Raw genomic sequence first — 56113 nt, 5'->3', positions numbered from 1 at the left:
ATCGCGACCAGTTCGGGCGCGGTGTGGCGGTGCCCGACGCGGACGACGTCCTGCTCGATGATCGGGCCCTCGTCCAGGTCGGCGGTGACGAGGTGGGCGGTGGCGCCGATGAGTTTGACGCCCCGCTCGTGGGCCTGGTGGTAGGGCTTGGCGCCCTTGAAGCCTGGCAGGAACGAGTGATGGATGTTGATGATCCGGCCGGACAGCTTGCCGCACAGGTCGTCGGAGAGGACCTGCATGTAACGGGCGAGCACCACGAAGTCGACCCGGTGCTCGGCCACCAGCCGCAGCAGCTCGGCCTCCGCTTCGGGCTTGGTGTCGCGGGTGACGGGGACGTGGACGAAGGGGATGCCGTACCGCTTCGCGACCGGCGCCAGGTCGGGGTGGTTGGAGACGATCAGCGGGATGTCGACGGGCAGTTCACCCAAACCCCAGCGGTAGAGCAGGTCGACCAGGCAGTGGTCGAACTTCGACACCATCAGCAGCACCCGGCGGCGCTGCTCCTCGGGCCGGACGGTCAGAACCGGGTCGAAACGGGCCAGCCGCAGGGTGAGTTCGTCCCGCAGGCTCTCGGTGTCGGCGTCGGGTGTCTCCAGGCTCACACGGATGGTGAAGATGCCGGTGCCGGGATCGGAGAACTGGGCGCTCTCCAGGATGTTGCCCTTGGCCTCCGCGACGCCCGCGGCGAGTGCGTGGACGATGCCCGGCTGGTCGGGGCAGTGGAGCGTGAGAATGTAGCGTTGCACGTCGGGATCTCCGTCGGGTCAGGCCCGCACGCGGGCGCGCTCGGGGTCGTACACGGGTGTGGGCCTGACCGTGGCGTCGGCCGTCGAGCCGTCGGCGGCGACGGCGGTCAGCGCGGTGCCGGACTTCACGGCGTCGCGGTGCACCCGGGCCAGACCGAGGGTGGCGCCGTCGAGGACGGGGGAGGGCAGCGCCATCGTCACGTAGCCGATGTCACGGCCTTCCAGTTCCAGCCGGGCGCCCTCGGCGGTATCCGGCGCGGTATCCACGACGACGCTGACGACGCGGCCGGTCACGCTGTCCTTCTTGGCCAGCAGCGCGTCCCGGCCCTGGAAGGGGCCCTTGTCGAAGTCCAGCGCCCAGCCCATCCGGCACTCGAACGGGGTGACCGTGTGGTCGTACTCCAGCTCCCCCATGATCATCCCGGCCTCGGTGCGGCAGGTCAGCAGGGCGATCGCGCCGAAGGCCTTGATCCCCAGATCCGTGCCCGCCTCGAAGACCGCGTCCCACAGCGCGAGCGCCTGCACCCGCGGGACCTGGATCTCGTAGCCGAGCTCGGCGGTGAAACCGAGCCGGCTCACCTGTGCGGGGATGCCCGCGACGAGGGCGTCGCGCAGGAAGGTGTAGTAGGGGAAGGCGGCACCTGACACGTCGACGTGGGTGAGGCGCTGGAGGACGTCGCGGCTGCGCGGGCCCTGCAGGGTCAGGACGGCGGACTCGTCGCGGCGTTCGGTGACCGTGGTCCCGGCGGGTGCGTGAGCGGCCAGCGACTGCAGGGTGGCGGGGTTGCCGCCGGTGACGACGACGTGGTCGGGCGCGAGGACGGCCACGGTCACGTCGTCCAGCATCATCCCGTCGGCGTCGACCACGACCCCGTAGGCGATGCGTCCGGCGCCCAGCCCCTTGACGCCGCGCGAGAAGACGGCGTCGACGGTGGCGACGGCATTCTCACCTTCGACATGCCACTTGTAGAGCATCGAGTACTCGGAGGCCCCGACGGCGGTGCGGATGGCCTCGTACTCCTCGGCCGGATCACCGATGGCCAGCGGTACGGCGTTGCCGTAGACGTCGATCCACTCCTCGACCCGGTCCGCGTAGCGGGGAGCGAACGGCGTGGTGCTCAATCCTTCGGGGATGGCCATGGGGACTCCAGTGGATAGAGGGCGTGCGCTGCAGCGAGAATCTATCCACCTGGATAACTTGTCAATAGGATAGATTGAGTTTCGGGGACGGCAGACAGAAGGAGGGGCGAGTGAACGCCGCGGCAGAGACAGACGGCGAGACCGGCCAGGACACCCGGCCCGGTTACGGCGAAGGGCGGGAGGCGCTCCTGGAAGCGGCCGTCAGGGTGGTGGCCCGGGGCGGCCTGCGGAAGCTGACCTACCGTGCCGTCGCCGCCGAAGCCGGCGTCACGCACGGGCTGGTCGCCCACCACTTCGGTTCGCGCGACGCCCTCCTCGAAGAGGCGCTGCGGTGGTGCGTCACACGCAGCATCGAGACGTCCTCGCTGGTGCCCGCCAGCGGAAGACTGGAGGACTTCGCCGCGACCCTGGCCGACTTCATCGCGGCCGACCCCGACGTCCAGGCGTTCCAGTACGAACTGAAGCTCGAAGCGAGCAGGCGGCCGGAGCTGCGGCACCACGTAGACGTGCTCTACGACGCATACCGCGACGCCGTCCGCGAGGCACTGGCCTGCTTCGACGTGTCGCAGGACATGGCGGAGATCGTCTTCGCGGCCCTGGACGGCCTGGTATTCCACCAGGTCACGTCCGGCGCACCAGGCCGCACCGAGGAGAGTGTCGACGCCCTGCGCCGACTTCTCACGGCCTATCGCGCGCAGGCGTCACCGGGGGCGTCCGACGGTACATTGAATGAGCCGAAGTTCTCCTGCACCAACCTCAGGAGCGGCGATGACGAGCATTTTCACAGGGCATGACCAGAGAGTCCGGCCGCACGGCACGCCTTCCTCGGGCATGCCGACGCCCGGCGGCGCGACCGCAGTGCTGGACCGGCACCTGCGGTTCACCGGGTGGAGCAGGGAAGCCGAGGAGCTGTTCGGTCTGGCGTCCGAGGAGGTCCTCGGCCGGTCCGCCGACGCGGTCCTGGCCGATACCGAAACGGGAGCCGGCATCTCCTCAGCCGCTGGTGACGGTGGTACGGCATGGTCGCTCGGCCCCCGGCCGGTCCGCCGGGGTGACGGCCGCCCGGTGCCCGTGTCCTTGTCTCTCACCCCGCTCGCCCTCGGGGTGGGCGCGACCGGGTGGCTGCTGGTGGCAGTGGATTCCGAGCTGGCGCACTGGGAGGCCCTCGGCCGGGCCATGCTTGACGGACTCGACCGGGAATCGCCCGTCCAGCTGGTGATCTACGACACGGACGCCCGGGTGCGCTGGGTCAACGCCGCGATCGAGAAGCAGTTCGGAATCTCGCTCAAGGAGGTAGCCGGAAGGTTCCTGAAGGACATTCTGCCGCAGGGCGAGGTGCTGGAGGAGGCTGACCGGCCGGTCATAAGTGTCGAGGAAATTGTCCAGCGCGTGGCCCGCACCGGCTCACCCGTGGTCGACGTGCGGTACCGGAGCGCCACTTTCCTGGCCCCCCATCATGAACGCGTCTGGTCGTGCTCCTACTTCCGGCTTCAGGACGAGGAAGGCCGGCCGATCGGAGTCTGTGAGGCCGGCCTCGACATCACCGACCGCTATGTGGCACGGCAGCGTCTCGCTCTGCTCAGCCGGGCGAGCGGCAGTATCGGAAGAACCCTGGACATCCGGCATACGGCCGGCGAACTGGCGGAACTCGTGGTCCCCGAATTCGCCGAGGCCGTCATCGTGGACATCTTCGAACCCGTCCTGGGCGGGGAGGAACCACAACACTTCGGCACCCACCCCACCCTCTGCCGGGTAGCTCACCGCACCGATCACACCGCGGCCAAGGACACCGCGTACGACGAACTGGACACCGTCAGCCTGCGGTGCCTGGCCGAGAACGCGCCGGCTACCGACGCGGCCACCCACGTGCTCGCCCTTCCCCTCAAGGCCCGCGGCACCACCCTGGGCGTGGCGGCCTTCGCGCGCCCCCAACACGCCGACCCCTTCGAGCATGAGGAGATCCAGCTCGCCGAAGAACTTGTCTCCCGCACCGCGGTCTGCCTGGACAACGCCCGCCGCTACACCCGAGAACATGCGACCGCACTCATGCTCCAGCGTGATCTTCTCCCTCGCGCCCTGCCCGAACAACCGGGCGTGGAAGTCGCCCACCGCTATCTGCCCGCGGCCGGACACGCCGGCGTCGGCGGGGACTGGTACGACGTCATCCCCCTCTCCGGGGCACGCGTCGGGCTGGTGGTGGGGGATGTCGCCGGACACGGCATGGGCGCGGCCGCCACCATGGGCCGGGTGCGCACCACCGTCGCGGCGCTGGCGGCGCTCGACCTCGCGCCGGACGAACTGCTCGCCCGTCTCGACGACCTCGTGGCGCGGACCGGTATTCCGACTTCCGGTGCCGCCGAGGCCGAGACCGAGGACCAGGCACTGGGCGTCACCTGCCTGTACGCGATCTACGATCCGGTCTCCCGGCACTGCGTCATGGCCCGGGCGGGCCATCTGCCGCCCGTACTTGTCACCCCCGACGGGCACACCGAGCTTGTGGACCTTCCCGCCGGACCGCCCCTCGGCCTGGGCGGCCTGCCGTTCGAATGCGCCGACATCGAGCTGCAGGAAGGCGCCATGCTCGCTCTGTACACCGACGGACTCGTGGAAAACCGTCAGACAGACATCGACGCAGGGATCCGATCTCTCTGCACCGCACTCTCCGGGCCCGGGAACGGCCAACTGGACAGGATCTGCGACAGGGTCATCACCAGGCTCCTGCCCCAAGCCCCCGAGGACGACGCCGCACTGCTGCTGCTCCGCGTCCACGCCCTGGCTGAGAGTCTGGTGGCGACGTGGGACATGGCCTGCGACGCCGCAGAAGTGGCAAGAGCCCGGTCGCTGGCCCTCGACCAGCTGGCCGCGTGGGGAGTCGACGAAGCCGCGTCGTTCGTCGTCGAGCTCGTCGTCAGCGAGCTGGTCACCAACGCGATCCGCTATGGCAACGCTCCGGTGTGTCTGCGGCTGATCCAGGAGCGCGGCCTCATCGTCGAGGTCTCCGACGGCGGCCACACCTCGCCCCACCTTCGGCGGGCGGCGATGGAAGACGAGGGCGGCCGAGGTCTGTTCCTGGTCGCGCAACTGACACAACGCTGGGGAACCCGGTACACGTCAACAGGCAAGACCATCTGGACCGAGGTGCCGCTGTCGCCTGCCAAACTGCCGGGAACCTTCCCGGGCGAGCGATTCGAGCTGTGACGGGGGCTACTGGCCGGTCGGTTCTCCGTCCGCGCACCCCCTATGGGAGCGGTGGTCCGGGACTGTGTGGGCTCACGCCTTGCGGCGGCGGCCGCTACGACGTGGCGCGGGGGCCGCACCGCCCAGAAGAGCCTGGCGGCGTGTCTCACCGTTCTCCTCCACCTGCAGCACCACCTGACGCAGCCCGGCAGCGACGATGCCGCACTGCTCATCGCTGAGCTGCCCCGTGACGAAGGCTTCCTCCTCATTGAACGCCGGAAAGACGCGCCGCATCAGCTCCTCACCTTGATCAGTCAGGCTGAGCAGCACCAGCCTGCCGTCGGTGGGGTGATCGGCTCTCTGTACAAGCCCACGCCTTTCCAGCGTCCGGGCAACCCCCGTGAGCGTGCCCTTGGAGATCCCGGCCTCTTCTGCAACGTGCCGCGTTTCCGGCTCACCCCAGACCCAGATGACCCAGAGAACCACGAAGGCAGTCCACGTCAGGTCGACGCCGCGCAACACGGAATTCTCAAGGTGCTGCCGCACCGCCGAGGCGGCGCGATAGATGTTGGCGACGACGGCCATCTGGTCATGCCGTAGGGGGATACCGCCAAGCTTGGCCTCTGCCAGTTTCTCGGCTTCGGTGATGGAACGATGGCCGGGCACGGGCACACTCCTTCGGGCCGCCTGTGAAGGCATGGGGCAACGCAATCGTTCGCGTCCAAATTGTATGGTGCCTGCCTCGTTGCCCTCGGCCGTATTCGCTCGGTTCGCGTGGCGCCATCAATCGCGCATCAGCAGGTCCAGAGCGGGCGGTGCGGTCTGTCCGCGATCGTGGTGCACTCCTTACGTCGAAGGAGGCGCCGGGAGTGCTTACCCATGCGCTCGATGGTCTCAGGCCGCGATGGTGGTCGGACGGGCGGTGACGAGATCCCGAGCCCTGGTACGTACGTCCTGCACCGCGGCGGTCTCGTACGGCCGGGCCGCCTCCAGCAGCATGTTGAGGCGGGAGGCCACGAGGGTGGAGTCGACGCGGGCCGCGTCGTCGAGCGTCTGGTGCGCCGCGGCGGCTCCCCGCTCCGCCTCGCCCTCGTCGAGCAGCGCGGCTGCGAGCCCGACGCGGTCCATGACCTTCACGCGGTCGAGCCGGGCTTGCGCAGCTTCAGGGCGTCCTCGAAATGGCCGCTCGCCACTCGGCGGCCGCGGTGGAGTCCGGCGAGGTCGCGGGCGGAGACCGCGCGGGCGCCGACATGCTCGGCCGCGTCGAAGTAGCTCACCCACTCGGGGACGTCGTCGCCGAGTCCGTCCGCCAGGAGGCCGTCGGCGTCGCCGAGGTACCGGTCGGCCTCCCGCTCGTCGCCGAGGGCCGCGTGCACCCGGCCGGTCTGCGAGGCGACCAGCGCTCTCGTCGCGGGCAGGGTGGCCTTCTTCGCGGCGACGCCGAGGAGACCGAGGGCGTCCTGCGGGTGGCCGAGGTAGATCATCTGGTGCGACATGCGGGTGACGATCTCCACCCCGCGGTCGCGCCGCCCCGCTTCCCTGGCCGCGTACGTGCCGTAACTCCAGAAGCGTTGGGCGATGGGGTACCGGCCGCAGTCGTGGCTGACCCACCCCGCGAGCGCCGCCAGGTCGGCGGTCGCCGCGAACACCCGGCCGCGCAGGGACGGCGGGACACCGTCCTGGATGCGGCGGGCGACCTCGGCGAGCGAGATACGGTCTATGACTGCGCCGTACCGTCACCGACGCCCTGCTCGACGAATCCGCCGTCCCGGTCGGCGCCGACGGTCTGGGCTGAACCGGCGGGCGGCGGGTCGTACGGCCCGTAGGGCGGGGCCGACGCGTTGCGCTGCGCAGCAGGCACGGTCTTCCGTTTGTGGTGATCAGCGAACTCGACACTCCATGATCACCGGAAGTCGTGCCGGCAGGCGTATCCTCCGACCGTCACGAACCGCCCACCATCGCCGACTTGGGATATCGAGCCCATACCGGCAGCTTCGGGCCGACCGCGAGAACGACGTCCGCCGCCCGTGGGCAGCGGACGGAGTGCCGGCGTGAGTCAGCCGGTGAAGACGGCCTCGGGTTGGTCGCGGCGCTCGTGCAGGTCCCAGTACAAGGGTGCGATCTGGTCGGGGGTGGCTGCGGGGATGCCTTCGGGGCCGTCGTCACCGATCCAGGTGCTGATCGCCACGTGCGCGGCGTACACGCCGCTACCCGCCAGTTCGTTGTGCAGGTTGAGCACCCAGTTGCGCAGTGCTCCGGCCGCGGCGTTGACGTTGCCGAGCATGGGGACGGGGTTGATGGAGCCGCCGCCGGTGGTGAACAGCAGGGCCCCGGCTCCGGCCTCCCGCATGGCGGGCAATACGGCGCGGGCGGCGGTGACGGCGCCGTAGAAGTTGTACTCGATCTGCGGCTGCAGGTTTTCCACCGTGGACTCGCTCGGGGTGGCCATGGTGAGGCCGGGCACCAGCGCCCTCTGCTGTCGGCCGTCGGGACCGAAGAAGGCCCGCCCCGGCTCCGGATGCGGAGGAGCCGGAGCGGACCATGGGCCCGCTCGGGAGGGGGCATTGTCAGTGTGCGATCACCGGTACCTGGGCTTCGGGTCCCTCGCCGGTGCTCGAATCGGCCTTCGGGCGGCCGACGTTGATGAGAGCCAGCGCTATCACGGCGGCGCCGGCCACGATGCCGACGGCGACCCAGGCGGCGTTGGCGTAGCCGTGCACCATGCCCTGGAGCTGGACCAGTTGCTGCTGGGGCTTCGTCGCGGCCGTGGCGATGTGGTCTGTGATGTACGAGGCCATGGCGGAGGCGGCGATGGTGTTCAGCAAGGCCGTGCCGATTGCGCCGCCCAGCTGCTGCGAGGTGTTGACCATGGCGGAGGCGGCACCGGCGTCGCGCGACTCCACCCCGTGCGTGGCCACGGACATGGCGGGCATGAACGCGGTACCCAGGCCGATGCCGACGATCAGTAGGGTCGGCAGGAGGAGACCGGCGTACGAGGAGCCGACCTCCAGTTGGGTCAGCAGGAACATGCCGGCCGCGGCGACCAGGAAGCCGGGACCCATCAGCAGCCGCGCCGGCACGCGGGGCGTCAGGCGGGTGCCGATCTGGGTCGCGCCGATCATCGTGCCGACAACCAACGGCAGGAAGGCGAAGCCGGTCTTGATCGGCGAGTAGCCCTTGACGATCTGCAGGTAGTAGGTGAGGAAGAGGAACAGGCCGTAGATCGCGATGTTCGCGAGGCCGAACGAGAGGAAGGCGCCGCCGCGGTTGCGTTCGGTGACCACGCGCAGGGGCAGCAGCGGGGCCTTGACCTTGGCCTCGGTGATGACGAAGGCGAGCAGCAGGACCGCGGAGGCGACGAACAGGCCGAGGGTCGTGGAGTCACTCCAGCCGTCGGACTCGGCGCGGGTGAAGCCGTAGACCAGCGCGACCAGACCAAGGGCGGACAGGATCACTCCGGGGATGTCGAGCGGCGAGCGGTTGCGCCCGCCTTCCGGCTCGCTGATGACGAAGTACGCACCGGCTGCGGCGATCGCGGCGAATGGGATGTTCACGAAGAACGTCCAGCGCCAGTCCAGGTATTCGGTCAGGACGCCGCCGAGGATCAGGCCGACGGCGCCGCCGGCACCGGAGATCGCGCTGTAGACGCCGAACGCCCTGGCGCGCTCCTTGGCGTCGGTGAACGTCACGGAGAGCAGGGAGAGAGCGGCGGGGGCGAGGAGGGCGCCGAAGACGCCCTGCAGGGCACGGGAGCTGTACATCATCGCCTCGTTGGTGGCGGCGCCGCCCAGTGCGGAGGCCGCGCCGAAGCCCACCAGACCGATGACGAAGGCGCGCTTGCGGCCCCAGAGGTCGGCGATCCGGCCGCCGAACAGGAGGAGACCGCCGAAGGCGAGGGCGTAGGCGGTGATGACCCACTGGCGGTTGCCGTCCGAGATGCCCAGGTCCTGTTGAGCGGAGGGCAAGGCGATGTTCACGATGGTCGCGTCGAGGATGACCATCAGCTGGGCGATCGAGATGAATGCGAGGGCTCGCCAGCGGTTGGGGTCGGGAACGCTGGGTGCCTTGCGGGCTGTTTCGGACATAGGGGTGCCCCTTCGGAACTGGCAACGGAATTTCGGGACGCGGAAAAGCGGACAGGACTACGAAAGGTGAGGCTCGGCGGCTGGCGGTCCGATGGGCTGCAGTCTGTCGGGTAGGCCGCATGTCGGACAGGACCCTCAGAGAGCGCGGTGGCGTCCTCGGATCCGGCGGCGGACTGGGGGAAGGTCCACCGCCGGACCTGGGACCTCGCGCCGATCCCGTCCCCACGGATTCGGCGCGTCGGGACCGCCTCCGCTCAAGGCGGTCCCGGGCCAATCGGTTACTGCCGAGTCCCCCCGCTCAGCGGGGTGCGAGGGCAGCGGCAGGGCGAAACGCTCCACGAGGTCCACCGGCCCCTGTGACCGGGCATCTCGTCCAGCAGCTGTCCCGTGATGCCGGTGATGGTGGGACGCAGTGCGTCGATCTTCTTGACCATGAACTCGCGGGTGAGCGTGCGCCGCATCGTGGTGTGGACGGGTGCGTCGACGTTGGCGAAGAAGCCGGGCGGCTGGGGCGGCTGATCCGGCTGCACGTCCGGGTAGCCGGGCTGTGAGGGGTCGCTGCTGAAGGCGGGGTGGCCGAGCACCGCACGGGCGTCCTCCCAAGCGGGTCACCAGCCAGGCGCCGCGCCGGCCGTCCCAGATGGTGACGCGGCTGATCGGTGCCTCCTCACACAGGCGGGAGTAAGCGGGAGGCGGATCGAGGGGTGCGGTCCTCGGCCGGGCGAGGACGAATTCGGGCGTGGGGCCAGGGGGCACGAGGGCTCCTCTCATCGACCTAACGGCGTTAGGGTGACTAACGCCGTTAGGTGGTTGTCGAGGTGAGCCTAACGCCGTTAGGTGGTTTTGGCGAGGCCCGTTCCAGACGGGTGGCAAGCCGTGGATGGCCGATGATGAAAGCCCGATCGCAACCGGCGGGGTACGGAGGAGGAAGCGTGGACTCGGCAGCCCAGAAGCGGCGTGTGCCCTACCGGCAGGGTGAAGGGGAGCGCCTCCGGCAGGACATTCTGGACACGGCGACCCGCATCCTGGAGGAGTCCGGTCGCGAGGACGCCCTGTCTCTGCGTGGCATCGCCCGCGAGCTGGGCATCGCCGCGCCCAGTATCTACCTGCACTTCAACGACAAGACCGACCTGGTGCGGACGGTGCTCGATGCCCGGTACGCCGCGCTGGCGTCGACCATGCGCGAGGCCGGAAGCGCGGCCGCCGAGGCCGGTGCCGGCGCATGGGGTGTCCTGCGCGCCATCGTGGGCACCTACCGCGGGTTCGCCGTCGACAATCCCCGCCGCTATCGGCTCATGTTCAGCCTGGAGCAGCAGACTTCGGCGGAGGACCGGCGCGCCACCGGGCATCCGCTCGACCGGGTGCTGATCGCGTGGACCGATGCCGTTGACCAGTACCTCGCCGCAGCCTGTCCCGAGCAACGCGAGGAGGCCGACACGCTGGGGGTCCTGCTGTGGACCGGCCTGCACGGTCAGTTCGCCCTCTGGCACACCCTGCCGCATTCCTTTGTCGATGACGACACCATCCTGCGCGAGCTTGAGGAGGCGTTGATGAGGAGACTGCTGCCGCCGTCCGACTGACCGCCGGACGTTGGATGCGGCCATCCAGCGGCGCACGGTGCGCTGACCTGTTGACGCCGACTTTTCGACGGCCAAGGCCCTGGAGGCCAAGGGCGCCTAAGTGTGTGGCCTCGGGTCAGTGTGTCCTGATCGCTCCGGAGGTCTTCGACCAGCGGGACGAGGACGGCATGGCCGTCCTCCTCGGCGAGCACCCCGCGCCCGAACTCCACGACGGGGTACGCGAGTCCGCCGCCGTCTGCCCCGCCGCGGCCATCCGGCTGGAGGAGAAGTGACCGCACGTGTCGTGGTCGTCGGTGCCTCCGCGGGCGGACCGGCGACCGCCGAGGCCCTGCGCCGCCAGGCTTCGACGGGGCCGTCACCGTTATCGGTGACGGCCCCACCTCCGCCGAGCGGGTCCGCGAAGCCGTAACGGCCCCGGCCGATGTGACGGCTCCCGTCTCCCCCTTCCGGGGCTCTGGCCAGCGCGGACGCCTTGGTCAAGGTGGTGGCGACCACGACGGTCCGGTGACCGCCCTACTCGTCGTCGGTGGTGTCCTTGTCCCGCAGCGGGCGCATCCCGCCGGGCAGGCCGCTCCCGACCTTCGTGCTCGTGGGCATGGCGCCCACCACCCCGGGTTCAGAGACGCACGGCCTTGGTGCCGCCCCTCCCTCCGTGGGGCGGCACCGGGGCCGCTTGCGTCTATTCCTCGGTGGCGTTCGGATCCCGCAGCGCCCTAAGGGCCCCGTCGCCGTGGCTGCGGACGTTCGGGTAGCGCCCGTGGAAGTTCAGCTTCCACTGGACCACCTCCGACGGCGCCCTCAACCTCGTCGACCTCCTCGACGAGGCCTTCGCCGCCCTCAAACCAATTCCTCCAGCACCGCGATAGCTGGACCCCGGTGATCGCGTCGCGCGAGAGGGGCTCGCTCGGCGTGGTCACACCCCACCACCAAACCGCAGCTGCCCGACCGCCGCGCCGAACCTGACAAGGCATCCGCGTCAATGATCGGCGCGGCAGGATCTGCCAGGGCGCAGCCGACAGGTTCCTCCTCAGCGCTTACGGCATGACCACGAAAGCGGCGGTTCACCGCGCCAAAGGCTGGGCAGTGCTGTCAGCGCTCGCTTTCCTCTCCATCGGCCGAGCGGGGGAACGAGGCCTTCCAGGCGGACAACCAACCTGGGGCTGTGTCGGCCGCCGTGTTCTTGAGCGGGTATTTGCCCTTACGTAGCGCGCGGACGCAGTGCGAAGACGTTGCCGCGGTCTGCGAGTCGGTGTGCCCCATGAGGGCTGCGGTACCAACCCAAGAGAGGGAGGAAGCGGCCATGTCAACCCGCCCAACTGAACACAAGCACTTGACTGGGAATGCGAACGCCGCCGCCAGGTGGTCGATGCTCATGAGGTTGTCGGCGAGTGTGTAGCGGACGCGGGCCGCGAGTTCGGCGTCCGTGTCCTGGCCGACCCCGGCGAGAGCGGCCCGGGTGAGCGACACCGCGCGGTGCGAGTCTCCGGCGTGCGCCGCCGCGGCCGACGCCCGCAACATCAGTGTCACCGTGTCCAGGCCCTCGCCCGAGGGACGGGCGCCCGCCTCCACCGCCGGCCACATGTCGAGGGCGGCCTCCAGATGCCGCAGCTCCTCCGCGGGCGCGCCGACGCGATGGGCGTGATCGGCTGCCTCCAGGGACGCCGTCAGCGCCTCGGCGAGATCATGGCTCTCCCGGTAGTGGTGGGCCCGCTCCGCCGCGCTCTCGGCCGGGCGACCCCGCCCGGCCAGCAGCCGCGCGAACGCCCCGTGCAGCCGCGACCGCTCGCCCGGCAGCAGATCGGCGTAGACGGCCTCACGGGCGAGCGCGTGCCGGAAGGAGTACGTGTCGCCCTCACCGGGGACGAGCAGTTGGCGTCCGACCGCCTCGCGCAGGGCCGACTCCAGCTCGTCCTCCGGCAGCCGGACGGCGTCGCTCAGCAGCTCGTGCTCGACGCGCCTGCCCGCGACGGCCGCCGTACGCAGCACCTGTTGGGCCGTGTCGCTCAGTTGCTCGAAGCGGATGAGGAGAACGTCGGCGAGCCCGCTGGGTACGCCCCCTGACTCCGCGTCGGTGGCCGCGAGCAGCTCCTCCGCGTAGAACGCGTTGCCCTCGGCCCGCTCGACGATCCGGCGGACGGTCATGTCGGGCAGCGGCCCCTCGCCCAGCGCACGCACCAGCCGGGCCACCTCGGCGTCGGCCATCGGCCGCAGCTCCAGCCGCTCCACGGCGGGCAGCCGCACCAGCTCCGCGAGAAGGGGGCGCAGTGGATGGCGGCGATGGAGGTCGTCCGCGCGGTACGACGCGAACACCGCGAGCCGGTGGCCGGGCGCGCCGCCCGCGGGCCCCTGCAGCACGCCCCGGCTGAGCAGGAAGCGCAGCAGATCCCGGGACGACTGGTCGGCCCAGTGCAGGTCCTCCAGGACGAGCAGCAGGGGAGCGACCTCGGTGGCGGCGGCCAGCAGCCCGGCCATCCCCTCGAACAGCCGCAGCCGTCCGCCGGCGTCCTGTACCCCGTCCTCCGCCCCGCCGCCGAGCAGTCGTCCGACCACGGGATGGGCGGTGAGCGCCTCCGCGAACCGCTCGTCGGCGGCCAGCACGCCCAGGATCTCGGTGAACGGCAGATAGGGCAGCCCGACGTCACCGAGATCGACACAGTGGCCCGTGAGCACGGTCATTCCGCCGGCGGAGGCCCGTCCGGCGGCCTCCGCCAGCACCCGTGTCTTGCCCACCCCGGCGTCCCCGGCGATGAGCACGGCACGGGCTTCACGGGCACGGGCACGGTCCAGCACACCGCGGAGACGGCTCAGCTCGTCGTCCCGGCCGATGAGTGGGGTGTCGTACAGGTTCTGCGGCACGGATCAATCCTGGCACGCGCGCGCCGATGACCCGCTCGCCCACGGGCCCCGGCGGCCCATGGGGCTCAGCGAAGCGTCTCCGCCCAGTTCGCCGGGACGCGTCCCGCGGGCCCCGGCACGGGCTGGTCGGCCGGGTGACTGACCGGAGGAGCGAGGGCCGGGCCGTTCTCCTCCAGCTCGGACGTCTCGAAGTTCCAGAACCAGGCCTCGCCGGGCTCGTAACTGCGGATCACCGGATGGCCGGTCTCCCGGAAGTGGGCGGTGGCGTGCTTGGCGGGGGAGTCGTCGCAGCAGCCGATGTGCCCGCACTGGGCGCAGCGCCGCAGATGGAACCACCAGCCGCCGGCGGCGTCGCACTCGACGCATCCCGCCCCGCTGGGCGGGACGCTGGGGTCGATTCCGGTGTCCTTGGTCATGACGGCTCCTGGGCCGGGGCGGAGCCCACGGCCGGGTCGATGTCGGTGTCGGTGGCGGTCTCGGGGTCCGCGGCGGTGAGGGGAAGCAGGACCTGGAAGCGGGTGTCGCCGGGGACGGACTCGACCCGGAGATCGCCGTGGTGCTTGTTGACGACGATCCGCCAGGAGATGTCGAGCCCCAGCCCCGTCCCCTCGCCCACCGGCTTGGTGGTGAAGAACGGGTCGAAGATCCGGCCGCGGATCTCCGCCGGCACCCCCGGGCCCGTGTCGCGGAACTCCACCAGCAGCCGGTCGTGCACCAGGGCCGTCCGAACGGTCAACGTGCCGTCCCCGCCCGCGCTGTCGATGGCGGACACCGCGTTGTCGATCAGGTTGGTCCACACCTGGTTCAGCTCGGCGGGGTAGGCCGGAACCCTCGGCAGCGAACGGTCGTACTCCTTCACGACCTTGACGCGTGAACCCATCTTCCCCGACAGCATCAGCAGGGTGCTGTCGAGGAGTTCGTGTACGTCGGCGTTCTGGTAGGGGGCGCGGTCCAGCTGCGAGTACTGCTTGGCGGCGTCGACGAGGTGCGAGATGCGCGCGGTGGAGTCCTCGATCTCCGACATCAACAGCTCGGTCTCGACCGTGTAGTTGAGCCACCCGATGGCGGCCTGGAGGATCTCCTCGTCCACGGCCGCCGCGACCTGCTCCAGCCAGTCGACGTCCAGGCCGCCCTGTACGAAGGTCGGCGCGATCTGCCAGCCGCCCTGGATGCCGTGGTCGTCGAGCCAGTCGGTGACCTCGTCCTCCCGGTCGGACGCTTCGAGCGGGCTCAGCGCCTGGGCCTTCGAGACCCGCTCGGCCGTCCGCTCCTGGATGGCGACCAGGGACTTCAGGGCATCACGGTGATAGGGGCCCGAGGCGATGATCCCGAGCTTCTGCCGCATGTGCGCCACCCGGTCGCGCAACGACGAGGTGGCCCGTACGGCCGCCGCTGCCGGGTTGTTGAGCTCATGGGTCAGCCCGGCGGACAACGAGCCCAGTGCCAGCAGCCGTTCCCGCTGCCCGATCGCCCGCTGTGTGGTCTGCGAACCGAAGAACAGTCCCTCCAGGAGATGGACCGCCATCGGGAACCACTCCTGCATGATGGCCGCGAAGCCGTGGCTCGACAGCACGAAGAACCGCGTCGGTTCCGTGACGCGCATCGAGTTCTTGTAGCGCTGCGGTTCCCCGGCCTCCAGGTACGCCTGCATCGCCCCCGCGTACACCCCCGACTGGGACGTGCGGCTCACCTCGACGTCGTCGACGCCGACCCGGCGCGACAGGACGACCGTGCCTTCGATCATCACGTAGAAGCAGGTGGCCGGATCGCCCTCGGTGTACACCGGCCCGGGGTCGAACAGCTCCACCCGCCCCTCGCTGCACAGCCTGCCGAGCTGCTCCGGGGCGAGCTTCTCGAACAGGAACAGCGAGCGGATCTCCGCCGGGCTGCACGGCACCGGCCGGCCGCTCACGACTGCTCCAGATACCGGTGTACGAGCATCACGGCCATGGCTCCCTCTCCGACGGCGGACGCGACCCGCTTGGCGGACTCCGCGCGAGCGTCCCCGGCGACGAACACGCCGGGGATGTTGGTCTCCAGGTGGTACGGCGGCCGGTCCAGCTCCCAGTCCTCCGGTGGCCGTCCGTCCGCGGTCATGTCGGGCCCGGCGAGGATGAACCCGCGCTCGTCGCGCAGCACCGTGCCGTCCAGCCAGTCGGTCAGCGGAGCCGCGCCGATGAACACGAACAGCCACTGCGCGTCGACCAGTTCGGTCTGCCCGCTCGCCGTGTCGCGCAACGTCAGCTGCTCCAGGTGGCCGTCGCCGTGCGCGGCCTCGACGACCGTGGTGGCCCGCACCGAGATGTTCGGCGACCGGTCGATCTGCTGGATCAGATAGTGCGACATCGACGCCGTGAGGTCCGCTCCGCGCACCAGCAGCGTGACCGACTTGGCGCCCCTGGACAGGTACATCGCCGCCTGTCCGGCCGAGTTGGCGCCGCCGACGATATAGATGTCCTGGCCCTGGCAGGCGGTGGCCTCGGTCAGCGCGGACCCGTAGAACACCCCGCAGCCCGACAGCTCGACGGCGCCCGGCGCCTCCAGCTGCCGGTACGACACACCGGTCGCGAGGATCACACTGTGCGCGGCGATCGCCGACCCGTCCGAGAACCGCACGAGCCGAGCCGAGCCGCTCACCTCCAGTCCGGTCACCTCGCGCGCGGAGAGGATCTCGGCACCGAACTTGGTGGCCTGACGCCGCGCCCGGTCGGTGAGCTGGCCGCCGGACACGCCGTCCGGGAAGCCGAGATAGTTCTCGATGCGTGAACTCTGCCCGGCCTGCCCGCCGGTGGCCGACCGCTCCACCAGCACCGTACGCAGCCCCTCCGAGGCCCCGTACACGGCCGCGCCCAGTCCGGCCGGACCGCCGCCGATGACGACCAGGTCGTAGAAGTCGGCCGTGGGCGTCGTCGCCAGCCCCACCCGCGCGGCCAGCTCCGGCACCTCCGGCTCGACGAGCGCCGTACCGTCCGCCGTGATCACCACCGGCAGCCGCTGCCCGTCGTGGCCGCTGGCCGCGAGCAACCGCTGCCCCTCGGGCTCCTCGGTGGAGTACCAGCGGTACGGCACCTGGTTGCGGGCCAGGAACTCCCGTACGTCCGACGAGCGGGCCGACCACCGGTGACCGACCACCTTGGTGCTCGGCACGGGGCGGAAGTCACTGCACCGCCAGGCCGCCAGGAGATCGTCGAGCACCGGGTAGAGCTTCTCCTCCGGCGGATCCCACGGCTTGAGGAGGTAGTGGTCGAGGTCGACGACGTTGATCGCGTCGATCGCCGCGTTGGTGTCGGCGTACGCGGTGAGCAGCACCCGGCGCGCACCCGGATAGACGTCCAGAGCCTGTTCGAGGAACTCGATGCCGTTCATCTGGGGCATGCGGTAGTCGGCCAGGATCACCGCCACCAGATCACCGCGCAGCTTCAGCTCCCGCAGGGCGTCCAGCGCGGACTCGCCGGACTCCGCGCGCACGATCCGGTAGGACTCGCCGTAGCGCCGCCGAAGGTCACGGGCGACGGCCCGGGAGACCCCGGGGTCGTCGTCCACGGTCATGATTACACCTACGGTAGACCTCTCCGGTGCCATAGAACGACCGTACGTGACGGGGAGGGGCCACGGCGACGGCAACGGGGATCCGGGCAGCACGTGAGTACCCGCGGGTAGGCGATCACCAGAGCTCGTACGCGCCCTCGCCGAGCACGGCATCGACTGCGGGGTCCTGATGGCCCCGGTGATCCCGTTCCTCAGCGACGACCCGGCCCAGTTGCGCGCCACCGCGCGCGCGATCGCCGCCCGGGGCCGCCTCCGTCACACCGCTGGTGGTGTATCTGCGACCGGGAGCCCGTGAGACGTACAGCCGCTCGTAGCGGCGCACCAGATACGGGTGGTACTGCGACAGCCAGGCCATGAACCATTCAGGCGACGCTCGGGGGCGGGCGTGCCCGGCTCCACCGTGCGCCACAGCTCAAGATCGGTGAAGCCGACCGAGACGGAGATGCCGACGTCGGTGACCTGTGAGGCCTGCACCAGGAGGTCGAGGTCGCGCAGGATCAGCGTGCCCTTCGTCAGGATCGAGAAGGGGTTCGCGTGGTCGCGCAGGGCGGCGAGGATGCCCGGCATCAGGCCGGTAGTGGCCTTCGGCGCGCTGGTAGCAGTCGACGTCGGTGTCCATCGCCTTCGAGGCCGCCTGTTACGACCAACGCGGGCACCTGGTGCTCTGGCGTCACAGCGCGGGCGGCTGGCACCAGATGGCCCAGTCCACCTGTCCGCCCGACTCGGCTGACGGGCCGCCCAGTTATGACGAGCACGGGGTGGGCGTCGAGGGTGCGGTTCTCCCCGGGATGTCCGATGCCGTGTTCATCGTCACGGGGCCGTTTTCGGGCGACGGGACGGGCAATGCGGTGGCGTTCGGCAACGGTCCCGACGGCTGGGGGCTGCTCGTCCAGAGCGGAGTGAGCCAGTGCGTTCGTCGGGCACCGGGAGCGGTTCCTCCGACACCGGCCAGTACCTGTCGGCCCGGTTCACCGGTGACCTTATGGAAACGGCGGTCAACTCGGGGGCATTCTCGAACGCCTTCGGATCCGGCTTCCCCGTCCGCGGCATGCGCCAGCAAGGGCATGTGTGCTGCGGACGCAACGTCGGCCACGGCTCACGTCACGGCCGGTGCTCAGGTGAGGACCGCGTATCCGGTAGTTGCTGAAGGCCGCCAAAAGTTGATCACCGGGCCCCTGTGGCCGCTCGCGGGTATCGCGCAGTCGCTGTGGGGCGAAGACAGCAAAACGTCGTTCCAGCCTCTCGAGACCAGTCCCGGTGGCTGTCGCACCCGGGGAGCCACACCGTGGTACATCCCGGCGACCTTGCACGCGCCCGAGTTCCGCGTGGGTCAAGGCGCGCCGGTCGAGATCACCTTTCGCAATCGCTCCTTGACCGGCGTGGTCCTGATGGCTCCTGCCGAGTAAAGCCGCCGCGACTGCCGTTGAATCACAAGACCCCGGTTCGGCACAGCCGTGGGGACTCATAGTGCGGCAGGCCCAGAAGAGGTGCGAAGGCGCGAAGAGGCATACGAGGCATACGAGGCATACGCGGACATGAGTCGACAGGCGGGTCCGTCGGCACGGAAAGCACGGGCAGAGAGCCGGAGGTGGCCGCGGACCGGTTCGCCCAGTCCTTCGTCGCGGTCACGTCGAAGAGCCGCGTCAGCGTCCCCGCGGTCGCCCGCAGAGCGTCCTCGGCCTTGATCTGCACTCGCGTCGACTCGGGCGGCAGCTGCTCGCCCTCCTCGTCCTTGGGCTGGTAGGTCCGGGAGATACCGGCCAGCAGGGCGGGCTTCTGCACGTCCTGGTGAGCCTGGGTGAGCTCCTGGAGAGCCTTGGACTTGACGCCCCTTTCGACTGCGATGATCTGATTCAGCTTCGGCACACGGCGAACCTAACAATCCCGCGCCGCACGCACATCCGATTGAACGCCTGCCCCGTCTTTTCCGCCCGAGAGGGCGGGGCGGCGAGTGTGAGCCCGGACCGGGGCACGAAGGCCACCAACCGTAAGGAGGCCGCCCGGCCGGCGGCCCGTGCGGTGCATCGCAAGGCGGAGGGCCACGGCTCCTGCCGCACGTACCTCGGCGGTCCGGCCAACGCAGCTGGCGCGACACGGTGAACCTTCCTGGTCACAGTCCCTAGCCGGGGCCCGCGCCTCACTCGGCGCCGAATTCACAGCCGACCAGCTGTGGGAGCGACTGTTCGCGCCGAGCGTGCAGAGCGAGCCGACCGCCGATTACCTCTTCGCGCGCGCCCTGCCGCGACCGAGGGACGCGAACCAGTTCCTCAACGCCTGCCGGAGCATGGCCGACGAGTGGGGCGGGCTCGCCAGCACGGAGGAGGACGTGCTCGCGGCGACCGAGCGCTTCTCCCGCTGGAAGCTGCAGGATCTCGCCAAGGAGTACCTCGTCAACCATCCCTTCTTGCGGTCGCTGTTCCCGCTGTTCGCGAACAGCGGGTACGCCGTCACGCGGGAGCTGATCGATACCCGGTTCGAGGCCCGCAGGGAGGCGCTGCACGAGGAGTTTCCCGCCAACACGGACAGCCTGACCCCGCAGGGAATTACCGATGTGCTGCAGGGGGTGGGCTTCCCCGGCGTGTGGCGGGCGACGACGTCGTCCACACCGGCGGGATCCACGCGCCGCCCGGCCCCGGAAAGGACGAGTTCCACGTGCATCCGTGTTGTCGGCCCGCCCTCGACAGCGGCGACAACCGCGACGTAGGCATGAGCCATGCCGACGGATATCCCGAAACCGGCCGCGATGCGCGCGAGGGTGACATGACGACGCAGGTACGCCCAGCGCGACCAGCACACGCTGGTGTGGCGGGAGCTTGCACCGCCGGTCACTCACGGCTCAGCTCGGCGACGGGATCGGTCTCGGCGGTCACTGGCTACGCAACGCGGAGGGACCGGGCCTGAACCCCGCTTTGCCCCGTCAAGTGGAACGTTTCGTCGAGCCAATCCAGCCCGTCCGACCATCCTGTGCGGTCTGTGCGGTCTGTGCGCAGCGCGAGGATTCCCGCACGCAGCGCTATCGCGATGAGATGCGTGCGATTCTTCGCGCACAGCTTTTCCCGGATGCTGCGCATATGGGAAGCCACCGTGCGGGGTGAGATCGACAACTGGTCGGACATGTCCGCGTCCGACAGGCCGTGGGCTGCCAGAAGGAGGATCTCCAGTTCACGGGTGCTGAGCCGGCCAGAGCTATCGACTGTCACTGCCATGGTGCCTGCCTTGTTCGGAGGGGGGCAAGACCGGCGGCGTCGTCCGCCCGGTGCGTTGAGACTCTTCCGTGACTCCCGGGCGCCGGCCATCGACCATTGGACCGATACCCGGCAGTAGGCATCGGCCGATCGACGGTCCGAAGGCGTCAACTCACCGGGTCCTTGCGGCCGTTCGGTCCGTCGGCTTTCCGCGGACGGCCGGATCCGCCACCTGATCCGTGGCATGCTCGGCCGCGTGAGCAGCCCCGCGACACGCGTATTGATCGCCGACGACCAGGATCTGGTCCGGGCCGGTTTCCGGCTCATCCTCGACGCCCAGGAAGACATCGAGGTGATCGGAGAAGCCGCCGACGGGCTCGCGTGCGTGGAGTTGGCGCGCGCGTTGCGGCCGGACGTGTGCATGGTGGACGTCCGTATGCCGAAGCTGGACGGGCTGGAGGTGACCCGGCTGCTGGCCGGCCCCGGGGTGACGCACCCGACTCAGGTCGTGGTGGTCACCAGCTTCGACCAGGACGACTACCTCAACGTGGCGCTGCGCAACGGAGCTTGCGGCTTCCTGCTGAAGGACGCCGCGCCCGCGCTGCTGGTCGAGGCGGTACGGGCGGCGGCGCGCGGTGACGCGCTGGTCTCGCCCGCGGTGACGCTCCGGCTGTTGAAGCAGTTGGAGGAGCGGGCGTCGGCGTCGGTGAACGGCACTGGTATGCCCGAATCATCGCTCAGCGCACGGGAGTTGGAGGTCGCCCGGCTGGTGGCGGTGGGTCGTACCAACCAGGAGATCAGCGATGAGCTGTGCCTGTCCCTGTCCACCGTGAAGACGCATCTGGGCCATATCCACCACAAGCTCGGTGTGCGCAACCGTGTGGAGGTCGCCGCCTGGGCCTGGGCCAACGGGACTGTCCGGCCCGGACGTTGATGTTGATCCTGCGACGCTTCTGTATTCGATCTGTGTCCCTGCCCACAGATCGTTCCACTAGCTGTCAGGCAGGCACCCGGATGCCTAACCTCCGGTTGTATGACAACTTCGTCACTCGCGGCACTCTCGGCACGAGCGACCCAACCGCACCACGGCACCCCTCGGTTACCCATGCAGGGGTGGCTGAGCCGCCGCACCCTGTACCCGGTCCTGGGCATGCTGTGGATGCTCGACATGGGGATCATCGGGGCACGGCAGCGCGGCCCCCTCGACTGGTTGCCGCTCGTGACCGGCTCCCTCGCCCTGGGCCTGCTGCTCGTGCCGGAAGCGCGCCTGAGCATCGAGTTGCGGGCCGGAGTCTCCGCGGCCTGCTCGACGATGGTGACGCTGGGCACCTGCCTCATGGGGTGGGCCATGCCCGAATGGGGGCTGCTGGAGACAGCCTGCATGCTGGTCCTGCTCGCCCGCGTCTGCCGTGACGTCAACCGCCCCGGCATCGCACTCGTACTGGCCGCTGCGATGGGGGCCAGCGTCATCGACGAACCCCTGCGCACCGGGGGCACCGGAATCACCTTGACCTATCCCTTCCTGCTGACGTTCGCCGTCGGCGGGACGGTCGGGGTCGGCTGCTACCTGCGCACCCTGGACGCCCGGCGCAGGCGTACGATCGCCGCCGTACGGCTCGCCGAACGGGTGCAACTCGCCCGGGAACTGCATGACTTCGTCGCGCACCATGTGACGGGCATCATCGCGCAGGCGCACGCCGCAGGGGTGATCCACGAGAGTTCGCCCCATCAGGTCGGCCCCATCCTGAGCAATATCGCCGAGGCCGGACAGCGGACCATGGACTCCATGCGCCGTCTGATCCGCGTACTGCGTGAGGAAGGCGAGCAGACCACCGTCGAGCGTCCGGAGGAGCCCTACGCCGAACTCGCCAAGCTGGTCTCGGCGTTCAGCGGCCAGGGTGACGGATCGACCGCCCAGCTCGAGATCACCGGCGCCGCCCGGAGAAGCGGTCTGCTGCCCGAGGTGGGCTCCGCGGTCCATCGCGTGGTGCAGGAGGCGCTGACCAACGTACGGCGGCACGCGCCGGGAGCCCAGGCAACCGTGCGTGTCCACCGCACCGGACACGACCTGCTCCGGGTCGACGTCTACAACACCGGCTCCGAGCGCCGGGGTTCCCGTCCCACGGGAGGCGACGGCGGCTACGGCCTGATAGGTCTGCGTGAGCGGGCGGAGGCGGTCGGCGGCTCCCTGACGGCCGGCTCCGCCGACGACGGCGGCTGGTGGCTCATCGCCCATTTCCCACTGCTCACGGAAGCCACCCTCCAGGGCACCGAACCACCCGCCGCCCCTGTTGCGTTGTCCCGCCCGCAAGCAGGCCGCCACGCAAAGCGCACTGTCCGCAAGGAGCCCGAGCCGGAGATGAACTGGGAAGCGGTGTAGGCGATCCGGCGCGTGAGTTAGGCAATTCTACGAATGCGCCCGACAGGGCCGCCCTCTAGTGTCGGAGACCCAAAGGTGCCGGGACGGCCTTCTTACGTTCCGCAGAGTGGTGAAACGGCCCGGGCCGGGCCCTGCCGAGGGCCCGGCCCACCCTTTCCCGTTCACCGCTTCGCGAACTGGCGGACCGGTGCCCCTCTCCGAAGAAAAGCAGGAGGCCCATGAGTACGGCCCTCGTGGTGGGCAGCGGCCCGAACGGTCTCGCGGCTGCCGCGTACCTCGCCCGGGAGGGTGTCGAGGTCACCGTCCTCGAAGCCGACGACACCATCGGCGGCGGCACCCGCACCAGCGAACTGACCCCGGGACTCCTGCACGACCACTGCTCCGCCACTCACCCCATGGCCGTCGGCTCCCCGTTCCTGCGCGGCCTCGACCTCGGCCGCCACGGCCTGAAGTGGTGCCTGCCGGATGTCGACTGTGTGCACCCGCTGGACTCCGGGGAGGCAGGGGTTCTGCACCGGTCGGTGGAGGAGACGGCCCACGGGCTCGGCGCTGTCGACGGACGCAGGTGGCGGCGGGTGTTCGGGCCGCTCGCGGACGGCTACGACGCACTCGCCGAGGACCTCATGCAGCCGCTCACCCACCTGCCCCGCCATCCCCTGCGCCTGGCCAGGTTCGGGCCGCAGGCACTGCTTCCCACCGCCGTCGTCGCCCGGCTGTGGCGGTCGGAGACCACCCGCGCGCTCTTCGCGGGGGTGGCCGCGCACGCGTTCCGTCCGTTCGACCGGCCCGCGAGCGCCGCGGTCGGTTTGACGATCATCGCCGCCGGTCACCGGTACGGCTGGCCCGTCGCCTCGGGCGGTTCCCGGGCGATCAGCGACGCGCTGGCGGCGCTGATCGCGGAGCTCGGCGGCCGTATCGAGACCGGTGTCCGGGTGCGGTCCCAGGTCGACCTGCCTCCGGCCGACGTGGTCCTCTTCGACCTCGCACCGCGCGCGGTCGCCGACATCCTGGGCGACCGGCTGCCGGGGCGGGTGGCCCGGGCGTACCGCCGGTACCGCCACGGACCCGGTGCCTTCAAGGTCGACTTCGCCGTCCAGGAAGGTGTGCCCTGGACCAGCGAGGTTGCCCGCCGGGCCGGCACCGTCCACCTCGGGGGGAACTACGAGGAGGTCGCCGCCGCCGAGCGGGCGATCCATGTGGGGCGTATGCCCGAGCGTCCCTTCGTGCTCGTCGGCCAGCAGTACCTCGCCGATCCACGGCGTTCGAAGGGCGACGTCCACCCCGTCTGGACGTACGCGCATGTTCCGCACGGCTACAACGGCGACGCCACGGAGGCGGTAGTCGCGCAGATCGAACGCTTCGCCCCCGGATTCCGCGAGCGGGTCCTGGACACGGCCGTCCGCTCACCGGCCGGCTTCGAGGAGTACAACCCGAACTACGTCGGCGGTGACGTCGTGGCCGGGGCGAACACCGCCCTCCAGCTCGTGCTGCGCCCCCGCGTCGCACTCGACCCGTACAGCACCGGTGTGCCCGGCATGTACATCTGCTCCGCGGCCACGCCACCGGGCGCGGGCGCCCACGGCATGTGCGGCGCGAACGCGGCCGCATCGGCACTGCGCCGAATTCGCCGATAAGCGGCAAACCCTTTTCCGAGAAGGTCCGGACCACATGGTCCGGGCTTTTTTCGTGCCGCCCGCACACTGTGAATCCCGTCACTTCGAAATTCGTCAATTTTATGGATGTGGGGCACTGCGGGCGCCCGTAGTGTTCTTTCTCGAAGGGCACGGAAAAAGGTTCTCCGAAGCCCTCGGAACGAAAGGGAAAAGCGAATGAGCAGCATTGCGAAGGCGATGGACCGTATGGACCTCCCCGTGGAGGGTGTCATCCTCGCGTCCGCTCGTCCCACCCTCGGTACCCCGCGCATCGGCCGAGTCAACGGCGCCAACGCGCTCAACGCGCTCGCCGCCCTGGGGGACCTGGCTCAGGTCGCCGGTGGTGTCGGACAGGTGGTCGGCGCGGCCAGCGCGGTGGAGGCCAACAACGCCGCGGTGGATGCCAACAACGCGGTCGCGAACGCCGCGAACGCCCAGGCCGCGGCTGTCGGCGGCGCCGTCTGATCCGCTCCGCACAGCCTCACTCCCCGTGGCTGTCGGGAACTGATCGACGAAGTGCATGAAAAAACTGCCGGGCCAGAGGTGTGTTCTGGCCCGGCAGTGTGCCTTGAGGCAAATAGATCGCAACAAGAGGCTACCACGAAAGAGGGGCCCGTGAAATTCAGCGGAAAAATTCCTCCCGTCATTCCGGGAAGGATCACCTCTGCGGTGTTCGGACCGGCTCCGGTCGGCAGGGATCGCGCCATCGGCATGTCGGAACGGCTGGCCGCGGTGTCCAGCCTGCAGTCCTCCCTGGAGTACCTGACCCAGCGGAAGGACATCGAGAAGGGCGGCATGAACGACTGGGAGGTCGCCCGGCAGTACCTGGCCGGGGCCGGCCCCCTGACGCGCCGTCTGGTCGACGGCGTCAGCGGGGTGCGGACCACGACCGCCCTGCACGCCGCCCGCACCGCCGTGGCCCTCGGCATGCTGCTGCCCGGCGACTCCCGCTGGCGGGGCGCCGGCAACGTCTTCCTCGGCACGTCGTCCGCCCTGCTCTCCCCGCGCCACCACTACGGCGGCGACGGCTCCGACCAGGTGGCCACGCTGGTGCAACTGGCCACCGGCGCGGCCCGCCTGGTGCCGTCACCGGCCGCCAAGGACGCGCTGCTCTGGTACGCCTCGCTCCAGGCCAACATGGCCTACGCGATCTCCGGCTGGGTCAAGCTCTTCGGCAAGCCCTGGCGCGACGCCACCGCGCTCGGCGGCGTGATGCGCACCCGTACCTACGGGCACGAGGGCATGCACCGGTGGACCCAGGAACACCCGAAGACCGCCAAGGTGCTCACGCACAGCGTGCTGGCACTGGAGTGCTCCTTCCCGCTCGTCTACGCCGGGGGCGGCAAGCTGACCCGCTCCATGATCACGAGTGCCGCCGCGTTCCATGTGGCCAACGGGTACTTCATGGGGCTCAGCAGGTTCGTGACCGCCTTCCCCGCGTTCCACCCCCTGGTCGCCTACACCGCCGCCCCGCGTTCCCACCCCACCGTCGCCGGCCGCGACGACCGTGCGCTGACCGCCGCGGCCGCCGCACTCGCGGGCGGCACCCTCGCCGCTGCCGCCACCGCCGTGCGGCGGCGCCTGCGTACCACCGAGGGCTGGCACACCTCCCGCACGCTGACCGCACGGAGCAAGAACCGGCTCCAGTACGAGGAGTACTCGCCGGGCGATCCCGAGCAGCCGGTCGTCGTGCTGGCGAGCGGGCTGCTGTCGACCAGCGAGCACTATGCGTGGATGGCCGAGCGCCTGTGCTTCGAGACCCGGTACGGGGTCATCACCTACGCCCGCGCGGGATACGCCGGCAGCCACCGGCACGCCACGACGGCCTTCCGGCTGTCGGAGTCCGTCCAGGATCTCGTCGATCTCGTGAACGGCGCGGTCGCCCCGCACCGCAAGGTGATCCTCGTCGGCCATTCCATCGGGGGCGAGCTCGCTCGCCGCGCCGCCCGCCACCTGGGCGACCGGCTCCAGGGCATCGTCTATCTGGACTCCTCCCACCCCGGCCAGTTCACCAGCGGACTGGGCGCGAGCGAGAAGGGCCTGGCCGGCAACTTCACGGCCGTCAGCCGGGCGCTGCGGCTGGGTACCGGCATCCTCCTCACCCACCCGGTGTGGATCGGCGAACTGCCGTACGCCTACCGGAAGAAGGTCTTCGCGCAGTACGCGGACGCCCGTATGTGGGAGGCCGCGCGCCGCGAATGGAAGGCGATCCGGGCCGACTTCAAGTCCTTCACCGGCGCGCTCGCCCGGATCGAGGGCGTGCCCGCGCTGGTGGTCTCCGCCCAGCGGACCGTGGACCGCAACCCCGAACAACTGCTGCTCCACAGGGAACTGGCCGAGGCCCATACCGGCGCGCGCACCGAGACCGTGGTCATCGAGGGCGCCACCCACGAGACCATGCTGATCACCAGCCGCTACGCGAACCAGGTCACGGACCGCGTCATCGCGTTCTTCGACGGCCTCGACCATCGCTCGCCCACCACCCAGGCCGCCCCGTCATCATCCTCCGCCCGCCCCGTCGGCCGGAAGGAGACCGCCCGATGAAAACTCTGCCACGTCCGCGACTTCAGGACGCCCTCACCGGAGAGGGCGCCCCCTGGCGGATCGCCGGAGCCGCGGTCCTCCTGCTGACCTTCGCCGGCCAGCACCCCCACCACGACTTCAGCCGGGTCCGGGCCCGGGACCACTTCTCGCTCCTGCCGAACTGGCGGTTCTTCGCACCGCACCCGGCCATGCACGACTACCACTTCCTGTACCGCACGGTGAGCGGCGACGGCTCGGCCTCCACCTGGCGCGACGCCAGCGGCATCGTCGACCGCAAGCCCATGCACCTGGTCTGGTTCCCGACCCGCCGCGCCGACAAGTCCGTCTTCGACGCGTGCCAGGAGATCCTGCCGCGCCTCGAACAGGGCTTCGCAGCCGCCGCCCACACCCCCGGCTACCGCCTGATCAGCGAGCACGTCCGCACTCGTATCGCCGCCGAGGACACACCGGCCGACGACGTCAGGGGCTTCCAGTTCGCCCTGGCCTCCGGCACCGGCTACGACCTGCGCCAGGGCCCCCGGCTGATGTTCGTCTCCCCGTTCGTCCCGCTCGACCCGCACGCGCCGAGCACGCCGCTCACCGGGTCCACACCACTCACCCCCGCCAAGGCAGAAGCGAGGGCCTGACCATGACCCTCGACAACCCCTTCTTCCTCAGCGGACTCGCACTGGTCGGGGTCGGCCTCGTCAGGGCGGTCCTCCTGTACGTCCAGGTCCTGCGCGGGCGCGAGCAGGACGGGAGTGACTCCGAGTGAGCCCCTCCGGCCCGCGGCCCCCGACCAGGCCGCGGGCCTTGCACCGGGCGGTCCCGCAGCTCCATCTCCATCTCCTGTGGGGCAAGGGTGCCAAACCGTGGCAGGCGCTCGGCCGGCACCGCAAACTGATCGCGCTCGGCATCCTGCTGGGCCTGCTGGGCGCCACGGCGTCCCTGGCCCAGCCCGCGGTCATCGGCGCACTGGTCGCCACCGTGGAGGACCGACGACCGGTGACCGAACCCATCCTGTTCGCCGCCGTCCTGTTCATCGCCGACGCCGTCCTCGGCGCCCTCCACTCCTACGTGATCGGGCTCGCCGGCGAGAACATCGTCTACGACATCCGCAGCAACCTCGCCTCCCGGCTGCTGCGCTCCCGGTTCCGGGCGTACAGCGGCTGGAAGCAGGGAGACGTGTTCGCCCGGATGGTCAGCGACACGCTCCTCGCCCGCACCACGATGACGCACGCCATCGACAGCATCATCCAGAACGGCTTCCTGGTCGTCGGCGGTCTCGCGCTGATGGCCTGGGTCGACGAGGTGCTGCTCCTCGCCACCGTGGGCTGTCTCGGCGTCACCAGCGTCATCTCGCTGTGGCTGGCGCGCGGGGTGCGGAAGGTGTCGATCACCAACCAGACCGACACCGGCAACTTCGGCTCCGCGCTGCTGCGGGTGCTCGGCGCGATGCCGACCGTGAAGGCGTCCCGGGCCGAGACCCGGGAAGCGGAGGGCATCGCGGACATCGCGAAACAGGCCCGCAAGTCGGGGATCAAGGTGACGGTGCTGTCGTCGCTCCTCGACCCCACCATGAGCATCGGCACGCAGCTCGCCCTGACCGTCGTCATCGCTCTGGGAGCGGCGCGCACCGCGACCGGCGACATGACCGCCGCCAACCTGACGGCCTTCATCCTCTACCTTTTCTACCTGGTGGCCCCACTGCTGACGCTGTTCACATCCATAGCGCAGTTCCAGGTCGGCCGGGCGTCGATCGACCGCCTGGCGGAGCTCGGCAAGATCGAGGTGGAGGGCGACCGGCCGACGGACCCCCCGACCGGGCGCAAGCGCGGCGCCCGTGCCCCCAGAAGCACATACGGCAGCGGTCTCGCCTTCGACACGGTGACCTTCGCCTACCCCGGCAGCGACAAGATCGTCCTCGACGGCGTCTCCTTCAGCGTGCCCGCCACCGGACTCACCGCCGTCGTCGGCCCGTCCGGCGCCGGCAAATCCACTGTCTTCCAGCTCATCGAGCGGCTCTTCGACCCGGTGTCGGGGGCGATCCGCATCGACGGCACGGACATCACCGACCTACCCCTGAACCAACTCCGGTCCATCGTCGGGTACGTCGACCAGGACCACACCCTGCTGCGCGGCACCGTCCGCGACAACCTCACCTACAGCGCGCCGGACGCCGGCGACAAGGACATCGCCGAGTCGTTGCGCATGGCCAACCTGACCGATGTGATCGGCGCGCTGCCCCAAGGCCTCGACACCGAACTCGGCGACCGGGGCGCCGGCCTGTCGGGCGGTCAGCGACAACGCCTCGCCATCGCCCGTACGTTGCTGCAGGCGCCCCGGTTCCTGCTGCTGGACGAGGCCACCGCCAACCTCGACACCGAGTCGGAGAACGCGCTGCGCGACAGCATCACGATGATCTCCGGCTTCTGCGCGGTCATCGCCATCGCCCACCGGCTGTCCACCGTCACCGAGGCCCACCAGATCGTCGTACTCGACCGGGGACAGGTCAACGCCGTCGGCACCCACGACGAACTCCACCGGCACAGCGACCTCTACCGCCGGCTCGCCCGGCTCCAGGAACTCAGCGACGTGGCGCCCTGATCCCAAGATCCCGCCCAAGATCCCGCCAGGAGAACCTGATGAACGACTTCCTGCTGGCCCCGCTCGTCGTGGCCATCGGCATCGTCGGCTTCCTGATCACCACCGGGGCCGTCAGCATTCCCGCCGTCATCGGCACCGCCCTCGTGGTCCTGTTCGGCGCCTGCTCACAGGTCAGAGGGAACAGCCACCCGAGGACCACCCCACCCAAGAAGCGGAGGCAGCACCCATGAGCACGTTCACCAAACCCACCACGCAAGGCATCGTCGACGACATCGGCTACGGCCGTCAGTTCGACGGCTGGTACCACCGCCTGTTCCCCGACGACGCGTCCGTCACCGCCGAGGTCGACCGACTGGCCTCACTCCACCCCGACGCGGCCTCGGGCACCGTCGAGTTCGGCGTCGGCAACGGGCGCCTCGCGCTCCCGCTGTCGCGCCGTGTCGGCAGGATCACCGGCATCGACTCCTCGTCCGAGATGCTCGACGTCCTGCGCCGGAAGCTGACCGACGACACCCCCGTCGAGGCTGTGCACGCCGACATCCGCACCTACACCGCCGACCACACCGTGGGGCTCGTGTACTGCGTCTGCGCCACCCTGTCCATGCTGCTCACCCCCGAGGAGCAGCAGCAGGCAGTGCGACGCGCCGCCGACCTGCTCGCCCCCGGCGGCCGACTCGTCATGGAGACCCACAACAAGCCGGCCATCATCGCCCTGCACGAGGGCCGCGACCGGGACACGTACTTCACGCCCTACCCGGAACCCGGCACCGGCCTGCAGAGCCACTCCCTGCTGCTGCCCGAGGGCTCGCTGTGGCACCTCTCCCACGTCTGGTACGAGTCCGACGGCACCTCCCGCGTCGGCACCGAGGTCTCCCGGCTGACCGCACCGGAGGAAATGGACGCATACGCCCGAGCCGCCGGCCTCGAACCGGAGGACCGCTTCGGCGACTGGCCCGTCGACGCGGCGCCGTACAACCCGCGTTCGCCGCTGGCGATCTGCACCTACGTCAAACCGTCGTCGACTTCGCGACTTCGAGACCTCCACGACCCTTTGTGAAGAGATCACGATGAACGCCGGTGGCGTCGCCCTGTCGGTCTTCAAGCCGCGTGGCATGGCCCGCTACGGGCGCCGCCGGCGTGAGCAGGACCTCCTGCCGCGCTGAACCTGCGGCCCGGGCCGGCTGGTCACCGGGACATCACCAGATGACGACTGCAGCGCAAACGCGCTCGGGTGCACCCGTTGTGGGCGTGCCCGGGCGCGCTTCGGTGTGTGAGGTCAGTGGTAGGCGTGGACGACGGCATGGTCCTTGCCCCGGCCGATCATCCACTTGTTGACCGGGGTCGTGATCACGAAGGCGACGGCGAAGCCGTCGAGCAGTGCGGTCCAGAACAGGGTGTCGGACACCGGGACCGGGAAGCGTGTCGGCGGGCGATGACGTCGCGGTGCCGGCCCAGTACCGTCTCCGGCCGCACCAGCAGCCGCATCCGGCGCAGCACTTCCCGTGACAGGCCATGGAGGAGCGACGCCACAAACGCCCGCTCGCCCGCGTGTATCCGGACCTGCTGCCCGTTCAGCTGCCGTTCCAGAACGCCGATGCGGTGGCGCAGAGTGAGCGCCTGCTCCAGGGGACCGTCTGACCGAGCGCTTTGCTGCAAGAACCCTGGGCCGTGAGTGGTTCGATTTCCGGGATACTGCAGATCCCGTCCGGGGGATTGCCCGAGCAGCGCAGGAACTGCTGTGGCAGGCTCGGCTGGTACGACCAGCCCTGCACCGGCACTTCGAAAGACTTGTGCGTCCACGACAACAAGGCGCCGCGACGGGAGCCGAGAGGTGCTGGATGACCCGGATCATCGGCCGGCCACTGGAGAGCTACACGAGCGACGTCAATGTCCCTGCGAAGTAGCCACGGTCATGATGACGGTCCGCGCTGTGTCCGCAGCCTGTGCCATAAGTCTCCCACCCCGAGTGGTCCGAGTCAGCGGGCGGCGTCGGCCGGGTGCCGAGCCGCCTTCAGCCATCGTGTGTTCGATCGCCGCGCTCCGCTCCGGTCGGCTCGTCCGCTCGCCGGGCACGCGGAACTCGTCGCCCTCCGGTGCCGCCGCGTCCGCGATCGCTTGTTCCCACTGCGGGTTCATGGGCACAGCGTGGTGAACACTGGGCCCGGTAAGCATGATCACGACACGGAGGGAACCGTATGACGCGCCCGATCACGGCAGGGGTGGACGGAACGCCCGAAAGTCACGCCGCGCTGGCCTGGGCGGCCCGGGAGGCCGTCCGCCGGGACCTCGCCCTGCGGGTCGTGCACGCCTGGCAACTGGTGCCCGACCAGGCGTTCGGGGCCGGGACCCGGGAGACCCACGACCAGTGGGTGCGGGAGGGGGTGGACGAGGCCGCGCGGAGCGTCGCCGAACGCCATCCGGGGCTGGACATGACCGTCGACGTGGTCGAGGGCGGCGCGGCGCACTCGCTCGCCGAGGCCGCCGCGCGGGCCGAGATGCTGGTGCTCGGCTCCCGCGGGCACGGCGCTGTCGTCGGGTTCCTGCTCGGCTCGGTCGGGCAGCACGTGATCGCCGAGTCCGCACGGCCCGTCGTCCTCGTCCGCGCCGAGGACCGGGCCTCCGACGAGGCCGCCGGGCGTGAGGTCGTCGTCGGGCAGCACGGTGACCCGGAGGAGAGCGCTCCGGCCCTGCGGTTCGCGTTCGAGGCGGCGGCGGCTCGTGGCGCGGCCGTCCGTGCCGTCCGCGCGTGGAGCCTGCCGCCGGTGTTCGCGTACAGCCCCGGCTCGCTGAAGCTCCTCGACGAGGCCGGGGGGCTGGAACCGTACGAGAAGAACGCGCTCGCCGCCGCGCTGGAGCCGTGGCGGGAGCGGTTCCCCGAGGTGCCGGTCACCCAGCAGGTGGAGATGGGCAGCGCGGGGGAGGTGCTGCTCTCGACGGCCCCGCGCGCGCAGCTCCTGGTCGTCGGACGGCGCGCCCACCGCTCCGCCGTGGGCGCGCGGATCGGTTCGGTCGCCCACGGCGTACTGCACCACGCGCACTGCCCGGTGGCCGTGGTCCCGCACGAGTGACTCAGACGGACGGCGCCGCCTCGTCCGTGGGCAGGGGCAGTGCCTGGCGGGCCTTGGGCAGGATGTTGACGATGTAGTCCTTGACCGCCGTGTCCAGGCCGATGTCGTGCTGCGCCCGCTCGGAGAGGAACCAGCGGTGCTCCAGCAGCTGGTGGTAGATCTCCGCGGGGTCCACGTTCCCCCGCAGCTCGCGCGGCACCTCCCGGACGGTCGGCCGGAACACCTCGCGCACCCACCGGTGCGCGAGCACCTCCGGGCTGGCACCGAGGGGGTCGCCCGGCTCGTAGTCGTCCTGGGTGGCCATCCAGCTCTCCAGGTCGCTCAGGAGCCGCCGCGCCTGGTTCTCCTCGGTGTCGAGCCCGGTCAGCCGCAGCAGCTGGCGCTGGTGGTGGCCGGCGTCGACGACCTTCGGCACGAAGGTCACGGTGTCGCCGTTCGAGGAGTGCTCGATCTGCATCTCGGCCACGTCGAAGCCGAGTTCGTTCAGGCGCCGGATCCGGCGCTCGATGTAGTGGTACTTGCCCGCCGGGTAGACGGAGGTGCGGGTCAGCTCCTGCCACAGCCGCTGGTAGCGGGCGCAGATCTCCATGCCGAACTCGATCGGGTCCACGGAGGGGTGCAGCGCTCCGGACGCCTCCAGGTCCAGCAGCTCACCGCTGATGTTCACCCGGGCGAGGTCGAGGTCGTACTCGCGCTGTCCGTCGCTGAGCTGCGGGTGCAGATCGCCCGTCTCGGCGTCGACCAGGTAGGCGGCGTAGGCGCCCGCGTCGCGCCGGAAGAGGGTGTTGGACAGGGAGCAGTCGCCCCAGGCGAACCCGGCGAGGTGGAGCCGGACCAGCAGGACGGCCAGGGCGTCCATCAGGCGGTGCATGGTGGCCGGGCGCATCGTCGTCTCGAACATCGAGCGGTACGGCATGGAGCCGCCGAGGTGCCGGGTGATCAGCACCGGCTCCAGGGCGCCGCCCTCGTCGGTGGCCCGCCCTGTGACGACGGCGAGGGGGTCGACGGCCGGGATGCCGAGCCGGTCCAGGTCCCGCAGCAGTTCGTACTCGCGCAGGGCGGGACGTTCCGCCAGCTCCTTGACGGCGATCACCTCGTCGCCGGCGCGTGCGTAGCGCACGACGTGCCGCGAGATACCGCGCGGCAGCGGAACGAGGTAGCGGTCGGGCCACTCCTCCAGGGGGAGGTCCCACGGCAGTTCGAGCAGGAGTGCGGGATGCTCGGGGTTGGTGGCGCTGATCTGCAATGCCATGGCTCGACCGTTCTCGTTTTGCCGGTGATCGTCACATCACTGTAGAGCGCCGCCTCACAGGGCCCGCTCCCGCGCCTGCCCGGCCGCCTCCAGCGCACTGCCGTGGTGCACGGGCCCGTGCCCGGGCAGTACGACGTCGCCCGGGAGCTTCGCCAGCAGGTCCAGGGAGGCCAGCGCACGCGCGCGCTCTCGGTGGAACATGTCCGGCAGCAGCTGTGGGCCCTTGAGCCGCGAGGTCGGATGCCCGCTGACCAGGGCGTCACCGGAGACCACGACCCCGGCGTCCGGGAGGTGGAAGGCGCAGTGCCCGTCGGTGTGTCCGGGGGTGTGCACGGGGACGGGTCCGCCAGGCAGGTCGAGCGCCTCCGGGAACGGCCGCGGCTCGGCGACCGGCACCTGCGCGGTGCCGCCGGAGCGGATCGCGTGCACGGCCCAGGGGAGCACACCGGGCCGCCACCCGTTCCTCAGCACCTCGCCGACGCTCACCTGGTGCAGGAAGTCCCGGCGTGCGTGCGGTACTTCGGCCTCGTGCGTCAGCACCGGCGTGCCGTACACGGAGCGCAGGTACTCGGCCGAGCCGATGTGGTCGTTGTGGGCGTGCGTGACGAGAACCGCCGCGACCGCCTCCGGTGAACTGCCCACCTGCGCCAGCGAGTCGAGGACCAGCTGCCGGTCGCCGGGGTAGCCGGTGTCGATCAGGGTGGCGGCGTCCCCCTCGGTGAGGATCACCCAGTTGGTGTTGCTCCCGTGTACGAGGTAAATGCCATCGGCGACTTGTTGGACGTCTGCCCGCATGATCTTCCCGTTCTGCAGTTCGCTGCCGGATGACGCACAGCAAAGCAGACGGCGCCGGAGTGGATCACGACGGGGCATGCTCCTCGGTCTCACAGCACCCCGCGCGGCCGGAACTGGACGCTGATGCGTGGACCCGTGACCCGTGTGCTCTTGGGAACGGCGTGCTCCCAGGTCCGCTGACAGGAGCCGCCCATCACGATCAGGTCCCCGTGCCCCAGCGCGCGCCGCACGGTGTCGCCCCCGCGCACCGGCCGCAGCAGCAGGTCGCGCGGGGTGCCCACGGAGAGAATCGCGACCATCGTGTTCTCGCGCGCACCGCGCCCGGTCCGGTCCCCGTGCCAGGCGACGCTGTCCCGCCCGTCCCGGTAGTGACACAGCCCGGCCGTGGCGAACGGCTCCCCGAGCTCGGCGGCGTAGTACGCGCCGAGCTCGTCCCGCGCGCGGGACAGCACCGGGTGCGGCAGGGCGTCCGCCTCGCCGTAGAAGGCCAGCAGCCTCGGTACGTCCACGACGTGGTCGTACATCTTCCGGCGCTCGGCCCGCCAGGGGACCTCGGCCGCCAGTTGTTCGAAGAGGGCGTCGGCTCCGTGCAGCCAGCCGGGCAGTTCGTCGATCCAGGCGCCGTGGCCCAGGGGGGTGCGGCGTATTCCGGCCAGGGTGTCGAGCCGAAGCTCGTCCGTCTGGTCGAAGAGCGAACCCTGGAGATGCGCGGTCATGACATCAGCGTACCTCTTTATTCGAATGTACGTTCCTATTGGTTGGGGTGGCAGGGCTGAGTGAGGGATGGCGGGATCCCGTCTGTCCCGAACCCTTTGGATACATCGATGCATCGGATACATTCGCGTATCGAACGGAGGGCCGGACATGGCGGTCGAGGGAACGACGGGGCGGGTGACCAAGCGCCGGGTGCGGACGCGGGCCAATCTTCTGGAGGCCGCCTTCGCGGTGTTCGCCGCGAAGGGGTTCGGGCGCGTCTCGATCGAGGAGGTCTGCGAGGCCGCCGGCTACAGCAGAGGCGCCTTCTACTCGAACTTCGACAGCCTCGACGAACTGTTCTTCGCCCTCTACGGGCAACGCGCCGGGCTGATCGCCGACCAGGTCGCCGGCGCCCTCGCCCTGGACGGCCCGGATCTCGACGTGCCCGCGGCCGTCGACCGGGTCACCGAAGTACTCCTGCTCGACCTGGACTGGCTGTTGGTCAAGACCGACTTCCTGGTCCACGCGGCCCGGGTCCCCGCCGTCGCACAGACCCTCCTGGAACACCGCGAGCGGCTGCGGCGGGCCGTCGCGGACCGGCTCGCCCGGGCCACCGGACACACCGAACTGCCCGCCGTACTCGGCAGCGCCGAGGGCGCCGCCCACGCGGTGATCGCCGCCTACGACGGGGTCACGACCCAACTGCTGCTGGACAAGGACGTCGAGCACGCGCGCGCGTGGCTCAAGCAGCTGCTCACCGCACTGCTCACCGACGGCCATGACAACCCGACCGCGCGCAGCGGCGGATGAGAGAGGGAACAATCGCCATGGATGCGGACGTCATCGTCGTCGGAGCCGGCCTCGCCGGGCTGGTCGCGGCACACGAGCTGACCAGCAAGGGCCGAAGGGTCGCACTCGTCGACCAGGAGAACGCCGCCAACCTGGGCGGCCAGGCCTTCTGGTCCTTCGGCGGGCTCTTCCTCGTCGACTCCCCGGAGCAGCGGCGCCTCGGTATCAAGGACTCCTTCGACCTCGCCTGGAGTGACTGGCAGGGCAGCGCCGGGTTCGACCGGGTCGACGACGAGGACTCCTGGGCCGTGAAATGGGCTCGCGCCTACGTCGAGTTCGCGGCCGGGGAGAAGCGGTCCTGGCTCGCCGGTCACGGCATCTCGTTCCTGCCGACGGTCGGCTGGGCGGAGCGCGGTGACCTGCGCGCCCACGGGCACGGCAACTCCGTGCCCCGTTTCCACGTGTCGTGGGGCACGGGCACCGGCGTCGTCGAGCCGTTCGTCCTCAGCGCCAAGCAGGCGTCCCGTGCCGGACTGCTGACCTTCTACCACCGTCACCAGGTCGACGAGCTCGTCGTCACGGAGGGCGCCGTGCGCGGGGTACGCGGCACGGTCCTCGCCGAGGACACCTCCGCGCGCGGAGTGGCCTCCAACCGGGAGCGGATCGGCGACTTCGAACTCACCGCCCAGGCCGTGGTCGTCACCACCGGCGGCATCGGTGCCAACCACGACATCGTGCGCCGCTACTGGCCCGAGCGGCTCGGCACCGCGCCGGCCAACATGGTCACCGGGGTGCCCGCCTACGTCGACGGGCGGATGCTCGACATCAGCGCCGAGGCCGGAGTACGCCTCGTCAACCGCGACCGCATGTGGCACTACACCGAGGGCATCCAGAACTGGAACCCGATCTGGCCCGGCCACGGCATCCGCATCCTGCCCGGACCGTCCTCCATGTGGTTCGACGCGCTCGGCCGCCGCCTCCCCGACCCCTGCCTGCCCGGGTACGACACCCTCGGCACCCTCAAGTACCTGCGCACCACCGAGGACATCGCCGAGCACGACCACTCCTGGTTCATCCTCACCCAGCGGATCATCGAGAAGGAGTTCGCGCTGTCGGGCTCCGAGCAGAACCCCGACATCACGGCCAAGAACCGCAAGGCATTCCTCAAGGAACGCATCCTCGGCAAGGGCGCCCCCGGCCCGGTGGCCGACTTCGTGAAGCACGGCGCGGACTTCGTGGTCGCGGGCTCCCTCGACCAACTCGTCGTCAAGATGAACGAGCTGACCGACAAGCCGCTCCTCGACGTGGACCGGGTACGCCGGCAGATCGAGGCCCGGGACCTCCAGATCGCCAACCCGTACAGCAAGGACGCCCAGGTCCAGGGCATCCGCAACTCCCGCCGCTACATCGGCGACCGGCTCGGCCGCACCGCCGTCCCGCACCGCATCCTGGACCCCGAGGCCGGCCCGCTCATCGGCGTCAAACTCCACACCCTCACCCGCAAGACCCTCGGCGGCATCCAGACGGACCTCGACTCACGCGCGCTGGGCACGACGGGCGAGCCTGTCGAGGGGCTGTACGCGGCCGGTGAGGTCGCCGGCTTCGGCGGCGGCGGCGTGCACGGCTACAACGCCCTTGAGGGCACGTTCCTCGGCGGCTGCCTGTTCTCGGGCCGCGCGGCGGGACGGGCGGCGGCCCGGGCGACAGGCTGAGACCCCTTCAGCGCCTTCCCCCGGACGTCAGCAGGTCGACCAGTACCGAGGCATGGCTTCGCGCGGGGGACCTGGTGGCGGTCACGAGCGTCACCGGTCCCCTGTCTGCCAGCGCGCGCAGCGCGTCCAGGGCGTCCGTCGCCTCCGGCGCCGCCAGCTCCGCCTCGTACCGGCGCCGGAACTCGTCGTAGGTGCCCGCCGCGTCCTCCTGGGCGTGGTACCAGCGGCGCAGTTCGGTCGACGGGGTCAGCGCCTTCGGCCATTCGTCGACACGCGCCGCGTCCTTGGACAGTCCGCGCGGCCACAGCCGGTCGACCAGGACGCGGACGCCGTCGTCCGGCTCGGGGGGTTCGTGGACTCTACGGACACGGACGGTCACGGGGAACCTCCGGTGGGCGGGGGGATGGCCGAAAGAATGATGTGGCCGGTCTCCGGGACTCGCAACTTGACCAGAAGGAGGAGGAATCCGCGCGGTGGCGCCTCTAGGGTGAAAGACCTGAAGATGATCAGACCCATCACCGTAGGAGCTCGCGTGAGACCCCCCAGGAAGTACGCAGGCAGACGCACCGCAGTCCTCCGCCGTGACGCCGTCGTCGCGACCGTGCCCGTCGCTCTCGCGGCCCTGCTGGCCGCCGCCGCGCCCGCCGGAGCCGCGACGACAGGCACCTCCGGCGTCGGCGACCCGTACTTCCCGCTGTCCGGCAACGGTGGCTACCACGTCGCCCACTACGACCTGAACCTCCGCTACGACCCCGTGAGCCGCCGCCTCGACGGCAAGGCGGTGCTCACCGTCCGTGCCACCCAGAAGCTGACCCGCTTCAACCTCGACCTCAGCGGCCTCAAGGTCACCGCCCTCACCGTCGACCGTGTGAAGGCCGGTTTCCAGCGCTCAGGGCAGGAACTGATCGTCAGCCCGCGCCACGCGCTGAACAAGAACCAGACGTTCCAGGTCGCCGTCACCTACTCCGGTGTCCCCAAGGCCGTCATCGACCCGGACGGCTCGAAGGACGGCTGGATAGCCACCGACGACGGCGTGTTCGTCGCCGGCGAACCGCAGGGCTCCATGAGCTGGTTCCCCGGCAACAACCACCCCAAGGACAAGGCGTCCTACGACTTCACGATCACCGTCCCCCAGGGACGCACCGCGGTCGCCAACGGTGTCCTGCTGAGCCAGCGGACAGCGGGCGGCAAGTCCACCTTCCGCTGGCGCCAGACCGAGCCGATGGCCGCCTACCTGGCCACGGCCACGGTCGGGAGGTTCAGGGTCGAGCAGTACACCACGCGCGGCGGCATCAAGGTCTACAACGCCGTCGACCCGCGCGAGGCCTCCGCCGCCGCGCCCGTGCTGAAGAAGCTGCCGTCCGTACTGGACTGGGAGGCGAAACTCTTCGGCCCCTACCCGTACAAGGCCGCCGGAGCCATCGTCGACCGGGCCCCGCAGGTCGGCTTCGCCCTGGAGACACAGACCCGTCCCGTCTACGACCAGGCGCCCGGCCTGAGCACCCTCGTCCACGAGAGCGCACACCAGTGGTTCGGTGACTCCGTCGCGCTGACCACCTGGAAGGACATCTGGCTCAACGAGGGCTTCGCGACGTACACGGAGTGGCTGTACGAGGAACAGCACGGCGGCCCGAGCGCCCAGAAGACCTTCGACGGCCTGTACGCCACGGCCAAGGACGACGACCTGTGGTCGTTCGCGCCGGCCGACCCGGGCAGCGGCGCGAACATCTTCGGCAGGCCCGTCTACGACCGCGGTGCCATGGCCCTGCACAAGCTCCGCAAGGCGGTCGGTGACCCGGCGTTCTTCAAGATCCTGCGCACCTGGGCCACCGAGCACCGGGGCGGGCACGGCACGACCGCCCAGTTCACCACCCTCGCCGAGCACGTCTCGGGGAAGGACCTGGACCAGCTGTTCCTGACCTGGATCGGCACGAAGGGCAAGCCCTCCGCGCCGTAGGACCGCTTGGTGGAACCGACCGCCTCCCCGGGTTTCGGCCCGGGGAGGCCCCCTCACTGCTCGCGCATGCCCCACGGCGAGCCGTACGCCGTCAGCAGGTCGAGGAAGGGGCGCGCGGGGAACGCCTCCGGGCCGAGGACGCCCGAGCCGGACCAGGCGCCGGTGGCGACGAGTTCCAGGGCGACGACCGGATTGACGGCCGTCTGCCACACCACCGCCTGGGAGCCGTACTCCGCCATGGACCACTGGTTGTCGACCACGTGGTACAGGTACACCTCGCGCGGCGCCCCGTCCTTCGTCCCCTTGACCCAGGTACCCGCACACGTCTTGCCGTGCATACGGTCGCCCAGGGTCGCCGGGTCGGGCAGACAGGCGGCGACGACGTCCCGGGGCGACACCGAGACGGGTCCGGCGGCGCTCGGGACGGTCACGGGGTCGGTGCGGTCCAGGCCGAGCAGATGGAGCGTCCTGAGTGTCTGGATGAACTCCTCGCCCAGGCCGTACTTGAAGGTGACGCGGCGTGCGTCGATCCAGCGCGGCACGAGCAGCACCTCCTCGTGCTCGACGTTCACGCACTCCACCGGGCCGATGCCCTCGGGGAAGTCGAACACCTCCGGTTCGCTGAAGGGCGGTGTGGTGAACCAGCCCCGGCCGGACTCGTAGACGACCGGCGGGTTGAGGCACTCCTCGATCGTCGTCCAGATGCTGAAGGACGGCGCGAAGTCGTAGCCGTCGACGGTGAGGTTGGCTCCGTCGCGGATACCGATCTCCGCGATCTCGTCGAAGAGTTCGTCGGCCGCGTACCGGGCGAACACATCGGACATGCCCGGCTCCACCCCCATGCCGACCAGGGCCAGCGCGCCCGCCTTCGCCCACTCGTCCGCCGCCGCGAACTGTTCGTCGCCGAGCTTCACCCCGCACACCTCGTGGGGCCGCTCGGCGTGCGGGCGCGACAGGGACATCGCCATGTCGACATAGGTCACTCCGGCGGCACGGGCCGCGCGGAACAGCGGCATCACGAAGCGCGGGTCCGTCGCGTTGAGCAGCACATCGCACCCGTGCCGGGCCAGCAGCTCCGCCACCGCACCCTCGTCGGACGCGTCGACCCGCTCCGCCACGAACCGCTCACCGGCATCGAGCGCCGAGACCGCGGCCTCGGACCGCGCCGGGTCGTAGTCGGCCACGACCATCCGGTCGAAGAAGGAGCGCCGGGCGGCGATCCGAGTGATGGCGGTCCCCACACCGCCGGCTCCCACGAGCAGCACACGCATGGCAAATCTCCTTGTTCGCGAAGGTTCGGACGCTGTTGTCCGCCCGATCCAACGCTTCGCCGTCGTCTAAGGTCAATGGCGTTGGCATAAGAATGAGAGGCCAAGAGGGAAGGGGGAGCGGTCGTGCCCAAGCAGGTCGTGCCGGAGGAGAAGCGTCGGCGGCGTCGCCCCACCAGGGGCGGCACCGTGCTGTCCGAGCGGCTGATCGTCGACACCGCCCTGCGCATGCTCCGCGAACACGGCAGCGCCGGCCTCACCGCCCGCCGCCTGGGCCTCGCCCTGGACGCGGACCCGAGCACCCTCTACCGCTACTTCCGGGGCATGGACGACCTGACCCTCGCCATCGGCGACGCCCTCATCGGCCAGGCGCTGCACGGCTGGCGGCCCACGGGGGAGTGGCCGGCGGACCTGCGCGCCATCGGCCTGCGGGTCCACGCCGTGTACGTCGCCCATCCGCAGGCCGCCGTTCTGACCGCCAGTCGGGTCACGGGCCGCGCCAACGAGCTGGCCGCCGACGAGGCCATCCTCGACGTCCTGCGCACGGCCGGTTTCCCGCTGCCGGAGACGGTACGGATCTACCACGCCTTCATCGACCAGACGCTGGCCTTCGCCGCCCTGGACGCCGCCTCCCTGGCTCTGCCGCGCGCCAGCCTCACCGCCGACGAGGACATGTGGCGCTCGACCTACGCCCGTCTGCCCCGCACCACCCACCCCCGTATCGCCGAAGCGGCCCCGCTGCTCGCCGCCCGGATGGTCGCCAGCGCCTATCCGACGGCCCTCGACATGCTGCTGGACAGTGCGGCACGGACGCTCGCCGGAGAGGGCCCCGGCAGTAGTTGTGATATTGAAAGCTGAGCCGATTGGATGTAGCGAGCAACCAGGACACCTGTGGACCCCAGCGACAGCAGTACCGGCAAGGACTCCGACCCCCAGCCGACCGCACCCCCGGACGAACCCCGCCCGGCCGGGCGCCGTTGGGCCATGGACACCCGGCCCCTGCGCCGTCCCGCCTACCGCCGCCTGTGGTCCTCGACCGCCGTCACCGCTGTCGGCAGCCAGCTCACCGCGGTCGCCGTGCCCAAGCAGATCTACGACATCACCGGCTCCTCCGCCTGGGTCGGCTACGCGAGCCTGGCCGGGCTCGTGCCGTTGGTCGTGTTCGCCCTGTGGGGCGGCGCGATCGCCGACAGCATGGACCGCCGCAAGCTGCTGCTGATCACCAACACCGGTATCGCCGTCACCTCGCTGCTGTTCTGGATCCAGGCCCTCGTCGGCCTCGACTCGGTGGCGACCCTGATGCTTCTGCTCGCCCTCCAGCAGGCGTTCTTCGGCCTGAACTCACCGGCCCGCAGCGCCGTCGTCGCCCAGCTGGTCCCCGAGGAGGAATTCGCCGCGGCCAACGCCCTCGGTACGACCGTCATGCAGACCGGCCTGGTCGCGGGACCGCTGCTCGCGGGCGCCCTGATACCCGTCGTCGGTCTCGCCGAGCTGTATCTGCTCGACGCGCTCGCCCTGTGCGTCACCCTGTGGTCCGTCGTCCGGCTGCCCGCGCTGCCGCCGGGGCCGGCGGCCTCCCGGAAGGCGGGCGCGACGGAGATCGTGGCCGGCTTCCGCTACATCGCCCTGCACAAGGTGCTCCTGCTCTCCTTCCTCGCGGACATCGTCGCCATGGTCTTCGGCATGCCCCGCGCCCTGTTCCCGCAGCTGGCGGCCGAGACGTACGCCCCGTACGGGGAGGGGCTCGCCCTCGGTCTGCTGTTCGCGGCGATCCCCGTGGGGGCGGTGCTGGGCGGACTGTTCTCGGGTACGTTCTCGCGGGCGCGCCGGCACGGCTGGATGGTGATCGGCGCGGTCGTCGCCTGGGGGCTGGCGATCACCGGCTTCGGACTGAGCACCAGCCTGTGGATGGCGGTGGCGTTCCTGGCTGTCGCCGGAGTCGCCGACCTGGTCTCCAGCGTCTTCCGGGTGGCGATCCTGCTGTCGGCGGCGACCGACGAGATGCGCGGCCGGATGCAGGGCGTCTTCACGGTGGTCGTCGTGGGCGGTCCCCGACTGGCCGACCTGCTGCACGGCACCACGGCATCAGCCCTGGGCCCCCGCACGGCCGTCGCCGGCGGCGGACTCCTGGTCGTCGCCGTCACCCTGGCCCTGACGGCCGCGATGCCGGCGCTGCGCCGCTACCGCGTCTGAGCGCCGGGCCGGACTCGTCACCCGGAGCCACGGCTGTGCGGAGAGAACTGCTCCATCAGTCTGCCCCGGGTCAGCTCCAGCCGATGGGCGAGGATCTCGGCGATGACCCGCACCAGCTGCAGCCCGAGGGCCGGTTCCTCCTCGCAGAGTTCGAGCACCGACGCGGCATCGAACTCGTACGCTCGTACGGGACTGAATGCCTCGGCGCCGAAGTCCCACCGGTGGGGCGGGAAGAGCCAGGACCAACCGAGCAGATCACCCGCCCCGAGGCCGGCCACGGTCACCCGCTGCACCGGCGTCACCTGCTGGACCAGGGAGACCGCGCCGGAGCGGACGACCCAGAAGCGGTCAGCGGTGCCGCCCGCCTCGAAGATCTTGAAGTCCTCGGGAAAGGACACCTCCGTCGCGAGCGCGAGCAGACGCTCACGGCGTGGCGGGGGAAGGGCGGTCAGCAGCTTTGTCGCTTTGGTCATGAGCAGGGCTCCTCACCGGCGATCCGGAGGGAAGACGTCCGCCACGACAGCGCGCGGCCGGGTTTCGGCGGCTTCCCCTACACCCATTTGAGCTGTTGCGGACGCGCCGGGCACCTCGGCGGCGGGCAGGAATCTGCTTTTTGACAGAAAAAGACCCTGGCTGGACGGGGGAGACCAGCCAGGGCCGTAGGTGGTGGCACGCGGAGGGCGGTCGCCTCGCGGCGAAAGGCTCCATGGGGCTTCAGCCGAACGATCTTCCCCATGGGCTATAGGTGAGGCCCGGGGACACTGTCCCCTCCGCAGCCACGTAGACAAGAACGGTCGGCCCCTCCGGGTTGTTCCGTGTCGACTCCGAAGCCGCGCGTGATCCACGTCACGTCCGCCTACGGGGGTGGTCAGGCCTCGGACACCTGGGCCATCAGCGTCTGCAGACGAAGGCCGCGACGGGCGTCGAGCTCACCGGAGACACCGGTGCGTACGGCGGTCGCGAACTCGCGGCGCAGTACCGGCCAGGTCTCCTCGTGGTCGAGTTCCGCGCAGTCGAACACCAACTCCGGGCCGGATCCGTAGAGTTCGACCCGGGCGGAGCCCTGTGCCACGTTCACCGAACCGGACAGGGAGGCCTGGCTGACCGCACCGTTCTCGTGCTCGCAGGTGAGTTCGATCCAGCGGCGTGGATCCCCGGTGCCGCGCACCCGTGTGATCGGCCCCACGGCGGCGTCGAGGAGGTCGAGGACGTGTGGCCCCAGATCGAGCAGCGCGCCCTGTTCCAGCCGCCAGGGGCTGGCGAACGCGCCGCCGAGGAAGGCGCCGCTCAGAAAGGCGGCCCGAGCGCCGAACACATCCGCCTCACCGGCCGCTGCCAGGAACCGGCGCGTCTCCGGGTGGTAGCGGTTCGTCAGAGTGACCTGGGAGACGACTCCGGCCTCGTCGATCGCGTCCACCAGCCGCCGGGCCGCCCCGAGATCCTCGGCGATCGGCTTCTCCAGCAGCAGCGCCTTGCCCGCCTTCGCGGCGCGCAGGGCGAACTCGGCCTGGACGGCGGGCGGCACGGCGAACGCCAGCGCCTCGCAGGAGTCGAGCAGTTCCTCGAACCGGGCGGCGACCGGGGCGCCGTACGGTGCCGCTGTCTCCTCGGCCGCCTCCGGGCGGCGCGCCCAGACGCCGGCGAGTTCGGTCTCGGGCCCGGCCGCCAGCATGCGTGCGTACACCCACTGCGCCCAGGGCCCGGCGCCGACGAGCCCGACCTTGACGGGCGCGTCCGACCACGGTGCGGCGGTACTGGTCACGGGGATCGTCCAATCCGTACGGGAGCCGATTCGGAGATCACTCTGCGGGCCCGTCCGTCGTACCGTCAACCAAGAACTGCCCAGGTCGTGCGCCCGACGATCAGCGGAACACGTTGTCCGAGTCGTCCCAGTGCGCGAGTTCGTCCGCCGCCGCGTCGGCCCGGGGCGAGCGCGTCCTGGCCTGGTACATCGCGTCGATCTCGAAGGCGTAGTGCCGCACGATCGCGTCCCGACGAAGCTTCATCGAGGGGGTCAGCAGACCGTTGCTGAGCGCGAAGGGCTCCGCGAGGACCCGGAAGACCCGGATCGACTCGGACCGCGACACCGAGCTGTTGGCGGCGGCGACGGCCCGGGCGACCTCCTCCCGCAGGGCGTTCTCCTCGCGCGCCTGGCGGTGCGGCGTGTCCTCCTGCAGGGCCAGCGACGCCCGCCAGTGGGCCAGGAACTCCGGGTCGAGGGTGATCAGAGCCCCCACGCACGGCCGGTTGTCGCCCACGATCACCGCCTGGTGCACAAGCGGATGCATGCGCAGCCGGTGCTCCAGGGCGGCCGGAGCGACGCTCTTGCCGCTGCTGGTGATGATGATGTCCTTCTTGCGCCCGGTGATCGTCAGATACCCCTCCTTGTCCAGCCGCCCGATGTCCCCGGTGGCCAGCCAACCGCCGCGCAGTGCTGCCCGGTTCCCGGCTTCGTCGTTCACGTACCCCTGGAAGACGGAGGCGCCGTACACCAGGATCTCGCCGTCCTCCGCGACCCGGATCTCCGTGCCGGGCAGTGGCTTTCCGACCGTTCCGAACTTCTCCCGGCCCACGGGCTGCGCGGTGATGCCCCCGCAGGTCTCGGTGAGGCCGTAGCCGTCGTGGACGAGGATGCCGATCCCCGAGTAGAACAGGGCGAGTTCACGGTTGAGGGGCGAGCCGCCCGACACCGCGCCGCACACGCGTCCGCCCAGCGCGCCACGGAGTTTGCGGTACACCGTCCGCTCGTAGAGGGCGTGTTGGAGCCGCAGGTCGAAACCGGGCCCGGAACCCGTGCCCAGTCGCTGCCGTTCGACGGCCGTCGCGAAATCCCGGGCGGTGTCGACGGCACGCTCGAACAGGCTGCCCCGGCCCGATCTCTGGGCGGCACGCAGGAAGTTCTTGTAGATCTTCTCGAACACCGAAGGCACCGCGTACAGGTATGTCGGCCTGAAGGAGAGCATCGCCGAGGACAGCGCCTCCGCGCTCAGGTCGGGTTCGTGGCCCATCAGGAGGCCGCCGCGCAGACACAGGCCCTGGATCATGAGGCCGTAGACGTGCGAGAAGGGCAGGAAGGCGAGAACCGTCGGCTGTTCGCCGGGCGGTGCCGCCGTGTGCCTCCAGCCCGCGAGGAGGGTGTCGCAGGGGCTGGCCAGACTGCGGTGACTCAGGGCGCAGCCGCGCGGATTCCCGGTCGTGCCCGATGTGTAGGCGATCACCGCGGCCGAGTCCGGCAGCACGATCCGGCGCAGCGAGTCGACCGTGGTCGTCGCCACCGACCGCCCCAGCTCCACGAGTTGGGCCAGGGCTCCGTCGTCCAGCTGCCACACGTTGCGCAGCAGGGGCAGCGAGGTGCACACGGAGCCGACGGTCATGAGGCCCTGTTCGTCCTCGACGACGACGGCGCTGCACTGCGAGTCCGCGAGGATCCAGGCGACCTGGTCGCGCGAGGAGGTCGGATAGATCGGCACGACCTCGGCGCCCACCGCCCAGAGCGCGTAGCAGAGCACCGTCCACTCGTAACGGGTGCGGGCCATGATGGCCACGCGGTGGCCCGGTGAGATGCCGGAGGCGATGAAACCCTTGGCCAGGTCGACGACCTCGTCCCGCAGTTCCGCGGCCGTCACCTTGGTCCAGACCTGCTTCGTCAAATCGACGCGACGTGCGAGCTGCACCATGTCGGGCTGACGGATCGCCGTGTCGAAGACGCTGTCGGCGAGTCCGCCCGTCAACGGTGCGGAGGTGGGGGGAGCGAGGGCGAAGTCGCGCATGCGCTGCTCCTGGATCGTACTGACTGTGACCGCGCCGACGAGTGGAGTTATCGACGGTGAACGAATCTAGCTCAGGTCACGGGCTTTGTTGTCGGGAACTGCGAAGTCGTTGTCCCCCGGAGGTTTCGGAAGAGGACTTCCGTGATCGCACCTCATGTCACCTCACCACACTTCACCTCATTCGGGTCGGCGTCAGCCACACCGTGGCGAGCGGTGGCAGGGTCAGCCGGACGCCCGACGAGCTGGGCACAACCACACCGGGGTTGAGGATGCCGCCGCCTCCGTAGCGGGCGGAATCCGTGTTGAGGACCTCCTGCCAGGCGGTGACCGGGCCGGGAACGTCGAGACGGTACTCGTGACGGACCACCGGCGAGAAGTTGCTGACGGCCAACAAGGGCACTCCCTCCGCGTCGTGGCGGAGGAAGGCGAAGACGTTGTCGTCGGCGGCGTCCCCGGCCACCCACCGGAAACCGGCGGGGTCGGTGTCACGCTGCCAGAGCGCGGCGGTGCGCCGGTAGACGGTGTTGAGATCGCGGACGAGATCACGGACACCCCGGTGGTCGGGCTCGGCCGCGTACTCCGGGTCCAGCAGCCACCAGTCCGGCCCGTCGGCCTCGGACCACTCGGAACCCTGGGCGAACTCCTGGCCCATGAAGAGGAGTTGCTTGCCGGGGTGGGACCACATGAAGGCCAGGTAGGCCCGCTCGGTCGCCCGTTGCTGCCACCAGTCGCCCGGCATCTTCGACACCAGCGACCGCTTGCCGTGGACGACTTCGTCGTGGGAGATGGGCAGGACGTAGTTCTCGCTGTACGCGTACACCATGGAGAACGTCATCTCGTGGTGGTGGTGCTTGCGGTGGACCGGGTCGTGCTGGACGTAGCCGAGCGAGTCGTGCATCCAGCCCATGTTCCACTTCAGCCCGAAGCCGAGCCCGCCACTGTCGGTGGGACGGGTGACCCCGTCCCACGCGGTCGACTCCTCGGCGATCGTCATGACCCCCGGAACCCTCCGGTACAGGGTGGCGTTCATCTCCTGGAGAAAGGCGACCGCGGCGAGGTCCTCCCGCCCGCCGTGCACGTTCGGCGTCCACTGCCCCGAGTCGCGCGAGTAGTCGAGGTAGAGCATCGAGGCGACCGCGTCCACCCGCAACCCGTCGAGATGGAACTCCTCGCACCAGTACACGGCGTTGGCGACCAGGAAGTTGCGCACCTCGGTCCGCCCGAGGTCGAACTCGTACGTCCCCCAGTCCGGATGCTCGGCACGCCGCGCGTCACCCGGCTCGTAGAGGGGCTCCCCGTCGAACCGGGCCAGCGCCCACTCGTCCTTGGGGAAGTGCGCCGGCACCCAGTCCAGCAGGACGCCCACACCGGCCCGGTGCAGCGCGTCGACCAGATACCGGAAGTCGTCGGGGGAACCCAGCCGGGCGGTCGGCGCGTAGTAGGAGGTGACCTGATACCCCCAGGACGGGCCGTAGGGATGCTCGGCGACCGGCATGAGCTGAACATGGGTGAAGCCCAGGTCGGCCACGTACGCGGGGAGTGCATCTGCCAGTTGACGGTACGTCAGTCCTGGTCGCCAGGACGGGAGATGAACCTCGTACACGGAGAAGGGCTCCTCGTGCACGGCACTGCCGGAGCGGCGCGCGAGCCACTCCTCGTCGCCCCAGTCGTAGTGGGAGGCGGTGACGACGGACGCCGTCGCGGGCGGCACCTCGGTGCGCCGGGCCATCGGGTCCGCCTTCATGACCCGGCCACCGTCCCGGCCCACGACCTCGAACTTGTACCGCTCGCCCTCACCCACACCGGGCACGAACAGCTCCCACACCCCGGCGGCACCGAGAGAACGCATCGGGTGAGCGGTGCCGTCCCAGCAGGTGAAGTCCCCGGCGACCCGGACCCCTTGAGCATTCGGGGCCCAGACGGTGAAGCGGGTGCCGGTGACGCCCTGGTGGGTCATCGGCTCGGCGCCCAGCGCCTTCCACAGCTCCTCGTGCCGCCCCTCCCGGATGAGACGCAGATCCCGCTCACCGAGCGAGGGGAGGAAACGGTACGGGTCCTCGACCTCCGAGGCACCGTCCTCGTACGACACCAGCAGCGTGTGGGCGGGAAGCGCGGTGGAGGAGGGATCGAAGGGGAGTACGGCGCTGAAGAACCCGTCGCCGTCGTCGTCGAGCCTGTTCGGCCGCCCGTCGACCAGCACGCTCACACCCCGCGCGCACGGGCGCAGCGCACGGAAGACGACCCCGCCGACAGGCAGGGGGTGCGCGCCCAGGACGGAGTGCGGGTCGTGATGGGTGCCGGCGAGCAGTCGCCGCCTGTCCTCGGGATCCCAGAGGGCGTCGGGCCTGCCCAGGGAGGGCGTGTCGGGGAGGGAAGGGTCGTGCAGGGCCACAGCGGTCAGCCTCCTCGGACGGCGAGTCGTTCGATCGCAGCCATGGGGACGGGGAGCCAGTCCGGGCGGTGCCTGGCCTCGTAGACGACCTCGTACACGGCGCGGTCGGTCTCGTACGCGCGCAGCAGTCCGGGGTGGCGGCGCGGGTCCCACCCGGCCCTGGCGGCGTACCCCGCGCAGTAGGCCTCCCGGCAGCGCCGGGCCCACTCGGGGTGCCACGGCAGCCGGGTGCGGGCGGCGTAGTCGAAGGAGCGCAGCATGCCGGCGATGTCCCGCACCGGTGACTGGGCGCTGCGCCGTTCCGCGAGCGGGCGGGACGGTTCGCCCTCGAAGTCGATCACGTACCAGTCCCCGCCGGTGCCGCCCGTGCGCAGCACCTGTCCGAGGTGCAGATCACCGTGGACGCGCTGCGGGGCCGGGCCGGCGTCGAACCCGGCCAGGGTGCCGAACGAGGCTCGCAGCCCCTGGGCGTACGGCCGCAACGCCGGTACGCAGTGCACGGCGGCGTCGAGACGGTCGGTCATCGCCGTCGCCGTACGTCTGTTGTGCCGTTCGCCGCGGGTGTCGCAGGGGAAGGCGGTCGCGAGGGCCAGGTGGACATCGGCGGTGGCGCGGCCCAACTCGTGGGCCTCGTCGGTGAAGGCGTGCCCCGAGGCGAGCGCGCGCAGGGCGAGGGTCCAGCCGTCGGCGGCGCCGGGCAGGAACGGCTGGAGCACTCCGAGGGTCGCGTCCTGAGGCAGATCGGTCCTGAACCAGGCGGCCGGTGCGGGTACCCGGGCGCACCCCAGCCGGGCGAGGGCGGCGGGCACCTCCAGATCGGGGTGGACACCGGGCTGGACGCGTCTGAGCACCTTCAGGATGAAGGATTCGCCGTACACGAGCGAGGAGTTGGACTGTTCCACGTCGAGGAGACGCGGGGCGAGTCCGGCGGGCACGCTGACGGCGGGGTCGGCCTCGAAGCGCAGGGGGCCGGATGTTCCGGGGTGCCGGAGACGCTCCAGCAGCAGTGCCGCCGCCCGGGGGTCCCGCAGGGCGTCGTAGACCAGCAGGCCGGCGAAGGGCCCTTCGTGCGCGCGGCCGATGAGAGCCCGGCCGAGGTGCGGCGACGGGCGGTCCCGGACACGGAGGAGCAGCTGGTAGCAGTCGCCGGGCGGGGGAGGGCCGCCGGGGACGGGGACGGCCGTGTGGCCGGTGCGGACGAGGAGGTGCAGGCAGCCAGGAAACAGCTCGGTCATGGACAGCAGGTCCAGGTCCGTGACAGGCCGGTCCTTGCCCGCGAACCAGCGCTGCTGCGGCAGCCAGTCACGGAGCAGACCACCGAGTGAGCTCAACGGCTCGGCGAGGGCCGCCGTCCGGCTCGGGCGAAGAGACGCGGTCTTCGGCATGGTGACGCTCCTTTCGCGGGGCACACGGTCACGGCCGTCGGGCAGGGCGGGAGGCGGTTCGGGTGAGCCGGAACCAGTAGAAGCCGTGGCCGGCGAGGGTGAGGAGGTAGGGGAGCTCGCCGATGGCGGGGAAGCGTACTCCGCCGATCAGCTCGACCGGGTGGGCGTCGCTGAAGGCCCGCAGGTCCAGTTCGGTGGGCTGGGCGAAGCGGGAGAAGTTGTGGACGCACAGGACGAGGTCGTCCTTGTACTCGCGCAGGAAGGCGATCACGGCGGGGTTGGAGGAGGGGAGTTCGGTGTACGAGCCGAGGCCGAAGGCGGGGTTCTGCTTGCGGATCTCGATCATGCGCCTCGTCCAGTGCAGGAGCGAGGACGGGGAGGACATCGACGCCTCGACGTTGGTGACCTGGTAGCCGTAGACGGGGTCCATGATCGTGGGCAGGACGAGGCGGCCGGGGTCGCAGGAGGAGAAGCCGGCGTTGCGGTCGGGGGTCCACTGCATGGGGGTGCGGACGGCGTCGCGGTCGCCGAGCCAGATGTTGTCGCCCATGCCGATCTCGTCGCCGTAGTAGAGGATCGGGCTGCCGGGCAGCGACAGCAGCAGGGCCGTGAACAGCTCGATCTGGTTGCGGTCGTTGTCCAGGAGGGGCGCCAGCCGCCGCCTGATGCCGATGTTGGCGCGCATACGCGGGTCCTTGGCGTACTCGGCCCACATGTAGTCGCGTTCCTCGTCGGTGACCATTTCGAGGGTGAGCTCGTCGTGGTTGCGCAGGAAGATGCCCCACTGGCAGTTGTTGGGGATGGCGGGGGTTTTGGCGAGGATCTCCGAGACTGGATAGCGGGATTCGCGGCGGACGGCCATGAAGATGCGGGGCATGACGGGGAAGTGGAATGCCATGTGGCATTCGTCGCCGCCGCTGCGGAAGTCGCCGAAGTAGTCGACGACGTCTTCGGGCCACTGGTTGGCTTCTGCCAGCAGTACCGTGTCGGGGTAGTGGGCGTCGATCTCTTTGCGTACGTGTTTGAGGAATTCGTGGGTGGCGGGGAGGTTTTCGCAGTTGGTGCCCTCGGCCTGGTAGAGGTAGGGGACGGCGTCGAGGCGGAAGCCGTCGATGCCGAGGTCGAGCCAGAACCGCAGTGCGGAGATGATTTCTTCCTGGACGGCGGGGTTTTCGTAGTTGAGGTCTGGTTGGTGGGAGAAGAAGCGGTGCCAGTAGTACTCCTTGCGGACCGGGTCGAAGGTCCAGTTGGAGGCTTCGGTGTCGACGAAGATGATGCGGGCGTCCTGGTACTGGTCGTCTTTCTTGGCCCAGACGTAGTAGTCGCCGTAGGGGCCTTGGGGGTCGTTTCTGGATTCCTGGAACCAGGGGTGCTGGTCGCTGGTGTGGTTCATGACGAAGTCGATGATGACGCGCATGCCGCGTTGGTGGGCGGCGTCGACGAATTCGACGAAGTCGGCGAGGTCGCCGAATTCGGGGAGGACGGCGGTGTAGTCGGAGACGTCGTAGCCGCCGTCGCGGAGGGGGGATTTGAAGAAGGGGGGGAGCCAGAGGCAGTCGATGCCGAGCCATTGGAGGTAGTCGAGTTTGGCGGTGAGGCCTTTGAGGTCGCCGATGCCGTCGCCGTTGCTGTCCTGGAAGGAGCGGACGAGGACCTCGTAGAAGACGGCGCGTTTGAACCACTCGGGGTCCCGGTCCTTGGCGGGAGTGTCCTCGAAGGTGTCCGGAACAGGGGAGTTGACGGTCACGGTGTTACTGGCCTCCAGTCGATTACCGCAGCAGGTGGAACACGTGCGCGGGCGTCCTGCCCGGCTCCAGACGTACGTAGTTGGTGCGGCCCCAGCGGTAGGTGTCACCGCTCAGTTCGTCACGCACCGCGAGGGAACATTCCTCGTCTTCCCGTATGTCCAGGCCGAGTTGCGGCATGTCCAACGAGACCGTCGCCTCCTGGGTGCGGTGGGGGTCGAGGTTCACGACCACCACAACCGTGTCCTCACCGGTGTGTTTGCTGTACGCGATCACCGCGTCGTTGTCGGTCCGGTGGAAGCACAGGTTCCTGAGCCGGCGCAGGGCGGGGTGATCGCGTCTGATCCGATTGAGGGCGGCGATGAGCGGGGCGATCGAATCCCCGCTGCGTTCGGCCGATTCCCAGTCCCTGGAGCGGAGTTGGTATTTCTCGGAGTCCAGGTATTCTTCGCTGCCTTCGCGCAGCGGGGTGTTCTCGCACAGTTCGTAGCCGCTGTACACACCCCAGGTCGGGGAGAGCGTCGCGGCCAGTACGGCGCGCGCCTCGAACGCCGGGCGGCCGCCGTGCTGAAGGTACTCGTGCAGGATGTCGGGGGTGTTGACGAAGAAATTCGGGCGCATGTACGCGGCTGCCTCACCGGACAGTTCGGTGAGGTACTCGGTGAGTTCGGGTTTGGTGGTACGCCAGGTGAAGTAGGTGTACGACTGCTGGAAACCGACCTGGGCCAGGGTGTGCATCATCGCCGGCCGGGTGAAGGCCTCCGCCAGGAAGATCACGTCCGGGTCGGTGCGGTTGATGTCCGCGATCACCTGTTCCCAGAAGACCACCGGTTTGGTGTGCGGGTTGTCGACCCGGAAGATCCGCACCCCGTGATCCATCCAGTGCCGCATCACCCGCACCGTCTCCGCGACCAGACCGGGCAGATCGGCGTCGAAGGCGATCGGATAGATGTCCTGGTACTTCTTCGGCGGGTTCTCCGCGTACGCGATCGTCCCGTCCGGGCGGTGATGGAACCACTGCGGATACTTCTGCACCCAGGGATGGTCCGGCGAGCACTGCAGCGCGAAGTCCAGCGCCACCTCCAGACCGTGCCGGGCGGCCTCCGCGACGAAGAAGCCGAAGTCCTCCAGCGTCCCCAGATCCGGGTGCACCGCGTCATGGCCGCCCGCCTCGGAACCGATCGCCCACGGCACCCCCACATCCCCCGCCGACGCCGACAGGGTGTTGTTGGGCCCCTTGCGGAAGGTGTGCCCGATCGGATGGATCGGCGGCAGATACAGCACGTCGAAGCCCATCGCCGCGATCGCCGGCAACCGCCGCGCGGCTGTCCGGAACGTCCCGTGCGGCTGCTCCGGCGTGCCCTCCGACCGCGGGAAGAACTCGTACCACGCCCCGTACAGAGCCCGCTCCCGCTCCACCACCAGCGCCAACGGCTCACTCGACGTGACCGGCTCACGCAACGGATACCGGCGCAACACCTTGTCCACCGCCGAGGTCAGCGCCGGTGCGAGTCGATCCGTGACCGGGAGCGAGTCGTCGCCCAGAGCCTGTGCCGCGGCCAGTACGGCAGCCCGCGCCGCCCGCTCCGGCACGCCCGCGGCGGCACGCTCGTACAGCAGTGCGCCCTCCTCCAGCACCAGCCCGACATCGATCCCGGCCGGGATCTTGATGCCCGCGTGGTGCCGCCAGGTGCTGACCGGGTCGCCCCACGCCTCGACCCGGTAGGTCCACCGGCCCGCCGTGCCCGGGGTGACGTCCGCGCCCCAGCGGTCGGTGCCAGGGGCCAGTTCACGCATCGGCGTCCAGGGGCCCGGCCGGCCCTCCGGGTCGCACAGCACCACGTTCGCGCCGACCGCGTCATGGCCCTCACGGAAGACCGTCGCGGTGACCTGGAAGGTCTCTCCCGCGACGGCCTTCGCCGGGCGTCTGCCGCTTTCGACGGCCGGGCGCACATCCCGCACCGGGATGCGGCCGATGGCCGGGGTCGGGCTCATGGGTCTCACCTCTGGCGTGTTCGGAATCAGGGTCGGGGTCGGTGAAGGTCGTGGGGGCGGCGCTATCAGCCCGCCGTGGAGCGCTGCACGGCCGGTGGGGTGTGCCCGGTGAAGCGGTCCGCGTGGGCCCGTCCGGCCTGCTCCCGGAGGTAGGCGACCAGGCTGGTACGGAGATAGCGCTCGGCGGCGTGTACGGCCTCGCGCGCGCACCGTTTCCCCATCAGCACGCACAGGGTGTAACCCGAGTCCTCGAAACTGTCCCGCGCCGAACGGTCGGACGGGGCCGCGAGCATGACGCGCTCCCACTCCCTGTACCTGTTCAGCTGTCGGGCGACCTCGGCTTTGGCGGGCAACAGCATGGTGCTGGTCCCCTTCCTCGTGACGCACTGCTTCTACGGCGAGACCTTCACTCATGGTGCACGTGCGACGACTCAGCGTCTTGTTGGATCTTCAACCATTGTGTGTCGTGCTCGTGTTGCACGAATGGCCCAGCGCTCCCACTCTGGGAGGTGACTCAGAAGCGAACAGTGCTCACGCTTCGCGCTCGGGCCCTGTCCCGTAGAGCGTGCGGAACGTGGGTCCGCCGCCGTGAGGAGCCAACGACGATGAAGACCGCGGAGTCCCGCTACTACCACCTCGACGTGGAGGTCTGTCCGGAACGGATCGGGCAGGTGGGCCGCATCCTGGCCGCCCACCTCCGGCTCTGGGAACTGGAACACCTGGTCGGGTCCGTCTGTGACGGCATCGAAGCCCTGTTGAGCGCCATCGACGGGCACGCGACCGACAAGCGGGCGGTGATCGAGATGTGGTGGAACGGCCAGCACCTCATCACCGCCATCGCGGAGAACGACCGTGACCTGCGGCTCGACCGGGAACTCGGCAACTGCCTGGCCTGGATCGCCGCGGCGAGCGACGGCTGGGGCTGCTGCGACACCGACACGGGCGCCAAGGTCATCTGGTTCTCGCGCCGGGCCCGCTCCTGCGAAGGCGTGCCGCTGATCCCGGCCCCGCCCGCGCCGACCCTGCGGGAGGGACGGCGGACACCGGGAGCCGGACCGGCCTCCGCCGGTGCGGAGCGGCGGGCACCGGGCGTTCTCGTGAACGCGTAGCAGCGGTACAGCCGACTCTCCCTGGGCATAGTGAAGTTGGCACTCTGCTACGGGGGCGGGGTGGGGCACAGGGGGAACGCCGTGGTCAGGTATGTCCACTACGAGGTGACGTGCGGGATTCTCGCGGTCTGCGCGACAGCGGTGAGCGCGGGGGTGGTGTTCGGGCTGGAGGGCGCGCCGGAGACACCGCGAGGTGTGGGCCCGGCGATCGCCCTCGGCCTGCTCGCCCTGGCGTGCGCCGCAGGGTTCGGGACACTCACTGTCTCCCGGCTGAGGTGGTTCGGGGAAGGGCGGGACTTCGACAGCGCGGTCGCGCTGGAGGAGACCGGCGCGGTGCTGCCGGCGCCGCGCAAGGAGTACCGCGACTGCGTCAACGTCTATCTCTTCGTCGCCATGGTGGCCTCCGCGCTGGGCGGCGGACTGCTGTGGGGGCGGACGCCGGCGCTCTGGCCGCTGCTCTTCGCGGCGGCGTGGCTGGCCCGCGGGTGGCAGGTGGCCCGCTGGGAG

General features: G+C 70.2%; 51 protein-coding genes and 6 pseudogenes (2 of these 57 only partly in view). 25 read left to right on the top strand and 32 right to left on the bottom strand.

The genetic code is table 11. From position 1 onward, the window contains the following. Both purU and PV734_RS21075 read right to left on the bottom strand, forming a co-directional pair. Positions 1-746, bottom strand: partial view of a formyltetrahydrofolate deformylase gene (purU, locus tag PV734_RS21080; RefSeq protein ID WP_319290833.1) — the 5' portion only. It extends 100 nt beyond the left edge of the window; 746 of the gene's 846 nt are visible here — the first part of the coding sequence; it begins with the start codon at positions 744-746; its stop codon lies beyond the left edge, outside the window. Positions 747-764: 18 nt separating this feature from the next. Further along, entirely contained in the window at positions 765-1886 is a 1122-nt protein-coding gene (locus PV734_RS21075; RefSeq protein ID WP_319290830.1) for an aminomethyltransferase family protein, read from the bottom strand. 110 nt (positions 1887-1996) lie between these two features. Here PV734_RS21075 and PV734_RS21070 point away from each other — a divergent pair, with 110 nt between their 5' ends. Next, entirely contained in the window at positions 1997-2680 is a 684-nt protein-coding gene (locus PV734_RS21070; protein WP_319290828.1) for a TetR/AcrR family transcriptional regulator, read from the top strand. Then, entirely contained in the window at positions 2655-5084 is a 2430-nt protein-coding gene (locus PV734_RS21065) for a SpoIIE family protein phosphatase (protein WP_319290826.1), read from the top strand. The genes PV734_RS21070 and PV734_RS21065 overlap by 26 nt, the downstream gene beginning before the upstream one ends. 72 nt (positions 5085-5156) lie before the next feature. Here PV734_RS21065 and PV734_RS21060 read toward each other — a convergent pair whose 3' ends face one another. From PV734_RS21060 to PV734_RS21030, 7 genes are all read right to left on the bottom strand, one after another. Beyond that, positions 5157-5729 carry a MarR family winged helix-turn-helix transcriptional regulator gene (locus PV734_RS21060; protein WP_069757829.1) on the bottom strand — a complete coding sequence of 191 codons (573 nt, stop codon included), beginning with the start codon at positions 5727-5729 and terminating at the stop codon, positions 5157-5159. Positions 5730-5957: 228 nt separating this feature from the next. Then, a complete protein-coding gene (locus PV734_RS21055; protein WP_319290822.1) occupies positions 5958-6200 on the bottom strand; it encodes a hypothetical protein in 243 nt (80 codons plus the stop codon). Beyond that, on the bottom strand, positions 6197-6712 hold the full coding sequence (locus tag PV734_RS21050; RefSeq protein WP_319290819.1) for a hypothetical protein: 516 nt from the start codon (positions 6710-6712) through the stop codon (positions 6197-6199). Before PV734_RS21050 ends, PV734_RS21055 begins: the two co-directional genes overlap by 4 nt. 68 nt (positions 6713-6780) lie before the next feature. Then, positions 6781-6924, bottom strand: a complete 144-nt coding sequence (locus PV734_RS21045) for a hypothetical protein (protein WP_165269958.1) — start codon at positions 6922-6924, stop codon at positions 6781-6783. 195 nt (positions 6925-7119) lie between these two features. Then, positions 7120-7512: an SDR family NAD(P)-dependent oxidoreductase gene (locus tag PV734_RS21040; RefSeq protein ID WP_319290814.1), complete on the bottom strand. Its 393-nt coding sequence runs from the start codon at positions 7510-7512 to the stop codon at positions 7120-7122. Between the two features lie 118 nt (positions 7513-7630). Then, on the bottom strand, positions 7631-9148 hold the full coding sequence (locus PV734_RS21035; RefSeq protein WP_319290811.1) for an MFS transporter: 1518 nt from the start codon (positions 9146-9148) through the stop codon (positions 7631-7633). Positions 9149-9426: 278 nt separating this feature from the next. After that, positions 9427-9732 (bottom strand): hypothetical protein, encoded by a 306-nt coding sequence (locus tag PV734_RS21030; RefSeq protein WP_319290809.1) that lies wholly within the window; start codon positions 9730-9732, stop codon positions 9427-9429. A gap of 348 nt (positions 9733-10080) precedes the next feature. Between PV734_RS21030 and PV734_RS21025 the strand changes: the two genes are divergently transcribed. After that, positions 10081-10728, top strand: a complete 648-nt coding sequence (locus tag PV734_RS21025) for a TetR/AcrR family transcriptional regulator (protein WP_319290806.1) — start codon at positions 10081-10083, stop codon at positions 10726-10728. 104 nt (positions 10729-10832) lie between these two features. Beyond that, positions 10833-11000 (top strand): ferredoxin, encoded by a 168-nt coding sequence (locus PV734_RS21020; RefSeq protein WP_229878594.1) that lies wholly within the window; start codon positions 10833-10835, stop codon positions 10998-11000. Between the two features lie 407 nt (positions 11001-11407). On the opposite strand, the gene PV734_RS21015 is transcribed toward PV734_RS21020, so the two are convergent. The 5 genes and pseudogenes from PV734_RS21015 to PV734_RS20995 form a co-directional block, all read right to left on the bottom strand. Next, positions 11408-11530: a hypothetical protein gene (locus PV734_RS21015; RefSeq protein WP_319290802.1), complete on the bottom strand. Its 123-nt coding sequence runs from the start codon at positions 11528-11530 to the stop codon at positions 11408-11410. 461 nt (positions 11531-11991) lie between these two features. Beyond that, a pseudogene (locus PV734_RS21010) lies at positions 11992-13584 on the bottom strand (ATP-binding protein); the annotation flags it as partial. A gap of 65 nt (positions 13585-13649) precedes the next feature. Beyond that, complete coding sequence (locus tag PV734_RS21005; RefSeq protein WP_319094492.1) at positions 13650-14000, bottom strand: UBP-type zinc finger domain-containing protein; 351 nt, start codon at positions 13998-14000, stop codon at positions 13650-13652. Continuing rightward, a complete protein-coding gene (locus PV734_RS21000; RefSeq protein WP_319290800.1) occupies positions 13997-15496 on the bottom strand; it encodes an ATP-binding protein in 1500 nt (499 codons plus the stop codon). The genes PV734_RS21005 and PV734_RS21000 overlap by 4 nt, the downstream gene beginning before the upstream one ends. After that, positions 15493-17166: an FAD-dependent oxidoreductase gene (locus PV734_RS20995; RefSeq protein ID WP_319290890.1), complete on the bottom strand. Its 1674-nt coding sequence runs from the start codon at positions 17164-17166 to the stop codon at positions 15493-15495. Before PV734_RS20995 ends, PV734_RS21000 begins: the two co-directional genes overlap by 4 nt. A gap of 94 nt (positions 17167-17260) precedes the next feature. Between PV734_RS20995 and PV734_RS20990 the strand changes: the two are divergent. Continuing rightward, positions 17261-17435: pseudogene (locus PV734_RS20990) on the top strand (radical SAM protein); the annotation flags it as partial. On the opposite strand, the pseudogene PV734_RS20985 reads toward PV734_RS20990, so the two are convergent. Together PV734_RS20985 and PV734_RS20980 are read right to left on the bottom strand one after the other, a co-directional pair. Further along, positions 17387-17755, bottom strand: a pseudogene (locus PV734_RS20985) (radical SAM protein); the annotation flags it as partial. The pseudogenes PV734_RS20990 and PV734_RS20985 sit on opposite strands and share 49 nt — an antisense overlap. A gap of 890 nt (positions 17756-18645) precedes the next feature. Beyond that, positions 18646-18999, bottom strand: a pseudogene (locus PV734_RS20980) (hypothetical protein); the annotation flags it as partial. A gap of 148 nt (positions 19000-19147) precedes the next feature. Between PV734_RS20980 and PV734_RS20975 the strand changes: the two are divergent. Beyond that, positions 19148-19837 carry a P-loop ATPase, Sll1717 family gene (locus PV734_RS20975; RefSeq protein WP_415924236.1) on the top strand — a complete coding sequence of 230 codons (690 nt, stop codon included), beginning with the start codon at positions 19148-19150 and terminating at the stop codon, positions 19835-19837. Here PV734_RS20975 and PV734_RS20970 read toward each other — a convergent pair. Continuing rightward, positions 19813-19960, bottom strand: a pseudogene (locus PV734_RS20970) (helix-turn-helix domain-containing protein); the annotation flags it as partial. The gene PV734_RS20975 and the pseudogene PV734_RS20970 overlap by 25 nt on opposite strands. Positions 19961-20006: 46 nt before the next feature. Then, positions 20007-20339, bottom strand: a complete 333-nt coding sequence (locus PV734_RS20965; protein WP_319094489.1) for a helix-turn-helix transcriptional regulator — start codon at positions 20337-20339, stop codon at positions 20007-20009. Between the two features lie 223 nt (positions 20340-20562). Between PV734_RS20965 and PV734_RS20960 the strand changes: the two genes are divergently transcribed. The 10 genes from PV734_RS20960 to PV734_RS20915 all read left to right on the top strand — a co-directional run bounded on the left by PV734_RS20960 (position 20563) and on the right by PV734_RS20915 (position 30537). Beyond that, on the top strand, positions 20563-21252 hold the full coding sequence (locus PV734_RS20960) for a response regulator transcription factor (protein WP_319094488.1): 690 nt from the start codon (positions 20563-20565) through the stop codon (positions 21250-21252). Between the two features lie 171 nt (positions 21253-21423). Continuing rightward, on the top strand, positions 21424-22698 hold the full coding sequence (locus PV734_RS20955) for a sensor histidine kinase (protein ID WP_319290797.1): 1275 nt from the start codon (positions 21424-21426) through the stop codon (positions 22696-22698). A 218-nt stretch (positions 22699-22916) separates the two neighbouring features. After that, positions 22917-24332, top strand: coding sequence for an NAD(P)/FAD-dependent oxidoreductase (locus tag PV734_RS20950; RefSeq protein WP_319094486.1), 1416 nt, complete (start codon positions 22917-22919; stop codon positions 24330-24332). A 195-nt stretch (positions 24333-24527) separates the two neighbouring features. Then, complete coding sequence (locus tag PV734_RS20945; protein ID WP_319094485.1) at positions 24528-24815, top strand: hypothetical protein; 288 nt, start codon at positions 24528-24530, stop codon at positions 24813-24815. 204 nt (positions 24816-25019) lie between these two features. Next, positions 25020-26894 (top strand): alpha/beta fold hydrolase, encoded by a 1875-nt coding sequence (locus PV734_RS20940; RefSeq protein ID WP_319094484.1) that lies wholly within the window; start codon positions 25020-25022, stop codon positions 26892-26894. Continuing rightward, positions 26891-27520: a hypothetical protein gene (locus tag PV734_RS20935; RefSeq protein WP_319094482.1), complete on the top strand. Its 630-nt coding sequence runs from the start codon at positions 26891-26893 to the stop codon at positions 27518-27520. The genes PV734_RS20940 and PV734_RS20935 overlap by 4 nt, the downstream gene beginning before the upstream one ends. A gap of 2 nt (positions 27521-27522) precedes the next feature. After that, the gene (locus PV734_RS20930; protein WP_319094481.1) at positions 27523-27648 is read left to right on the top strand and encodes a hypothetical protein; all 126 of its coding nucleotides are present in this window, start codon (positions 27523-27525) and stop codon (positions 27646-27648) included. Positions 27649-27686: 38 nt separating this feature from the next. Then, the gene (locus tag PV734_RS20925; RefSeq protein ID WP_319290795.1) at positions 27687-29480 is read left to right on the top strand and encodes an ABC transporter ATP-binding protein; all 1794 of its coding nucleotides are present in this window, start codon (positions 27687-27689) and stop codon (positions 29478-29480) included. A 38-nt stretch (positions 29481-29518) separates the two neighbouring features. Next, the gene (locus tag PV734_RS20920; protein ID WP_319094479.1) at positions 29519-29710 is read left to right on the top strand and encodes a hypothetical protein; all 192 of its coding nucleotides are present in this window, start codon (positions 29519-29521) and stop codon (positions 29708-29710) included. Beyond that, positions 29707-30537, top strand: coding sequence for a class I SAM-dependent methyltransferase (locus tag PV734_RS20915; RefSeq protein ID WP_319094478.1), 831 nt, complete (start codon positions 29707-29709; stop codon positions 30535-30537). Before PV734_RS20920 ends, PV734_RS20915 begins: the two co-directional genes overlap by 4 nt. Positions 30538-30756: 219 nt before the next feature. Here PV734_RS20915 and PV734_RS20910 read toward each other — a convergent pair. After that, positions 30757-30882: pseudogene (locus PV734_RS20910) on the bottom strand (DUF4396 domain-containing protein); the annotation flags it as partial. 110 nt (positions 30883-30992) lie between these two features. On the opposite strand from PV734_RS20910, the gene PV734_RS20905 reads away from it, so the two are divergent. Beyond that, positions 30993-31118, top strand: coding sequence for a hypothetical protein (locus tag PV734_RS20905; RefSeq protein ID WP_319094477.1), 126 nt, complete (start codon positions 30993-30995; stop codon positions 31116-31118). 557 nt (positions 31119-31675) lie between these two features. After that, complete coding sequence (locus PV734_RS20900; RefSeq protein WP_319094476.1) at positions 31676-32548, top strand: universal stress protein; 873 nt, start codon at positions 31676-31678, stop codon at positions 32546-32548. Position 32549: 1 nt separating this feature from the next. On the opposite strand, the gene PV734_RS20895 is transcribed toward PV734_RS20900, so the two are convergent. From PV734_RS20895 to PV734_RS20885, 3 genes are all read right to left on the bottom strand, one after another. Beyond that, a complete protein-coding gene (locus PV734_RS20895; RefSeq protein WP_319094475.1) occupies positions 32550-33800 on the bottom strand; it encodes a DUF4032 domain-containing protein in 1251 nt (416 codons plus the stop codon). Between the two features lie 54 nt (positions 33801-33854). Beyond that, entirely contained in the window at positions 33855-34595 is a 741-nt protein-coding gene (locus PV734_RS20890) for an MBL fold metallo-hydrolase (RefSeq protein ID WP_319094474.1), read from the bottom strand. Between the two features lie 89 nt (positions 34596-34684). After that, complete coding sequence (locus PV734_RS20885; protein WP_319094473.1) at positions 34685-35311, bottom strand: alpha-ketoglutarate-dependent dioxygenase AlkB; 627 nt, start codon at positions 35309-35311, stop codon at positions 34685-34687. A 148-nt stretch (positions 35312-35459) separates the two neighbouring features. On the opposite strand from PV734_RS20885, the gene PV734_RS20880 reads away from it, so the two are divergent. Then, positions 35460-36101 (top strand): TetR/AcrR family transcriptional regulator, encoded by a 642-nt coding sequence (locus PV734_RS20880; RefSeq protein ID WP_319094472.1) that lies wholly within the window; start codon positions 35460-35462, stop codon positions 36099-36101. A gap of 17 nt (positions 36102-36118) precedes the next feature. After that, on the top strand, positions 36119-37792 hold the full coding sequence (locus PV734_RS20875) for an FAD-binding dehydrogenase (RefSeq protein WP_319290793.1): 1674 nt from the start codon (positions 36119-36121) through the stop codon (positions 37790-37792). Positions 37793-37799: 7 nt separating this feature from the next. Here PV734_RS20875 and PV734_RS20870 read toward each other — a convergent pair whose 3' ends face one another. After that, a complete protein-coding gene (locus PV734_RS20870; RefSeq protein ID WP_319094470.1) occupies positions 37800-38171 on the bottom strand; it encodes a DUF488 domain-containing protein in 372 nt (123 codons plus the stop codon). 153 nt (positions 38172-38324) lie between these two features. Here PV734_RS20870 and PV734_RS20865 point away from each other — a divergent pair, with 153 nt between their 5' ends. Continuing rightward, positions 38325-39749: a M1 family metallopeptidase gene (locus tag PV734_RS20865; protein ID WP_319290790.1), complete on the top strand. Its 1425-nt coding sequence runs from the start codon at positions 38325-38327 to the stop codon at positions 39747-39749. Positions 39750-39802: 53 nt separating this feature from the next. Here PV734_RS20865 and PV734_RS20860 read toward each other — a convergent pair whose 3' ends face one another. Beyond that, positions 39803-41020, bottom strand: coding sequence for a saccharopine dehydrogenase family protein (locus PV734_RS20860; protein ID WP_319094468.1), 1218 nt, complete (start codon positions 41018-41020; stop codon positions 39803-39805). Between the two features lie 123 nt (positions 41021-41143). Between PV734_RS20860 and PV734_RS20855 the strand changes: the two genes are divergently transcribed. Then, complete coding sequence (locus PV734_RS20855) at positions 41144-41875, top strand: helix-turn-helix domain-containing protein (protein ID WP_319290788.1); 732 nt, start codon at positions 41144-41146, stop codon at positions 41873-41875. A 33-nt stretch (positions 41876-41908) separates the two neighbouring features. Continuing rightward, complete coding sequence (locus tag PV734_RS20850) at positions 41909-43210, top strand: MFS transporter (RefSeq protein ID WP_319094466.1); 1302 nt, start codon at positions 41909-41911, stop codon at positions 43208-43210. A 17-nt stretch (positions 43211-43227) separates the two neighbouring features. On the opposite strand, the gene PV734_RS20845 is transcribed toward PV734_RS20850, so the two are convergent. The 8 genes from PV734_RS20845 to PV734_RS20810 form a co-directional block, all read right to left on the bottom strand. After that, positions 43228-43683: a cyclic nucleotide-binding domain-containing protein gene (locus tag PV734_RS20845; RefSeq protein ID WP_319094465.1), complete on the bottom strand. Its 456-nt coding sequence runs from the start codon at positions 43681-43683 to the stop codon at positions 43228-43230. A 395-nt stretch (positions 43684-44078) separates the two neighbouring features. Continuing rightward, positions 44079-44972: a Gfo/Idh/MocA family oxidoreductase gene (locus PV734_RS20840; protein ID WP_319290786.1), complete on the bottom strand. Its 894-nt coding sequence runs from the start codon at positions 44970-44972 to the stop codon at positions 44079-44081. Between the two features lie 100 nt (positions 44973-45072). Beyond that, positions 45073-46980 carry an AMP-dependent synthetase/ligase gene (locus PV734_RS20835; protein WP_319290784.1) on the bottom strand — a complete coding sequence of 636 codons (1908 nt, stop codon included), beginning with the start codon at positions 46978-46980 and terminating at the stop codon, positions 45073-45075. 172 nt (positions 46981-47152) lie between these two features. After that, positions 47153-49372 carry a 1,4-alpha-glucan branching enzyme gene (gene glgB / locus PV734_RS20830; RefSeq protein ID WP_415924235.1) on the bottom strand — a complete coding sequence of 740 codons (2220 nt, stop codon included), beginning with the start codon at positions 49370-49372 and terminating at the stop codon, positions 47153-47155. Positions 49373-49377: 5 nt separating this feature from the next. Then, entirely contained in the window at positions 49378-50757 is a 1380-nt protein-coding gene (locus PV734_RS20825; protein ID WP_319094462.1) for a maltokinase N-terminal cap-like domain-containing protein, read from the bottom strand. A 28-nt stretch (positions 50758-50785) separates the two neighbouring features. Further along, positions 50786-52504, bottom strand: coding sequence for a maltose alpha-D-glucosyltransferase (gene treS / locus PV734_RS20820; RefSeq protein ID WP_319290781.1), 1719 nt, complete (start codon positions 52502-52504; stop codon positions 50786-50788). A gap of 22 nt (positions 52505-52526) precedes the next feature. Next, positions 52527-54497, bottom strand: a complete 1971-nt coding sequence (locus PV734_RS20815; protein WP_319290778.1) for an alpha-1,4-glucan--maltose-1-phosphate maltosyltransferase — start codon at positions 54495-54497, stop codon at positions 52527-52529. Positions 54498-54562: 65 nt separating this feature from the next. Beyond that, complete coding sequence (locus PV734_RS20810) at positions 54563-54856, bottom strand: DUF5133 domain-containing protein (protein WP_319094459.1); 294 nt, start codon at positions 54854-54856, stop codon at positions 54563-54565. A 246-nt stretch (positions 54857-55102) separates the two neighbouring features. Here PV734_RS20810 and PV734_RS20805 point away from each other — a divergent pair, with 246 nt between their 5' ends. Then, positions 55103-55606, top strand: a complete 504-nt coding sequence (locus tag PV734_RS20805) for a pep a2 (protein ID WP_319290775.1) — start codon at positions 55103-55105, stop codon at positions 55604-55606. An 81-nt stretch (positions 55607-55687) separates the two neighbouring features. Then, positions 55688-56113 carry the 5' portion of a hypothetical protein gene (locus PV734_RS20800; protein WP_319290773.1) on the top strand. The gene runs 90 nt beyond the window's last position, so the window shows 426 of its 516 coding nt (coding positions 1-426); the start codon lies at positions 55688-55690; its stop codon lies beyond the right edge, outside the window.

The organism is Streptomyces sp. AK08-02 (assembly GCF_033795085.1).
Classification (GTDB): domain Bacteria; phylum Actinomycetota; class Actinomycetes; order Streptomycetales; family Streptomycetaceae; genus Streptomyces; species Streptomyces echiniscabiei.
This window is presented reverse-complemented; position numbering and strand designations above follow the sequence as displayed.

What these genes read in the sequence shown, in the direction of transcription:
- PV734_RS20825 (WP_319094462.1), bottom strand. Translation starts at nt 50,757, where the DNA reads ATGCCGAAGACCGCGTCTCTTCGCCCGAGCCGGACGGCGGCCCTCGCC.
- PV734_RS20890 (WP_319094474.1), bottom strand. Translation starts at nt 34,595, where the DNA reads ATGCGGGCAGACGTCCAACAAGTCGCCGATGGCATTTACCTCGTACAC.
- PV734_RS20900 (WP_319094476.1), top strand. Translation starts at nt 31,676, where the DNA reads ATGACGCGCCCGATCACGGCAGGGGTGGACGGAACGCCCGAAAGTCAC.
- PV734_RS20815 (WP_319290778.1), bottom strand. Translation starts at nt 54,497, where the DNA reads ATGAGCCCGACCCCGGCCATCGGCCGCATCCCGGTGCGGGATGTGCGC.
- PV734_RS20955 (WP_319290797.1), top strand. Translation starts at nt 21,424, where the DNA reads ATGCAGGGGTGGCTGAGCCGCCGCACCCTGTACCCGGTCCTGGGCATG.
- PV734_RS20860 (WP_319094468.1), bottom strand. Translation starts at nt 41,020, where the DNA reads ATGCGTGTGCTGCTCGTGGGAGCCGGCGGTGTGGGGACCGCCATCACT.
- PV734_RS20805 (WP_319290775.1), top strand. Translation starts at nt 55,103, where the DNA reads ATGAAGACCGCGGAGTCCCGCTACTACCACCTCGACGTGGAGGTCTGT.
- PV734_RS20920 (WP_319094479.1), top strand. Translation starts at nt 29,519, where the DNA reads ATGAACGACTTCCTGCTGGCCCCGCTCGTCGTGGCCATCGGCATCGTC.
- PV734_RS20880 (WP_319094472.1), top strand. Translation starts at nt 35,460, where the DNA reads ATGGCGGTCGAGGGAACGACGGGGCGGGTGACCAAGCGCCGGGTGCGG.
- PV734_RS20950 (WP_319094486.1), top strand. Translation starts at nt 22,917, where the DNA reads ATGAGTACGGCCCTCGTGGTGGGCAGCGGCCCGAACGGTCTCGCGGCT.
- PV734_RS20905 (WP_319094477.1), top strand. Translation starts at nt 30,993, where the DNA reads ATGGAGGAGCGACGCCACAAACGCCCGCTCGCCCGCGTGTATCCGGAC.
- PV734_RS20995 (WP_319290890.1), bottom strand. Translation starts at nt 17,166, where the DNA reads ATGGCACCGGAGAGGTCTACCGTAGGTGTAATCATGACCGTGGACGAC.
- PV734_RS20945 (WP_319094485.1), top strand. Translation starts at nt 24,528, where the DNA reads ATGAGCAGCATTGCGAAGGCGATGGACCGTATGGACCTCCCCGTGGAG.
- PV734_RS20930 (WP_319094481.1), top strand. Translation starts at nt 27,523, where the DNA reads ATGACCCTCGACAACCCCTTCTTCCTCAGCGGACTCGCACTGGTCGGG.
- PV734_RS21075 (WP_319290830.1), bottom strand. Translation starts at nt 1,886, where the DNA reads ATGGCCATCCCCGAAGGATTGAGCACCACGCCGTTCGCTCCCCGCTAC.
- PV734_RS20915 (WP_319094478.1), top strand. Translation starts at nt 29,707, where the DNA reads ATGAGCACGTTCACCAAACCCACCACGCAAGGCATCGTCGACGACATC.
- PV734_RS20965 (WP_319094489.1), bottom strand. Translation starts at nt 20,339, where the DNA reads ATGGCAGTGACAGTCGATAGCTCTGGCCGGCTCAGCACCCGTGAACTG.
- PV734_RS21065 (WP_319290826.1), top strand. Translation starts at nt 2,655, where the DNA reads ATGACGAGCATTTTCACAGGGCATGACCAGAGAGTCCGGCCGCACGGC.
- PV734_RS20845 (WP_319094465.1), bottom strand. Translation starts at nt 43,683, where the DNA reads ATGACCAAAGCGACAAAGCTGCTGACCGCCCTTCCCCCGCCACGCCGT.
- PV734_RS20875 (WP_319290793.1), top strand. Translation starts at nt 36,119, where the DNA reads ATGGATGCGGACGTCATCGTCGTCGGAGCCGGCCTCGCCGGGCTGGTC.
- PV734_RS21005 (WP_319094492.1), bottom strand. Translation starts at nt 14,000, where the DNA reads ATGACCAAGGACACCGGAATCGACCCCAGCGTCCCGCCCAGCGGGGCG.
- PV734_RS20935 (WP_319094482.1), top strand. Translation starts at nt 26,891, where the DNA reads ATGAAAACTCTGCCACGTCCGCGACTTCAGGACGCCCTCACCGGAGAG.
- PV734_RS20885 (WP_319094473.1), bottom strand. Translation starts at nt 35,311, where the DNA reads ATGACCGCGCATCTCCAGGGTTCGCTCTTCGACCAGACGGACGAGCTT.
- PV734_RS20895 (WP_319094475.1), bottom strand. Translation starts at nt 33,800, where the DNA reads ATGGCATTGCAGATCAGCGCCACCAACCCCGAGCATCCCGCACTCCTG.
- PV734_RS21035 (WP_319290811.1), bottom strand. Translation starts at nt 9,148, where the DNA reads ATGTCCGAAACAGCCCGCAAGGCACCCAGCGTTCCCGACCCCAACCGC.
- PV734_RS20810 (WP_319094459.1), bottom strand. Translation starts at nt 54,856, where the DNA reads ATGCTGTTGCCCGCCAAAGCCGAGGTCGCCCGACAGCTGAACAGGTAC.
- PV734_RS20835 (WP_319290784.1), bottom strand. Translation starts at nt 46,980, where the DNA reads ATGCGCGACTTCGCCCTCGCTCCCCCCACCTCCGCACCGTTGACGGGC.
- PV734_RS21040 (WP_319290814.1), bottom strand. Translation starts at nt 7,512, where the DNA reads ATGGCCACCCCGAGCGAGTCCACGGTGGAAAACCTGCAGCCGCAGATC.
- PV734_RS20960 (WP_319094488.1), top strand. Translation starts at nt 20,563, where the DNA reads ATGCTCGGCCGCGTGAGCAGCCCCGCGACACGCGTATTGATCGCCGAC.